Origin of the sequence: Streptomyces sp. NPDC006510 (genome assembly GCF_040611955.1) — a bacterium.
Classification (GTDB): Bacteria; Actinomycetota; Actinomycetes; order Streptomycetales; family Streptomycetaceae; genus Streptomyces.
On the sequence record NZ_JBEXPH010000042.1, the window covers coordinates 1 to 50,140 of the forward strand.

At 69.5% G+C, this 50,140-nt stretch carries 35 protein-coding genes, 5 pseudogenes and 1 other annotated feature; of the genes and pseudogenes, 24 read left to right on the top strand and 16 right to left on the bottom strand.

Features of this window, described 5'->3' with window-relative positions; translation table 11 throughout:
- Window positions 1-152: 152 nt before the first annotated feature.
- The 4 genes from ureG to ABZY11_RS15615 form a co-directional block, all read right to left on the bottom strand.
- Window positions 153-848 (bottom strand): urease accessory protein UreG, encoded by a 696-nt coding sequence (gene ureG / locus ABZY11_RS15600; protein ID WP_356479646.1) that lies wholly within the window; start codon window positions 846-848, stop codon window positions 153-155.
- 26 nt (window positions 849-874) lie between these two features.
- On the bottom strand, window positions 875-1,549 hold the full coding sequence (locus ABZY11_RS15605; RefSeq protein ID WP_356479647.1) for an urease accessory UreF family protein: 675 nt from the start codon (window positions 1,547-1,549) through the stop codon (window positions 875-877).
- A gap of 76 nt (window positions 1,550-1,625) precedes the next feature.
- Entirely contained in the window at window positions 1,626-3,458 is a 1,833-nt protein-coding gene (locus ABZY11_RS15610) for an urease subunit alpha (RefSeq protein WP_356479648.1), read from the bottom strand.
- Window positions 3,442-4,101 (bottom strand): urease subunit gamma, encoded by a 660-nt coding sequence (locus ABZY11_RS15615; protein WP_356479649.1) that lies wholly within the window; start codon window positions 4,099-4,101, stop codon window positions 3,442-3,444. Before ABZY11_RS15615 ends, ABZY11_RS15610 begins: the two co-directional genes overlap by 17 nt.
- Window positions 4,102-4,919: 818 nt before the next feature.
- On the opposite strand from ABZY11_RS15615, the pseudogene ABZY11_RS15620 reads away from it, so the two are divergent.
- The 4 genes and pseudogenes from ABZY11_RS15620 to ABZY11_RS15635 all read left to right on the top strand — a co-directional run.
- Window positions 4,920-5,399 (top strand): annotated as a pseudogene (locus ABZY11_RS15620) (DDE-type integrase/transposase/recombinase); the annotation flags it as partial.
- Between the two features lie 584 nt (window positions 5,400-5,983).
- Window positions 5,984-6,580: an RNA 2',3'-cyclic phosphodiesterase gene (gene thpR, locus ABZY11_RS15625; protein WP_356479650.1), complete on the top strand. Its 597-nt coding sequence runs from the start codon at window positions 5,984-5,986 to the stop codon at window positions 6,578-6,580.
- Between the two features lie 666 nt (window positions 6,581-7,246).
- Window positions 7,247-7,519, top strand: a complete 273-nt coding sequence (locus tag ABZY11_RS15630) for a hypothetical protein (RefSeq protein WP_356479651.1) — start codon at window positions 7,247-7,249, stop codon at window positions 7,517-7,519.
- Window positions 7,520-7,604: 85 nt separating this feature from the next.
- Window positions 7,605-9,209 carry an ISL3 family transposase gene (locus ABZY11_RS15635; RefSeq protein ID WP_356479652.1) on the top strand — a complete coding sequence of 535 codons (1,605 nt, stop codon included), beginning with the start codon at window positions 7,605-7,607 and terminating at the stop codon, window positions 9,207-9,209.
- Between the two features lie 14 nt (window positions 9,210-9,223).
- Here ABZY11_RS15635 and ABZY11_RS15640 read toward each other — a convergent pair whose 3' ends face one another.
- Window positions 9,224-9,718: an NUDIX domain-containing protein gene (locus ABZY11_RS15640; protein ID WP_356479653.1), complete on the bottom strand. Its 495-nt coding sequence runs from the start codon at window positions 9,716-9,718 to the stop codon at window positions 9,224-9,226.
- A 197-nt stretch (window positions 9,719-9,915) separates the two neighbouring features.
- On the opposite strand from ABZY11_RS15640, the gene ABZY11_RS15645 reads away from it, so the two are divergent.
- The 3 genes from ABZY11_RS15645 (at window position 9,916) to ABZY11_RS15655 (ending at window position 13,076) form a co-directional block, all read left to right on the top strand.
- Window positions 9,916-10,422 carry a hypothetical protein gene (locus ABZY11_RS15645; protein WP_356479654.1) on the top strand — a complete coding sequence of 169 codons (507 nt, stop codon included), beginning with the start codon at window positions 9,916-9,918 and terminating at the stop codon, window positions 10,420-10,422.
- 286 nt (window positions 10,423-10,708) lie between these two features.
- Window positions 10,709-11,974, top strand: coding sequence for a lipase (locus tag ABZY11_RS15650; RefSeq protein ID WP_356479675.1), 1,266 nt, complete (start codon window positions 10,709-10,711; stop codon window positions 11,972-11,974).
- A gap of 70 nt (window positions 11,975-12,044) precedes the next feature.
- Window positions 12,045-13,076 (top strand): alpha/beta hydrolase, encoded by a 1,032-nt coding sequence (locus ABZY11_RS15655; protein WP_356479655.1) that lies wholly within the window; start codon window positions 12,045-12,047, stop codon window positions 13,074-13,076.
- Between the two features lie 232 nt (window positions 13,077-13,308).
- Here ABZY11_RS15655 and ABZY11_RS15660 read toward each other — a convergent pair whose 3' ends face one another.
- Together ABZY11_RS15660 and ABZY11_RS15665 are read right to left on the bottom strand one after the other, a co-directional pair.
- Complete coding sequence (locus tag ABZY11_RS15660) at window positions 13,309-14,145, bottom strand: SGNH/GDSL hydrolase family protein (RefSeq protein ID WP_356479656.1); 837 nt, start codon at window positions 14,143-14,145, stop codon at window positions 13,309-13,311.
- Between the two features lie 207 nt (window positions 14,146-14,352).
- Window positions 14,353-14,817, bottom strand: coding sequence for a hypothetical protein (locus tag ABZY11_RS15665; protein WP_356479657.1), 465 nt, complete (start codon window positions 14,815-14,817; stop codon window positions 14,353-14,355).
- 865 nt (window positions 14,818-15,682) lie between these two features.
- Here ABZY11_RS15665 and ABZY11_RS15670 point away from each other — a divergent pair.
- The 6 genes from ABZY11_RS15670 to ABZY11_RS15695 are packed head-to-tail and all read left to right on the top strand — an operon-like array spanning window position 15,683 to window position 31,163.
- Window positions 15,683-22,483, top strand: coding sequence for an SDR family oxidoreductase (locus tag ABZY11_RS15670; protein ID WP_356479658.1), 6,801 nt, complete (start codon window positions 15,683-15,685; stop codon window positions 22,481-22,483).
- An 8-nt stretch (window positions 22,484-22,491) separates the two neighbouring features.
- Window positions 22,492-27,006: a beta-ketoacyl synthase N-terminal-like domain-containing protein gene (locus ABZY11_RS15675; RefSeq protein WP_356479676.1), complete on the top strand. Its 4,515-nt coding sequence runs from the start codon at window positions 22,492-22,494 to the stop codon at window positions 27,004-27,006.
- Entirely contained in the window at window positions 26,996-27,331 is a 336-nt protein-coding gene (locus ABZY11_RS15680; RefSeq protein ID WP_356479659.1) for a phosphopantetheine-binding protein, read from the top strand. The genes ABZY11_RS15675 and ABZY11_RS15680 overlap by 11 nt, the downstream gene beginning before the upstream one ends.
- A 2-nt stretch (window positions 27,332-27,333) precedes the next feature.
- Window positions 27,334-28,140 carry an alpha/beta hydrolase gene (locus tag ABZY11_RS15685; protein WP_356479660.1) on the top strand — a complete coding sequence of 269 codons (807 nt, stop codon included), beginning with the start codon at window positions 27,334-27,336 and terminating at the stop codon, window positions 28,138-28,140.
- Window positions 28,141-29,373: a glycosyltransferase gene (locus tag ABZY11_RS15690; RefSeq protein WP_356479661.1), complete on the top strand. Its 1,233-nt coding sequence runs from the start codon at window positions 28,141-28,143 to the stop codon at window positions 29,371-29,373. It abuts the gene before it with no gap.
- Window positions 29,370-31,163 carry an ABC transporter ATP-binding protein gene (locus ABZY11_RS15695; RefSeq protein ID WP_356479662.1) on the top strand — a complete coding sequence of 598 codons (1,794 nt, stop codon included), beginning with the start codon at window positions 29,370-29,372 and terminating at the stop codon, window positions 31,161-31,163. The genes ABZY11_RS15690 and ABZY11_RS15695 overlap by 4 nt, the downstream gene beginning before the upstream one ends.
- 33 nt (window positions 31,164-31,196) lie before the next feature.
- Here the strand turns inward: ABZY11_RS15695 and ABZY11_RS15700 are convergent, their stop codons facing one another.
- The gene (locus ABZY11_RS15700) at window positions 31,197-31,958 is read right to left on the bottom strand and encodes a DeoR/GlpR family DNA-binding transcription regulator (RefSeq protein WP_356479663.1); all 762 of its coding nucleotides are present in this window, start codon (window positions 31,956-31,958) and stop codon (window positions 31,197-31,199) included.
- Window positions 31,959-32,406: 448 nt separating this feature from the next.
- Between ABZY11_RS15700 and ABZY11_RS15705 the strand changes: the two genes are divergently transcribed.
- The 5 genes and pseudogenes from ABZY11_RS15705 to ABZY11_RS15725 all read left to right on the top strand — a co-directional run.
- Window positions 32,407-33,879: an amino acid permease gene (locus tag ABZY11_RS15705; RefSeq protein ID WP_356479664.1), complete on the top strand. Its 1,473-nt coding sequence runs from the start codon at window positions 32,407-32,409 to the stop codon at window positions 33,877-33,879.
- Entirely contained in the window at window positions 33,876-35,309 is a 1,434-nt protein-coding gene (locus ABZY11_RS15710) for an FGGY family carbohydrate kinase (protein WP_356479665.1), read from the top strand. Before ABZY11_RS15705 ends, ABZY11_RS15710 begins: the two co-directional genes overlap by 4 nt.
- Window positions 35,306-36,742: an NAD(P)/FAD-dependent oxidoreductase gene (locus ABZY11_RS15715; RefSeq protein ID WP_356479666.1), complete on the top strand. Its 1,437-nt coding sequence runs from the start codon at window positions 35,306-35,308 to the stop codon at window positions 36,740-36,742. The genes ABZY11_RS15710 and ABZY11_RS15715 overlap by 4 nt, the downstream gene beginning before the upstream one ends.
- A complete protein-coding gene (locus ABZY11_RS15720; protein WP_356479667.1) occupies window positions 36,739-37,992 on the top strand; it encodes an NAD(P)/FAD-dependent oxidoreductase in 1,254 nt (417 codons plus the stop codon). Before ABZY11_RS15715 ends, ABZY11_RS15720 begins: the two co-directional genes overlap by 4 nt.
- A 4-nt stretch (window positions 37,993-37,996) precedes the next feature.
- Window positions 37,997-38,734: pseudogene (locus tag ABZY11_RS15725) on the top strand (transposase); the annotation flags it as partial.
- Window positions 38,735-39,988: 1,254 nt separating this feature from the next.
- Here the strand turns inward: ABZY11_RS15725 and ABZY11_RS15730 are convergent.
- From ABZY11_RS15730 to ABZY11_RS15755, 6 genes and pseudogenes are all read right to left on the bottom strand, one after another.
- A complete protein-coding gene (locus ABZY11_RS15730) occupies window positions 39,989-40,657 on the bottom strand; it encodes a hypothetical protein (RefSeq protein WP_356479668.1) in 669 nt (222 codons plus the stop codon).
- Between the two features lie 848 nt (window positions 40,658-41,505).
- Window positions 41,506-41,745: a hypothetical protein gene (locus tag ABZY11_RS15735; RefSeq protein ID WP_356479678.1), complete on the bottom strand. Its 240-nt coding sequence runs from the start codon at window positions 41,743-41,745 to the stop codon at window positions 41,506-41,508.
- Window positions 41,746-41,858: 113 nt separating this feature from the next.
- On the bottom strand, window positions 41,859-42,149 hold the full coding sequence (locus tag ABZY11_RS15740; RefSeq protein WP_356479677.1) for a leucine zipper domain-containing protein: 291 nt from the start codon (window positions 42,147-42,149) through the stop codon (window positions 41,859-41,861).
- Between the two features lie 703 nt (window positions 42,150-42,852).
- Window positions 42,853-43,918, bottom strand: a pseudogene (locus tag ABZY11_RS15745) (IS110 family transposase).
- Window positions 43,919-44,328: 410 nt separating this feature from the next.
- Entirely contained in the window at window positions 44,329-44,478 is a 150-nt protein-coding gene (locus ABZY11_RS15750) for a LysR family transcriptional regulator (RefSeq protein ID WP_356479669.1), read from the bottom strand.
- A 1,033-nt stretch (window positions 44,479-45,511) separates the two neighbouring features.
- Complete coding sequence (locus tag ABZY11_RS15755) at window positions 45,512-46,510, bottom strand: DJ-1/PfpI family protein (RefSeq protein WP_356479670.1); 999 nt, start codon at window positions 46,508-46,510, stop codon at window positions 45,512-45,514.
- A gap of 146 nt (window positions 46,511-46,656) precedes the next feature.
- On the opposite strand from ABZY11_RS15755, the gene ABZY11_RS15760 reads away from it, so the two are divergent.
- Window positions 46,657-47,376 carry a DJ-1/PfpI family protein gene (locus ABZY11_RS15760; RefSeq protein ID WP_356479671.1) on the top strand — a complete coding sequence of 240 codons (720 nt, stop codon included), beginning with the start codon at window positions 46,657-46,659 and terminating at the stop codon, window positions 47,374-47,376.
- Here ABZY11_RS15760 and ABZY11_RS15765 read toward each other — a convergent pair.
- Complete coding sequence (locus ABZY11_RS15765; RefSeq protein ID WP_356479672.1) at window positions 47,366-47,590, bottom strand: hypothetical protein; 225 nt, start codon at window positions 47,588-47,590, stop codon at window positions 47,366-47,368. The two genes, ABZY11_RS15760 and ABZY11_RS15765, sit on opposite strands and share 11 nt — an antisense overlap.
- A 153-nt stretch (window positions 47,591-47,743) precedes the next feature.
- Here ABZY11_RS15765 and ABZY11_RS15770 point away from each other — a divergent pair, with 153 nt between their 5' ends.
- From ABZY11_RS15770 to ABZY11_RS15785, 4 genes and pseudogenes are all read left to right on the top strand, one after another.
- A complete protein-coding gene (locus ABZY11_RS15770; RefSeq protein WP_356479673.1) occupies window positions 47,744-48,088 on the top strand; it encodes a hypothetical protein in 345 nt (114 codons plus the stop codon).
- Window positions 48,089-48,205: 117 nt separating this feature from the next.
- Window positions 48,206-48,374: pseudogene (locus ABZY11_RS15775) on the top strand (leucine zipper domain-containing protein); the annotation flags it as partial.
- A 434-nt stretch (window positions 48,375-48,808) separates the two neighbouring features.
- A complete protein-coding gene (locus ABZY11_RS15780) occupies window positions 48,809-49,186 on the top strand; it encodes an ASCH domain-containing protein (RefSeq protein ID WP_356479674.1) in 378 nt (125 codons plus the stop codon).
- Window positions 49,187-49,196: 10 nt separating this feature from the next.
- Window positions 49,197-49,379 carry a hypothetical protein gene (locus ABZY11_RS15785; protein ID WP_356479679.1) on the top strand — a complete coding sequence of 61 codons (183 nt, stop codon included), beginning with the start codon at window positions 49,197-49,199 and terminating at the stop codon, window positions 49,377-49,379.
- A gap of 438 nt (window positions 49,380-49,817) precedes the next feature.
- Here the strand turns inward: ABZY11_RS15785 and ABZY11_RS15790 are convergent.
- A pseudogene (locus tag ABZY11_RS15790) lies at window positions 49,818-49,949 on the bottom strand (IS3 family transposase); the annotation flags it as partial.
- On the opposite strand from ABZY11_RS15790, the gene ABZY11_RS15795 reads away from it, so the two are divergent.
- Window positions 49,890-50,140: hypothetical protein (locus tag ABZY11_RS15795; protein ID WP_356479680.1), on the top strand; the 251-nt coding region annotated here is incomplete at its 3' end. The pseudogene ABZY11_RS15790 and the gene ABZY11_RS15795 sit on opposite strands and share 60 nt — an antisense overlap.
- Window positions 49,977-50,105, bottom strand: a sequence feature (AL1L pseudoknot). (Overlaps the previous gene by 129 nt.)

A 50,140-nucleotide genomic window follows, 5' to 3' on the forward strand; every position in this document is an offset into this window, starting at 1 on the left:
GCGTACAGCGCCCCGTGCCGCAGCACCACGGAACCGCCCATCGAGAAGCCGACGGTCATCGTCCGCCCGCCCGCTGTCCGTCGCGCCTCCGTCGGTCCTCGGCCCCGTCCTGGTCGGCGCCGGTGTCGTGGCCGGCAGGCTCGCGGCGCCGGTCACGCGGTGGCCCCGGCACGCCACGCGGACAGACGTCCGGTGACCCATTCAGCAACCGGATGGATCCCGCCGGCCGAGGTGAGGCTGGTGAAGGCGACCGGCAGCGCACCGCGCTGTTTGTTCGCGTCGGCAGCCATGGTGTCCAGGTCGGCCCCGACGTGCGGCGCGAGGTCGGTTTTGTTGATCACGAGGAGGTCGGCGGTGGTGATGCCGGGGCCGCCCTTGCGCGGGATGTCGTCGCCGCTGGCGACATCGATCACGAAGACCTGAGTGTCGACAAGTCCCCGCGAGAAGGTGGCGGTGAGGTTGTCCCCTCCGGATTCGATGAGGATCAGGTCGAGAGACGGCAGCGTCTCCTCCAGTTGCTCGACTGCTTCCAGGTTGGCGGAGATGTCGTCGCGGATCGCGGTGTGCGGGCAGGCGCCGGTCTCCACGGCGGTGATCCGTTCCGGTGGCAGCACGGCTTGGCGGCGCAGGAACTCGGCGTCCTCGCGGGTGTAGATGTCGTTGGTGACGACGGCGATGGACCACCGGTCCCGCAGCGCCCGGCACAGCGCGGCGACGGTGGCTGTCTTGCCCGAGCCGACGGGCCCGCCGAGTCCGATCCGCAGCGCGCGGCGGCTGCCGTCGGGGTGCAGTGCATCGGCGCTGTGGGTGTGGCGGTGGGGCATGGTCGTGGGATGGTCGAGATGCACGGCGACTCCAAGCGGGCAGAGGCGGGTCAGGAAGCGAAGAGACGGACGTTCCAGGCGGCGTGTTGCTCGCCGGTGATGTCCAGCAGCGGAGCAGAGGCGGCGGGCAGCACACCGACGCCCTCAGCGGTGATGCGATCTGCCGCGTCGGCTGCGGTCCGGGCGACGTCGTCGAGTTCGTCGGCGAGCCGCGCCAGAAGGGCGGTCGCGTGGAACGGGTCGAGGCTCAGCAGCCGTACCGCCGCGGTCGCCGGTCCGCCGACACTTTCGTAGGCGGCACACTGCGCGGCGTCGAACGGGGTGAGTCCGGCGGCGCGGGCCGCGATGCCGAGGACGATGGGTTGGTGGGCTCCTTGCGGCCGGTCGCGGGCGAGCTGGTCGAGGTCGGGCGAGGGCCAGGTGGCGCGCGCGGCCCGCAGCATCTGCCGGCCGAGCCTGCGGGCGACCTGGCGCAGTGCCGGGGCGGGTGTACGGGCGTCGGCGGCCTCGTCGAGCATTTGGGGGTCGTATCCGGTGGCCGCAGCGGCGGCGAGCCCGGCTGCGGTCAGTCCGGCGGTGTGCAGACGCCCTTGGCAGAATGCCTCCAGACTCGCGGTGTCGTACACACGGTGAGAGGCGACCGCTGCCTCCACGCCGCCGGAGTGCGCGTGCCCACCGGCGGGAAAGCGGCCATCGGCCAGGACGAGCAGGGCAGCACGGCTCATGAGGCAGCGGCCTGCCTTTCACGGGGACGGGCCGACCCGGTCGACGTGGCTGGCCGGGCCGGCACAGGGATCAGAATCAGAACAGGAAGTACCGCTGTGTCATGGGCAGTTCGGTGGCGTAGTGCCGCCCGATCAGCTGCCCGTCCACCTCGGTGCGGACGTCGGAGGTGGTGGCGCCGCCGATGGTGACCTCGAAGGTGTCGGGGTCGACAGCGATCTCCGGCAGGCCGTTGTTGTGCACCATGTCGGTCTTGGCCACCTCACGGGTGGACTTGATCGCGTGCAGCGGTTTGAGCAGGCCGATCCGTGACAGTTCGCCGCCGACGGCCGGCTCGGAGACGAAGTTGAGGGAGTTGGCCTTCGGGGACCGGCCACTGAACCCCCATACCGGACGCGGCAGAAACGGCTGCGGCGTCGGAATGGAGGCGTTGGCGTCACCGATCTGCGCGTAGGCGATCTGGCCGCCTTTGATGACCATGTGCGGCTTGACCCCGAAGAACTTCGGCTCCCACAGCACCAGGTCCGCCAGTTTTCCGGTCTCGATCGAGCCGACCTGGTCATCGATGCCGTGGGTGATGGCCGGGTTGATCGTGTACTTGGCGATGTAGCGGCGGGCCCGGAAATTGTCTTCCTTGGCGTCGTCCTCGCGCAGGTGCCCGTAGCGGGACTTCATCATGTGCGCGGTCTGCCAGGTCCGCATGATCATCTCGCCGATGCGTCCCATGGCCTGTGCGTCGGAGGACATCATCGAGATGGCGCCCATGTCGTGCAGCAGGTCCTCGGCGGCCATGGTGGAGGGCCGGATCCGTGAGTCGGCGAACGCCTTGTCTGCCTCGATCTCGGGATTGAGATGGTGGCAGACGATCATCATGTCCATGTGCTCCCTGACGGTGTTGACCGTCAGAGGCCGCGTCGGGTTCGTCGACGCGGGCAGCACGTTCGGCTTGCCCACGAGACTGATCATGTCAGGGGCGTGACCGCCGCCGGCACCTTCGACGTGGAAGACATGCAGGCTGCGGTACTTGGCATCCTTCGTCCCGCGGTTTTCCTTGGTCGCGGCGAGGGTGTGGTGCACGAACCCGGACTCGTTCAGCGAGTCGGCGTGCAGGGCGACCTGGACGCCGGTCTCGTCGCACACGCTCAGCGCGGCGTCGATGACCGCAGGCGTGGCACCCCAATCCTCGTGGATCTTGAAGCCGAGCGCGCCGGCGGCGACCTGGTCGAGCAGCGCCTTCCGTGACACCGTGCTGCCCTTGGCCAGCAGACCGATGTTGACCGGATAGGCATCCAGCGCCTCGAACGTCCGTTGGATGTGCCATTTGCCGGGAGTCACGGTGGTGGCCGTACTGCCCTCGGCGGGCCCGGTGCCGCCGCCGATCAGCGTGGTCACGCCCGAGGCGAGTGCTTCGTGGATCTGTTCGGGGCACAGGAAGTGCACGTGGGTGTCGACGCCGCCCGCGGTCAGGATCCGCCCGTTGCCGGAGATCACCTCGGTCTCGGGCCCGACGACGAAGTCAGATGCACGCCTGTCGCCGTTGGGTCTCGGTGACATCGTCTCGGGGTTGTACGCCTTGCCGATCGCCTGGACCCGCCCGTCGCGCAGACCAACGTCGGCCTTCACCACGCCCCAGTGGTCCAGGACCAGCGCACCGGTGATCACCGTGTCCACCGGCTTGCGGGGGTCGTCGCGGGGGATGTGTGACTGGCCCATCGACTCGCGGATCACCTTGCCGCCACCGAAGACCATTTCATCGCCGCTGCGGCCGGGACCGCCGCACCAGTCCGCCTCGATCCTGAGAACGAGGTTGGTATCGGCAAGCCGGACCCGGTCACCGGCAGTAGGACCGTAGAGGTCGGCGTAGTCGGACCGTGTCAGCAGGCCCGGAGTCTTCTCAGCCTCGCTGATCATCGAGGTGCATCTCCTCATCGCTCTTGTCGGCCTGGAGTCCCCTGACGATGCGGTCCCCCGCGACGGGCACCAGTTGCACAGTGCGCTCGTCGCCGGGCTCGAATCGCTCCGACGTCCCGGACGGAATGTGCAGCCGCTTACCGTGCGCTGCGTCGCGGTCGAACGCGAGGCCGTCGTTGACCTCCGCGAAGTGGTAGTGGGAGCCGACCTGGACCGGACGGTCCGAAGGATTGCTCACGAGCAGCCCCACCGGTTCCTGGTCCTCGTTGAACGCCACCGCGAACTCCTCGCCGTCGCGCAGCTCCAGCTTGCCCGGATGGACCTTCACATCCCCGTCCGCCTCGTCGAACGGATCGTGAATGGTCACCAGCTTCGTACCGTCCGGGAACGTAGCCTCGACCTGTACGTTGGCGATCATCTCCGGGACGCCCGCCATGACCTCGCTGCGCCTCAGCACATGGCGGCCGGATTCCATGACCTCGTCGACCGTCGCACCGTCCCGAGCCTCCTCGTACACGTGCGCCGTCAGCAGCGCCATGACCTCGGGATAGTTCAGCAGCAAACCTCGCTCACGGCGCCGTCGGGCAACATCCGCCGCCACATGGACCAGCAGACGCTCCTGCTCATGCGGAGTCAGGTGCATACAGTCCTCCTTCCTGCTCAACGCTTGTGCGGCGAAGACTCACGAGGACAACGTGACGGTGCAGGTGCGCCGGATGCCGCAGGCTGCTCACCGAGGGCGAGGCAGGAAAAGATGCGGGGAAGATCGTTACTGGCCCTGATCGAATGAAAATGAGGCACGGGAGGCACGGGGGCGCACACATCGGAGAACCCCCGAAGACATCGTTGCTTCGCACGGGACAAGTAGCGTGGGGGGGGCACCCGTGTGCCCGCCCCACTCGTGCCACGCCACGCCGCTGCGCGGAGGAGCCGTCCGTGGCATTACTCCCGTCGTACCCGCATACCAGCGCATGCTGTGGTGGTTGAGGTCCGCACGGCGTCGCTCGGTGAGCCTGTCGGCGCGTTTGCGGACGTTGTCGAGCCATGTGTGCCGAGCTTGACCGCCACGGGCTCCCTTCCGTGCCGTTCTGACGGCCGCCGGGACAGCCGCACCCGCTGCTCCCTCCAATTGCTAGGGCTGTGACCACGTAGGTTCGCCGAGTTTGTTGGTTATGGCGGTTGGATGTGCGGCGATGTTCGGTCCGACCACTGGGGACGCGTAAGTCTGGAGAGGGGAGGGAGGCGGTCGCGGATCGCTTGGTGCCGTGCTCGTTCCGTCTCAAGCAACCTTCGTGAACGCCGAGCGGTCTTGCCTGGTGTCGAGGTCGGGGCAGTGCCCGTGCCGACGGGTCGGCATATGGGCAGAAGACGACTTGCCGAGTGCCTGAGTGAGGGGCGAGATGACGAATCCGAACACCGTGGTGACGTGGGTCGACGCACGCGACAGATTGCCTCGGAGCGGACATCACCTCCCTGCCCACCGTCGGGGGCCGACTCTGTCCCGCCTGTCGGCTCGACCTGGCCACCCGCGAGGTTGTCGGCTACGCCATGGCCGACCACCACCGCGCCTCCCTGGTCGTCGACGCGCTGAAGATGGCTCACGGCCGGGGTGGCCTGCGACCCGGTTGCATCGCACACTCGGATCGCAGCAGCGAATGCACCTCGGTCGAATTCAGCTGTGAGATACATGAGTTGGGACCGAGGAAGAGTTGCGGCCGCACCGGGTCAGGCTTCGACAACGCCACTGCGGAGAGTTTCCGGGTTCTACTCAAAGAAGAGATCGGCACCCCTATCCGGCCGGACCGGGCCACCGCCCGCGCCGAGGTCTTCGCGTTCATCGAGACCTTCTGCAACCGCCGTCGTTTACGCAAACACAAGGTCCACGGCTACCTCGCCCCAGCCGAAACCCGACACCTGCATGAACACGCCTTGGCGGCATAAATGTCGAGGGATCGGCTAAATCCCGGCGGCAGCAGTCCAGGCGGTGCTGGCGGATCCAGGCCGCGGGCGTCGTATCGTCGGCCGCGAACAGTTCGTACAAGTAGCGAACCGACACCTGGTGGGCTGCAGCGATAATCGAGGGATTGAGGTGCGGGTCGGGGAGACTCTGCTGGCACGGGTCGCAGGCGGGCATGGTGGCCGTGGTCCCCTCGTAGGAGCGCTGGCGTGCCTCGACCCAGTCGTCGGCCACCGCGCGCGCCCACTGGTCGTGTAGGCCCGCAGTGCAGAGGCGATGATGCTGCCGAGCTCCGTCATTGCCGGGATGCCCAGCAGCTGGGCTCCGGTCAGCGCGGGGCTGGCGACGTCGGTCACTCACCGGCCCGGCGGGAGCGTGTCCTCCTGGCGGTGGTGTTTGGCCCACAGTGCCAGATGGTCGAGCCAGCGCTCCGGGCGGTTTCTTTCCACGTAGCGGCCAGGCCTTGTCGCCGCCCGTCAAAAGGGGCTTCCTCGGCATCGAGACCGCGAGCGCTCTCCTGCCGTACCCGGGTCGTCGCATCCGCTACCGATGCGGTACGAAGTCCGGTGTGAACGATCAGACTCAGCCCGCTACTGTTCGCGTGTTCATCGCGCTCGCCCCGCCCGACCACGCGAAGGAAGAACTGGCCCGGGAGCTGCGCCCCGCCTATGACACGCACCCTCACATGCGGTGGAACCGCATCGAGGACTGGCACATCACCCTGGCGTTCCTCGGGGAGCTCCCGGTTGGGACAGTTCCGCTCCTGCGCCCGCCCCTCGCCAACCTCGCGGCGGACCACCGGCCAATCTGTCTGGCGCTGCGTGGCAGCGGGAACTTCGACGACCGGGTGCTGTGGAGCGGAATCGAGGGAGACCTCGATGGGCTGCACATGCTCGCGGCCGATGTGCGTGCCGCCGTCAAGAACTGCGGTGTCGCCTTCGAGGATCGGCCCCTGCGCCCCCATCTGACGTTGGCTCGCGCCCGCCGAGGCGACCGATCCTCGGCAGGGGAAATCGCCGAAAGGCTCGCCGGATTCACCGGTCGTCGATGGTCCGCCGAACGTCTGCACCTGGTCGGCAGCAACGTCGGCCGCAGCCGAGGACCGATCCACTACCGCGACATCGAGGCCTGGGCCCTCGGCAACGGGAACCCCACCGGGGCTTGAACGAACCGACGGCGGCCTGGGGAGACGTGATCACCCCGACGTCTCTCTGAGCACGCTCGTGGTCACCAGGACGACGGAGGTGAGGTGCGGGTGACTACTGCAGGAAGCTGCCCGCTCTCGCCATCGCCAAAGCACTGGCCAAGGCGCCGAAGCTGAAGGTGCCACCGAAACGTGGTGCCGAGCTGACGCCGTTCAGGAAGCTGGGGCAGCCGGTGCTGGACCCCGATGATGGAGGTAGCGATGACCGCACCAACCCCGGCGACCGCGGAAAGTCCGGCTCTACCCCTGCCGGCTCGCGGCCCAGCAAGGGGACGAGCCCGGCTCCGGACACGGGCAAGGGCTCGGTGCCCGGCAAGGGCACCGGCACCGCTCCCGGCACCGGCAGCGGCCGCGACCCCCGGCACCGCTCCGGGCAAGGGCTCGGGCACCGCTCCGGGCTCGGGTTCGGCTCCCAGCACGGGTGCCGGCCGCCCGACTCCGGGTACGGCTCCGGGCCCGGGCACGGGTGCCGGCCGCCCGACTCCCGATACCGCTCCCAGCACCGGCAGGGGTACTCGTCCGACTCCCAGTACTGCTCCCGACACCAGCAGCGGTGCCGGCACCGGTGGCGGGTTCGATCGTGCGGCGGCGAGACACCACTGCTCTGCCCGTCCCGAAGGCCGGGAGGTGTGCATCTTCGACAGCGACGCCACGCTGTTGTGTCGACTGTCGCCTGCCGACGGGAGGACCAGGGCGCCGGACATCGATTGCGACCGGCTTCATCAGCTGCTCCTCGACGCACTCTCCGAAGGCACTGTCTCGTGGGGAACCTTCGTGGACCGGGTCGTGCCGCTGCCTGACGGCACCAGCTGCGTCCACTTCGGCGACGGCACGACAGAGGATTTCGACCTGGTCATCGGCGCTGGTTCTGGCTCAGGTTGTGTGATCCGCGCACTGTGAGTGACAGCTGAGCTCCCTCCGTTGTCTCGGAAAGTTGCCTCAAAACGAGCAGTGGCAAGAGAGATAGGGCCGACAGTTCGGGGCTGTGAATGAGATCTTGCTCCGGCCAGAGGAGTTGTTGTTCCCGTCGATCGCGGACGTCGCGGTGCTGTCTGTGGACGTGAACATCGCGATAGTGCGTGTTGATCTGCAGTGCACCGCCGCGGGTGCTTCGTGTCCGGGCTGCGGAGCGTGGTCCGCCCGGGTTCACAGCTCCTACCTGCGGTTTCCCGCTGATGTTCCGAGTGCGGGACGAAGAGTCGTACTCCAGCTGCGGGTCCGCCGGTTCACCTGCCGGAACGCCGAGTGCGGACGCCGCACGTTCGTCGAGCAGATACCCGGCCTGACCCGAAGGCATGGCCAGCGGACCGAGCGCCTGCGCTCGACCCTGGCCGCGATCGGTCTCGCTCTCGCGGGCCGGGCCGGCGCCCGCCTGGCCCGTGTCGTCGGGGCGCCGGTCAGCCGCAGCACCGTCCTGCGGCTGGTCGGCGCACTTCCCGAGCCGGATGTGCCCACTCCACGGGTGGTCGGCGTCGACGAGTACGCAACCCGCAAGGGCCGCCACTACGGCACTGTCCTCGTGGACGTCGAAACCCGCCGACCCGTCGACCTGCTGCCCGACCGGGAGTCATCGAGCCTGGCCGCGTGGCTGGCCCGGCGGCCCGGAGTCGAGGTGGTATGCCGGGACCGTGCGCCGTTCTTCGCCGAGGGAGCCAGCGCCGGTGCCCCGCAGGCCGTGCAGGTCGCGGACCGGTGGCACCTCTGGCACAACCTCAGCGAGGCCGCCGAGCGGAGTATCGTCCAGCACCGCCGCTGCCTGCGAGTTCTGGTGCCCGAGACACCTGAAACGACCGAGACGGAGCCCGAGCCGGCGGAGGAGTCCTCCGGCTCACCGTGGCCGACCGGCCACCGGTTCGCCGACCGAACCCGGACCATGCATGCCACGATCCATACCCTGGTCGAGGCAGGACACAGCCGTCGCGCGATCCAGCGGCATCTCGGCATGACCAGCCGAACCGTCAAACGGTACGCGGACGCCGCCAAGCCGGAAGACCTCTTCACCGGTCAGTGGCAGACCCGGCCCTCGGTCCTCGACGAGTACAAGACCCACCTCGACGACCGCTGGGACGAGGGCTGCACCAACGCCTGGAAACTGTGGGAAGAGATAGTCCCGCTCGGCTACAAGGGCAGCTACCAGCGCGTTCGCGCGTACCTCCGCCAGAAACGCACCTCGCCACGGCCCGTGACCGCCCGGCCGCCTTCGCCCCGGGCAGTCGCCGGATGGGTCCTCCGCCGTCCGGAAACCCTCTCCGAGACCGAACGCCTCAACTTGAAGAACGTCCGGGCCAACTGCCCCGAAATCGACGCACTCACCAGGCACGTCCGGTCCTTCGCGACCATGCTCACCGAGCGCCAGGGCGGGCGCCTGCCGGACTGGCTCGACGCCGTCAGGCAGGACGACCTCCCCAGCCTCCACGCGCTCGCCGCGGGCATCGACCGCGACCGTGAAGCCGTCATTGCCGGCCTCACCCTCCCCTGGAGCTCGGGCGTCGTCGAAGGCCATGTCAACCGGATCAAGATGCTCAAGCGCCAGATGTTCGGCCGAGCCGGCTTCGACCTCCTGCGCAAGCGAGTCCTGCTCGCACCATGACATGGGCTGTCTGCTCAGAGACCGAGCCGCACTGGCCTGGCTGGAACACCAGAGGTGATCAATGCCGTCAAAAGAGACGCAAGGTCGCGGGGGGAGAAGAGGTCGGCACCGGCATAAGAAGCGACTTCACGCGGGTGCCACCACTTCAGACCGCTGATGTTCTCCGCAGCAAGCTGCCCGTCGGACAGAGTCCCGCGCGGAGTGAACTTGGCGGTGCGCACGAGGAAGTAGTCGTTGACGACCCCGTCGTGGCCTGCGGCATGTCCAGGCGCCACGACTTCCTGGTGCCACACGTGCGGCGGATCGGTCCTGACCGATAGGCCCACTTCTTCCTGCAGTTCGCGGCGCAGTGCGGCAAGCGGTGTCTCGCCGGGCTCGATCCCTCCGCCGGGAGCTGCCCACACCACCGTTCCCGCTGGCTCTGGAATCGCGAACCGGCAGAGAAGGATGCGGTCGTCCTCGTCGAGGACCACTGCGCGGACTGAATGACGCAGGTTCACAGACGGCATCCGGACACGCTAACTGCCCGCGGCCAGGATGGTGCGATCGAACAGGTAGGCCGAGCCCAGTAGCTCACTGTCACCGACCACACAACCTGAGCCAGAACCTCGGCGCTGATGGCGCTTGGTCGAGCACCCGGCAGGCGCTCTCCGAGGCGGTTCCCGCCTATCTCGGCAGGACGTTCGTCGAGGCGGACATCAACGATGTGGAGGCTCGTCATCGCGGCGCCGGGCGCCTGATCGGCAGCGGCAGCATGGTGGCAGAGGCGGGCGCCAAGGCCTTGATGGCCCGGCGCCACAGCAATGGCCGCGTGCGCCTCCGCGCTGTATTTCGTGCACCGGAGAATTGGCACACCGCGCTCGACCTCGCAGATTCCGGGGTGGTGCTCGCCTGCCTGCTGAAGATGTACGACGGCTGGGACGAGAGGCTCCTCGACCTCCTTCGTATGAACGACGGCGGCTTCGTCAACCGTCCCCTGTACGCCCTGCCCGTCCGCATGTGGGCCCACGTCCCGGGCGTGACCCTGTTGGGGGATGCCGCCCATCTCGTGCCGTCGTTCGATGCCGGCGCCAATTTGGCCCTGCTGGACGGCGCAGACCTTGCCGAAGCGCTCGTTACCGAAGGCAGCATCGACGAAGCTGTGCGTGCCTACGAGGAGGCGATGTCGGAACGCTGGGCTGTGAACGCCGAATGCACCGCATGGCACCGGTGACCACAGCCGGTCGGGAGCCAACTGCGCTGTCCTGGGTGGCCTTTCCCATGGAGGGAGTGCGAGGGCGGCCGGGCCGCTGCCTCGAAACTGTCGGGTGTCGGCGGGGGGAGACCCATGGTCAGTTGCCACTCCATACATGTCGCCCTTCTTATGGCGGCCATCTACATATGTTCAGCCGTACCCCTCACCTAGTGTGTGCGTTTCGCAGAGCAGTGTGGCGAAACGGGTGCGGACAGGTGACACGAACGACAGGGACGGGACCATGCGGCTCGGACGAAAATTGACAATGCAATGGCGGATACTGCTCACCGTCCTGCTGACGGTGATGGTCGGGTGGCCGGCCACCGGCGGAACCGCGTCTGCCGCGGAACTGCCCTCCAATCTCACCCTTGAGGCGAGATACGGAGCGGGGACCGTCACCAACGGCTGGGATTCCGTCGAGCGCTATCTCGACACGACCAGCGGATTCGGTACCGAGGGCTACCCGTCGGACGGCCGCGGTGATCAGGACGGCAAGCGCGTCACGTACTTCGGCGGCGTGTCCCGACCCTCCTCCGGCAGGTTCCTGCTCTACTCGGCCCCCGGCTGGAACACCGGCAGCCGCACCACACCCGTCCTCCTCGTGCACGGCGCGAACGACACCGCGGACCGCGCCTGGGCCAACCCCGGCGAGGCGGGCGGCTACGGCTGCGGCGCCATGTCCTGCCCGTCCACCGGGCTGATGCAATACCTCTCCGAGCGCGGTCACCGTGTCTTCGCCGTCGGCTTCGCGCACAAGCAGGGCGACAACCTCATGCAGGCGCAGATCGTCGGCGACGCGATCGCCGTCATCAAGGCGAAGCTGGGCGTTGCCAAGGTGGACCTGGTCGGCTGGAGCAAGGGTGAGATGTCGACCCGCGCGTATGTGTCGTCCGTGAAGCCGAGCTGGGGGCGAGCCTATGCCGGTGACGTACGCAAGCTCATAACCGTCGGCGGCCCGAACGGCGGCTACGACTACCCCTACGCGCACGGCTGGGCGCATGACTTCTCCATCTGGCCGGAGTGCGGAGGCAAGGTCAACGCTCCCTCCCCGCACTCGCACATGACGTGCTACGGGCAGTACAAGGCCCACCCGGAGTTCTCGATGACACCCTCCGGCGGGTACGACAACTACCCCGGTCAGCGGCAGATGCTGGCCCGCTGGGACGGTGTGTACGGAGTCGACGGCGCTGCCCAGGACTGGTACACGACGTACTACGGCGGCCAGGGCTTCTACACCGCCGGCAGTGGCATCCAGGCCGCGATCGACGCCGGTTCACTGATCAAGCCGCTGCACGACGCCGCAGTGCCGGCCTCGGTCACGACGTATCTGCTGGCCGGCGGATCCCCGGACGTGCTCGGCATCTTCAACGAGAATCGCGGACCCAGCGACGGTGTCGTCTTCATCGACAGCGCGCTCGACACCACCGGCATCCCCACAGTCGGCGGCAGGGAGACCATCCTCGGCGCCAACCACCTCGAACTGGGGTGGAACTCCTCGGCCGCGGCCCGGATCGCCGCCTGGCTGGCGTAGCAATGCGTGGGCCTGCGCGAGTTCCCACCGACGCGACTGTTCAGAGAACGTGTGAAAGGCAGGACCGCACATGACCACGAGTGGCAACCGCACCCGCCGCGTGCCCACCGAGCGGCTGACCGTGCAGATCACCGAGGTCCGGGACGAGGGTGAACCGGTCGTCTTCCTGCACGGCAACGTCTCCTCCTCTGCCTTCTGGCACACGACGCTTCATCTGCTTCCGGACCGCTACCGTCCCATCGCGCCGGACCTGCGCGGGTTCGGCGGCACCGACCCGCTGCCCATCGACGCCACCCGCGGTCTGCGCGACCACGTCGATGACCTCGCGGCGCTGCTGACGGCCCTCGGGATCGAGCGGGTGCACCTCGTGGGCTGGTCCATGGGCGGGGGAGTGGCCATGCAGTACGTGCGTGACCATCCGGCTGCCGTTCGTTCCATGACCTTGGTCAACCCGGTGTCCCCATACGGTTTCGGCGGCACGCACGGGGGCGACGGCGCTCTCAACTCCCCCGATGGCGCGGGCTCCGGCGGGGGTACGGCCAACCCCGACTTCGTGGCGCGGCTCGCCAGAAGCGACCGCGGAGACGGTTCTCCACTCTCACCTCGCGCCGTCCTGACGAACTGCTACGGCAAGGCGCCCTGGCGGCCCGAGCACGAGGACGCGTACGTCGAGTCGATGCTCACCACGCGGACAGGCGACGACCACTACCCGGGCGACAGCGCGCCGTCCCCGTCCTGGCCGGGGGTCGCGCCCGGCACCCGAGGGGTGCTCAACTGTCTTTCCCCGCTCTACATCCGCCTCGACGACCTGCATGTGGTCGACCCGAAGCCACCGGTGCTCTGGATCCGTGGCGAGGACGACGTCATCGTCTCGGACACCTCGATGTTCGACCTGGCACACCTGGGCGCGACCGGTGCGGTGCCCGGCTGGGACGGCACCCCGGCCCAGCCGATGGTGGCGCAGACCCGCCACGTCCTGGACCGCTACGCAGCCGAGGGTGGTGCGGTGCGGGAGGTCGTGGTCGCCGACGCCGGGCACGCGGTACATCTGGAACGCCCCGATGAGTTCGTGGCGGCGCTGCTGGATGTCATGGCGACATGACGCGAAGCGTGGCCCCGGTCGTTGCTGCGGCTCCGGACAACCGGGCCGCAGCAACGACCGAGGGGTCGGCCCGCAGATGGGCGAATCGGCGCCGGCGGGGCGCGATGCGACCCCGCAGTCGGGTCGGAGGACGACGGTGGCGCCCCGGCCGGTGCCGATAGTGGTGCCACCGGACTCACGAATCCGGCGGGGTGTCCGGACCAGCCGAACAGCCTGCCGTCGCTGAGCGCGATCAGCCCGTGATTGCGTTCAGCAACGGCAGGTAACCTTCGCCATGCCCGGCCTTGTTGGGGTGGTAGGACTCGTTGATCTTGTCCCACTCCAGGCTTGTCACCCAGGCCTGGCCGTTGGAGCAGATCGTGTGGGGGTCGAACGCGGCACGCGGGTCGAGGAAGGTGAATCCGGCCTTCGCGGCCTCGGCCGCCAGAACCGAGGCGAGGGTGTCGGCTGCCGAGTTGAGAGCTGTCCGCTCGCGGTCGCTCAGCCCGAAGATGCCGCAGCTGCCGCCGATCGTGTACAGCCGGGGGTAGCCCACCACCACGACCATGGCGCTAGGCGCCTTTGCTCGAATCGCCGCGTACGTGCTCGCCAGAGCGGTCGGCAGACTGCTGGTCGCGGCGGCCTTCGCGGCCTCCACCCCGGCGATGCAGTCCTTGTCGTCGATGGTGAGGATGCAGTTCTTCAGCACCTCGACGAAACCGACGTCGTTGCCGCCCACCTGCACCGTCACCAGTGTGGTGTCCGTGGTGAGCTGCGGCACCTGCTGGCTTGCCAGCTCCGCGGTGGTCGCCCCGGAGCACGACGCCTCCATGAACGAGTACGAGGGGTGCTGTTGGGCCCACAACCGGGAGTACGTCGACGGGCCACGACGGCACGGGTCGTCAGGGTTGTCGTATTCGCGTGTGCCGGGCGCGACGGCGTAGGAGTCGCCGAGTGCCACATACTTGCCGGCGGTCGTCGGCTCGATGTCCGCGGCGTACGCACCTGGGGCAGCCGGGACCGCGAGGCAGACGGCAGCCAACGCGAGGGAAAGGGACGCGAGGCGTCTGCGGGCTCTTGACGAGCGCATGCTTCACTCCTGGAGTGTGTGAGGGGCTGGAAGACCTGCTGGAGCAGGCGGACAACCAATGGTGCTGCGCGACTGGGAGTTGGAATCGGCAGTGTGCGGAACGGGGGGGTGCTTCCCAGGGCGGCGGCCCCGGAGCGATGAGCCGTCCATGCGGCTCGGTGCCCCCGTCGGCGCAGGAATCCGATCGGTTGGCGTGTTCGAGGAGCGTCAGCCCTGAACTTCCGCGATCAGAGCGAGGGCTTTGGCCTCGCTCTCGTCGTAGCGGTCCGGGAACGCCGACCGCTGCACGCTCTGCGCCAGTTCACCCGCTGTGAAGTCAGGGTTGCCGGCATCGTTCGGAATGGCCTGGTCCAGGAACGCGTTGGTGGCGTGCACGGGGTCCATGCACTCTTCCGGGGTGCCCCAGCCCTGACTCGGGCGCTGCTGGAAGACGCCGAGCGAGTCGCGGTCGCCACAGTTCAGATTGTTCATGTGGGACTCCACCCAGCCCGTCTCGAACGCGGCGAGCAGCACCTTGTCGGTGACGCCGCGCTCGACCGCTATCCGGTACACGGTCTGGGTGATGTCCAGGGCGCGGTCCGCCGGGACCGCGCAGCGGGAGTCCTGGAGTTCGGCGTTGGCGTGGTGGCGGTGGGCATCGGCGTTGTCTGCGAAAGCGGCACCCGCAGTCATGTTCCCCGCCAGCAGAACTCCCGCTGCCAGGCCAATCACCGCACGTGTGAATGTGCTGGGGAACCGTAATCGAGACTTTTTGGGCAGGCTGGACATTGAAATGTCTCCTTCTGACTCCCGCCTCAAGCCACCGAAGCGGGAGCTGTTTGTGTGGGGGGTTGCGCGCTAATTCGGCGGACCGTATCTCAAGTGGCGTGTACGCGTCAATGCCGCAAACGTCGACTCTGAGGGGCTTTTCAGCCAGTCGGCGCGGCAGCGCTTCTCGCGACTTTTGTGAGGCTGGATCCAGCGATCGGCGTGGATGAATGATCACGCCGTCTCTTCCTTCATGGGTATAGGCGCACCGGCCAGGTTTGGCGCAATGCATGTGTTGCAGGCGCCCATGGCGCGTCAGGGCTCGGGTGTCCGCCCGCCGTATCGAGGGGCGCTGGTTGCCGTAAATGGTGAATGCGTATCCAAGTGGATCATGCATGTGCATTCATAATGGAACGTTCAGGTGATTTCGGAAATTTTGTTGCTTAATTCGCTTCGAGGTTGGGTCACTCGTGTCAAGAGGTGTCGTGAACTCGTCGCTTCGGCAATTCAATCCGTCGATGTCAAGCTGTAACCGAGAAAGTCGAGTGGATTGTCGTACTCCGTAGTACGATCGCGACTGCCTGCCCTCGAATGCCTTACCCCCCACCCCTCCTGAGGCGCTTGATTCGCGACAGATCGCTCCTCTTTTCGAGACCGAGTCAGGCCCGCGTGCTTTCGCGCGTCCTGCAAAGAGAGTGACTGGCGTCGTTTCTGGATATTCGTTTTCGCGCGCCTCCTTGTCCCCTGGAGTGTTTCCATGCGCACGCCCTGTGCCGGCGCTGATCGTGGCATGGCCACGACGGCCGATCTCGTCCTCGCAGTGCATCCGTTCGGTGTCGCGTCGGCACGGTTCACCGCTGCCGCCGTACGTGCGGGCGGACTGGGAGTACTGGACCTGACGGGTGATGTCCGGTCCGCCCGTGAGCAGTTGGGCCTGGCCGCCGAGTGGTCACGCTCCGGATTCGGCGTACGGCTGGGCGAGGGGCACGGCATCCCCGCGTCGGACCTTCCTGCCTGTGTCCACACCGTGGTCCTCGCCGCCGGGGCGACAACGACCGCCGCCGACTTCCCCGGGCGTCGCGTGCTGGCCGAAGTGACCTCCGGCTCCGAGGCGCGAGACGCCGTGGCGGCCGGGGCCCACGGACTGATCGCCCGCGGCCATGAAGCCGGCGGCCGGGTGGGTGAGTTGAGCACGTTCGTGCTGCTGCAGCAGCTGCTCGCGGACGAGGCCGACGGGCTGCCGGTATGGGCCTGCGGCGGAATCGGCGCGCACACCGCGGCCGCAGCGGTCGCCGGCGGCGCCGTCGGTGTGGTCCTTGACACCCAGACCGCGCTGCTCGCCGAGGCGGAACTCCCCGCGGAGATCACCAGCGCGCTCAGTGGACTCGACGGCTCGGAGACCGTGATCGACGACGGTCTACGCGTGTTGCGGCGGCGTGTCCCCGGTTCGGACGGCGCTGCAGCCCCCCTGGAGATCGGCCAGGACGCGTTCCTGCCGGTCCGCTTCCAACGGCGCTGGGGCACACTGGGCGCAGCGATCCGTGGCATACGCGCCGCGGTGAGCGACGCGCTCTCCGACGGCGTGCCCGTACTCGGGCCGGACAGCATGGGCAGCCGCGCTCTCGGCACTCGACTCCCTGTTGTTCAGGGGCCGATGACACGGGTGAGCGACCAGGCGGCATTCGCCGCCGCCGTGGCCGCAGAGGGCGCCCTACCGTTCATCGCGCTCGCCGTGTCCGGCGCGGAGCAGACCCGCGCGGTGCTGGAAGGGACCCGCAGCGCCCTGGGCAACGCGCCCTGGGGCGTCGGAGTCCTCGGCTTCGCCGACGAGGAGATCAAGGACGCCCAGCTGGAGGTCATCCGGGAGGTCCGCCCCTCGCACGCCATCATCGCCGGCGGCCGTCCCGCGCAGGCCGTGGCTCTCGAAGAGGTCGGCATCTCGACCTTTCTGCACGTGCCCTCGCCCGGACTGCTGGGCCAGTTCCTCGAATCGGGTGCACGCAAGTTCGTCTTCGAAGGCTCCGAGTGCGGCGGCCATGTCGGCCCGCGCGCCAGCTTCCCGCTGTGGCAGGCGCAGCTCGACGTGGTGGACGACTTCCTCGCAGCTGCCGGGAAGGACGCCGCCGCGGAACTCCAACTGCTGTTCGCCGGCGGCGTGCACGACGAGCGGTCCGCGGCCATGGTCGCCGCCATGACCGCTTGCCTCACCGCGCGGGGCGTCGCGACCGGAGTCCTCATGGGTACCGCCTACCTCTTCACCGAGGAGGCCGTCGCGGCAGGCGCGGTACAGCCGCTCTTCCAGCAGCAGATGGTCGATGCCGAGCACACCGAACTGCTGGAAACCGCCCCCGGCCACGCCACCCGGTGTGTGCGCAGCCCCTTCACCGACGAGTTCGTGGCCTTCAAGGAGCAGCTGCGGACCGGTGACGTGCCCAGCCGCGAGGCATGGGAGCGGCTGGAGCAACTCAACGTCGGCCGACTTCGGTTGGCGAGCAAGGGCATCGAACGTGTCGGTGGAGAACTGTGCGAGGTCGACGAGGACCGGCAGCTCTCCGAGGGCATGTTCATGGCCGGTCAGGTCGCCGTCCTGCGGTCGGAGGTCACTACCGTCGCCGCGCTGCACGTCTCGGTCACCACCGGCGCGCAGACCTTCCTCGACCGACGCAAGGCTGCCCTCGACACGGGACCGGACGAGCCGGCCGCCGCCTCCGAGCCACTGGACATCGCCATCGTCGGGATGGCCTGCGTGTTCCCCGAGGCGCCCGATCTGGCGTCGTTCTGGGGGCACGTGTTATCCGGCACCGATGCTGTCACCGAGGTGCCCGCCTCGCGGTGGGACCCCTCCGTCTACTACGCCGAGGACGGGGCGGGGGAGCGCACCCCCTCGCGCTGGGGCGGCTTCCTGCCCGAGATCCCCTTCGAGCCCCTGGACTACGGCATCCCGCCCGCCTCCTTGCCGAGCATCGAACCCGTCCAGCTGCTGGCCCTCGACGTGGCGCGACGCGCGCTCGACGACGCCGGTTACGCCGACCGCCCCTTTCAACGGGACCGAGCCTCCGTGGTGTTCGGGGCCGAGGCGGGAAGTGACCTGTCGAACACCATGACGCTGCGCACGGTCCTGCCTTCGTACGTCGGACAGCTTCCGCCCGAGTTGGATGCCCAGTTGCCGCGCCTGACCGAGGACTCCTTCCCCGGCATCCTCGCCAATGTCATCGCCGGACGGATCGCGAACCGCCTCGATCTCCAAGGGGCCAACTACACGGTCGACGCCGCCTGTGCCTCCTCCCTCGCCGCGGTCGACGTGGCCTGCAAAGAACTGACGGCCGGCACCAGCGACCTGGTGCTGTGCGGCGGCGCCGACCTGCACAACGGCATCAACGACTACCTGCTCTTCGCCTCGGCGCACGCACTGTCCCCCTCCGGCCGTTCCGCGCCCTTCGACCGTTCCGGCGACGGAATCGCGCTCGGCGAGGGCGTGGCCTGCGTGGTCCTCAAGCGGCTCGCCGACGCCGAGCGGGACGGCGACCGGATCTACGCCGTCGTCAAGGGGGTCGGCAGCTCCAGCGACGGCCGGGCCCTCGGCCTCACCGCGCCGCGCGCCGACGGCCAGCGCAGGGCACTCACGCGGGCCTACCGAAACGCCGGGATCTCACCGGCCGAGGTCGGCGTGGTCGAGGCCCACGGCACCGGCACCGTCGTCGGCGACCGTACCGAACTGAGCGCCCTGACCGAGATCTTCACCGAGGCCGGAGCGGACCCCGGCGGCTGTGTCCTCGGCTCGGTGAAGTCCCAGATCGGCCACACCAAGTGCGCGGCGGGCCTCGCCGGACTGATCAAGACCACGCTCGCGCTGCATCACGGCGTCAAGCCCCCCACGCTGCACCTGCGGCAGCCGAACCCCGCCTGGGACGAACGCACCAGCCCGTTCGCCTTCCACACCCGGGCCAGGCCCTGGCCCTCGCCGCCCGCCGAACGCGTGGCCGGCGTCAGCGCGTTCGGCTTCGGTGGAACCAATTTCCACGTCGTCCTGCGTGCCCACGACGACGGCGCCCCACCCACCCACGCCCGCGACGAGTGGCCCGCCGAACTGTTCACCTTCCGGGGCGCCGACCATAAGGCCGCCGCCAAGGCCGCCCGGGAACTCCTCGCTCTCGCCGAGGCCGACCACACGGCGCACCAGCCGCCCCGTCTGCGGGACCTCGCGCTGGCCGCCTCCCGGCGTGCCGACCTCGCGGCCGTGCGCGGCCTGCCCACCCACATCGCCGTACTCGCCTCGTCCGTACCGGAGCTGACGTCATCGCTGCGCCGGGCCGCCGACGGCGAGCACGCCCCCGACGACGGCATCCATTTCGCGGACGGCACCGAACCTGGCGAGATCGCCTTCCTCTTTCCTGGGCAGGGCAGCCAGCGCCCCGGCATGCTCGCCGACTTGTTTGTTTCCTTCCCCGAACTCCAGCGCTTCCTGCGCCTCGACGAGTCCGCCGCGGCGGCCCTCTTCCCACCCGCCGGCTTCGACGAGGCCGGGCGCCGGGCCCAGGCCGACCGCGTCACCGACACCCGCGTCGCCCAGCCCGCGCTCGGCATCACCGCACTCGCCGCCCACCATCTGCTCGGCCGGGTCGGCGTCCGCCCGGACATGACGGCCGGACACAGCTACGGCGAACTCGCCGCCCTCGCCGCGGCCGGCGCCCTCGGTCCCGAGGAACTGTTGTGGAGCAGCAGGGCACGCGCCGAATCCGTCTTCGCCGCCTCCGGCGCCGACGACCCCGGCACCATGGCCGCGGTCACCGCCTCGGCAACGCAGGTCACCGCCGCCCTGGAGAAGGCGGGCGTTGCCGAGTCCGTCGTCGTCGCCAACCACAACTCACCTCGCCAGACGGTGATATCCGGCCCCACCGACGACGTGGAGACCGCCGTGGAGCGGCTGCGCGCGCAGGGGCTGAAGGCGACACGGATCCCTGTGGCCTGCGCCTTCCACAGCACCTTGGTCGCTGCTGCGGGCGATACCTTCGCAGCGACACTGGCCTCGGTGCCACTGGAGACGCCGTCGATCCGGGTGTGGTCCAACCGCACCGCCGCGGTCTATCCCACCGCTCCCGAGGCGATACGCGCCGAACTGGCCGCTCAGATCGGATCGCCGGTTCGCTTCGTCGAGCAGATCGAGGCCATGTATGAGGCAGGTGCCCGGATCTTCGTCGAGACGGGCCCTGGCGCAGTACTGACCCGGCTGGTCACCGAAATCCTCGGAGACCTGCCGCACCGCACCGTCACCCTGGAGGCCCGGCGCGGCACGGGCCTGTCCGGCTTCCTTGCCGCGCTCGCCGAACTCGCCGTTGCCGGGGCCGATGTACGCACCGGTTGGCTGTTCCAGGGCCGCGACGCGGTCGACGCCGCCCAGGTCCCCCGCCCCAGGCGCGCGGGCTGGACCGTCGATGGCCACCTCGTACGCACCGCCGACGGTGCCATCCCCGCCACAGCCCTGCACCCCGCCCAACGCATCTCGGAGGCCCTTGTGACCACCCGTTCCGGCAGAGACGGAGACCATGGACACGTGTTCCACAGCGACACCGCCCGCGGTGGGGCGGGGACCGGCGGCGAGGCCCTCATCAGTGAATTCCTGCGCACGAGCCGGGAGATGCTGGCCGCTCAGCGCGACGTCCTGCTGGGGTACCTCGGCGCGGACCCCGGTGTCCGGCCCGGCCCGGTGCCCGTGGAGCACGCACCCCGTGAGCTGACCGCGACCGTGCTCCCCGCGCCCGCCGAGGCGGCAGACCCCGCGCCCGCCGTTCCGCAGCGCGCACCGGACCCGGAGCCGGCCGGGCTGACCGCGGACGCGGTCCTCGCGGCCGTCCTGGAGGTGATCGGCGAACGAACCGGCTACCCGGCTGACATGATCGAACCCGACCTGGACCTGGAGGCCGACCTGAGCGTCGACTCCATCAAGCGCGCCGAGATCGCTGGGCAGCTCGCCCGACGGCTCCACCTGCCCACCGCCGACGGCGTCGACATGGAGGAACTGGCCAAGGCGCGCACCGCGGCGGGCATCGCCGAACTGATCGTCGCCGCACGGCAGGACGACACCCCACCGTCCGACACCGCTGCCCCCGAGCCCGCCGCGGTCGACCCAGCCGCACCACCCGCTGACGCCGAAGCAGTCGTCACGGCCCCCAAGCGGCTCGTGATGACCGAGTTCGACCTCGCGCCCGCCGCCCTGGAGCCCACCGAACTCACCGGACGAACCTTCCTGGTCATCGGCGAAGGCCCGCTCGCGGTGGCCGTTACCGAGCGGCTCGACTCCCACGGTGCCCGGGCGGTGACTGCCACCGGGATACCTGATGACGGCCGCTTCGACGGCCTGATCCACCTCGCCTCCCCGGACGGCGGCCCCGCCCACGAGCCGGTGCTGCCCGGCGCCGTCTCCCTCTACCGGTCTGCCCTGGCCACCGGCCCGCGCTGGGTGCTGGCTGCCGGCGCCTCCGAGGGACTGCGCGGACTCTTCCGTTCGTTGTCCCGGGAGTACCCGCAGACCATCGCACGCGTCGTCGAACAGCCCGCCGGAGCAGACCCGTCCACCGCGGCCGACGGGATCGTCGCGGAGCTGACCGCCGCCGACCGCGAACCGGTCGTGCTGCGCACGGGGGACACCCGCCGCGGCCTGCGGATGACCGAGACCGACCGCGGCGTCCTGGGCAGTACTGGATCCGGGCCCTCCGACGACGGAGCCGCCGAGGCCGCGGCGCTCGGTCTCGACCACGAGTCGGTGGTGCTCCTCGTCGGCGGGGCACGGGGAATCACCGCCCGGTTCGCCACCGCGCTCGCCACTGCTGCCCGCTGCCGCCTGGAACTGTTCGGCCGAACCCCGCTGCCCTCCCTGGAAGAAGCCCCCGCACCGGCCGCCACCACCGACGCCGAACTGCGAACCGCGCTCATCGCGGGCGGCCTGAAATCCCCGGCTCAGGTCGAGCGGGAGATCGGAAGGATCCAGGCCGAGCGCGAGGTCCGTGACACCGTCCGCCGACTCACCCGGCTGGGCAGCCGCGTGCGCTACCACTGCGTGGACGTGCTCGACGCCGAAGCCGTGCACCGTGCCGTGAAGAACGTGCACGCCGAACACGGCAGACTCGACGCGGTCGTCTACGCGGCCGGTGTGATCGAGGACAAGCTGTTCGCCGAGAAGTCCCCGGAATCCTTCCACCGGGTCTTCAGCACCAAGACCGACGGCGCCAGGACCGTGCTCGACGCCGTCGGCGGGCTCTCGCACGGCCCCCGCCTCGCGGTGCTGTTCGGCAGCATCGCGGCCACCCTGGGCAACCGAGGCCAGACCGACTACGCCGCCGCCAACGACGCCCTCGAAGCCATCGGCCGCGACTGGGGGGACGGGACCGGCCGCCGCGGGCTCACCGTCCACTGGGGCCCGTGGGCGCCCACCGGGACCAACAACGGCATGGTCACCCCGGAACTGATGCGCAGCTACGCGGCACGCGGCATCCGCCTCATCGACCCCGACGAGGGCGCCACCAGCCTGCTGCGCGAACTGGCCTGGGGCCCGCAGGAGAGCACCGCCGTCGTCTACACCGCCTCGGGGTGGTGACCGCCGCGATGCCCGGCAATTGCCCGATCGCCATCGTCGGCATGGCGGCGCTCTTCCCGGGAGCGCCCGACCTCGACACGTACTGGCGCAATATCGTCCATGGCGTCGACGCGATCACCGATGCCCCCACGGCCCGCTGGGACGCCGCGTACTACGCCCCGGACGCCGAACGCCGTGCTGACCGCGTCTATTGCCGACGCGGAGGTTTCGTCGACGGCCTCGCCGACGTGGATGTCACCGCCTTCGGTGTCATGCCCGCCTCCGTGCAGGCCACCGAGCCCGACCAACTGATCGTGCTGCGGGTTGCGTCCCAGGCGGTCCAGGACGCCGGCGGCGCCGGCCGGCTCCTTGCCGACCGGAGCCGCACCGGGGTGATCCTGGGCCGCGGCGGCTATCTCACCCCCGGCCTGGTCCGCCTCGACCAGCGGGTGCGCACCGCCGGCCAGCTCGTGCACACGCTGCGGGAACTCCTGCCGGACCTCGGGGAACAGCGCCTCGAACAGGTGCGCCGCGCCTTCACCGACCAACTGGGCCCAGAGGCACCGGAGTCGGCCATCGGCCTCGTGCCCAACCTGGCCGCCTCCCGGCTGGCCAACCGGCTGGACCTGCGGGGCCCGGCTTACACGGTGGACGCCGCGTGCGCCTCCTCGCTCATCGCGGTCGACCACGCGGCCCGCGAGCTGGACAGCGGCCGGTGTGACGTAGTCCTGGCCGGGGGAGTCCACCATTGCCACGACATCACGCTGTGGAGCGTGTTCTCCCAACTCGGCGCCCTGTCCCGGAGCGAGCGCATCCGGCCGTTCCACCGGGACGCCGACGGGGTGCTCATCGGCGAGGGCACCGGCGTCGTGGTGCTCAAACGGCTCGCCGACGCCGAGCGCGACGGCGACCGGATCTACGCCGTGATCACCGGCACCGGCGTCGCGGGCGACGGCCGCACCGGCAGTCTGCTCAGCCCGGACTCCGCGGGCCAGGCCGAGGCGATCCGCCAGGCATGGCGCAGCGCCGGCCGGGACCCCGCCGAGCCCGGTTCCGTCGGGCTGCTCGAAGCCCACGGCACCGCCACCCCGGCGGGCGACACCGCTGAACTGGAGACGGTCGCCGCAGTCTTCGGCCCGCCGGGCGACGCGCCCCGCGGCGTGATCGGCTCGGTCAAGTCCATGATCGGCCACACCATGCCGGCCGCAGGCATCGCCGGGCTCATCAAGGCCGCACTCGCCGTGCACCATGGCGTTCTCCCGCCGACCCTGCACTGCGACGACCCGCACCCGGCACTCGCCCGCACCCGCTTCACCACCGCGGACGCCGCGGTACCGTGGGTGACCGACCCCCACCGCCCCGTACGCCGCGCCGCGGTCAACGCCTTCGGCTTCGGCGGCATCAACGCCCATGTCGTCCTGGAACAGCCCGCCTCCATCGCCGCTCCGTCCGGCACCGGCGGACCCGCAGCCGTGGTGCGCGAGCCCGAACGGGTGCTGCGGTGGGCAGCCACAACACCCGCCGAACTGGCACGCATGCTGGACCGCGATGACGCAGCCCTCCTCGCCACCGCGTCGGACGAGACCGGCCCCGAGGCCGCCGGCCCGGTCCGGCTCGGTGTGGTGGACCCGACGGCCAAACGTCTGGCGCTGGCCCGCAAGGCGGTCGACCGGGGCCGGCCGTGGCGCGGCAGGAACGACCTGTGGTTCGTCCCCGAGCCCCTGCTGGGCGACACCGGTGGCCGTCTCGCCTTCGTCTTTCCCGGGCTCGAAGCCGAATTCGACACGGACTGCGACGACATCGCACGCCACTTCGGCCTGTCGTGGTCGCTCTCCGACAGCGATGTCAAGGTCGGCGACATCGGCCGCCAGGGCACTGGCGTATTCCAACTCGGCCGCCTCCTGCACGCCGCGCTGGAGCGGATGGACATCGTGCCCGACGCGCTCGCCGGACACAGCCTCGGCGAGTGGACCGCCATGGCCGTCGCCGGGATCCACGCCCAAAAGGAGGTCGACGCCTTCCTGGCCTCGTTCGATCCGGACGCGCTGCGTGTGCCGGGCCTGGCCTTCGCGGTGATCGGTGCGCCCGCCGACCGCGTCATGAAAACCCTGGAGGGACAGACGCAGGTCGTCCTCTCGCACGACAACGCCCCCCACCAGTCCATGATCTGCGGCCCGTCGGCCGCGGTCGACGAATTCGTCGACCACTTCCGCGAAAGGGGGGCGATCTCGCAGGTCCTGCCGTTCCGCTCAGGCTTCCACACACCCATGCTCCGGCCCTATCTGGACCCGATACGGAAGGCGGCGGACACCTACGAGCTGCATCCCGCGCGGCTGCCGGTCTGGTCCGCCACCACGGTGGGGGAGTACCCCTCGCGACCGGAGGAGGTACGGGAGTTGTTCGTGCGGCACCTCCTGGAACCGGTCCGCTTCCGCCAGCTGATCGAGGCCATGTACGCGGCCGGCTTCCGCGCCTTCGTCCAACTCGGAGCCGGCCAGGTCGGCTCGCTGATCGCGGACACACTGCGAGGCTCTGACCACCTTGTGGTCGCCGCCCACTCCCCGCACCGCTCCGGCCTTCCCCAGCTGCGTCGCGTGGCCACTGCCTTGTGGGCCGACGGAGCCGAGCCGGACCCGACCGCGCTCCGCCCCACTCCTGCGCGCAAGGCCGCGCACCGCCCGGTCCGGCTCGACCTCGGTGGCGCCCTGATCTCCCTCGACGAGCCCACTCGCACGGCGATCGGCGCCGCCCTGGCACCGCCGCGCCGGGCGGTGCACGGCGCGCGGACCTCCGCCCTCGATGCCCTCGCCGCCGAGGACCCGCTGGCCGCCGACTTCTCCGCGCTGCTCGACGACACCGCGGCGTTCGCGGCGGATGTCCTCAGCGCGGGCCACCACGGCGGCCCGCGATCCACCACGCCCCGGGCTGCCGCGTACGCTCCCGCACCCCGGTCGGCCGGACCTTCCGCCGCCCCGCCACCGGCCGCCCCAGGTGAACTGCGGACATCGCTTCGGGTCTCGATCGACACCATGCCGTACCTGCTTGACCACTGCTTCTTCAAGCAACCGCCGCAGGCCGCTCCGGCGGACCGCTGGCCCGTCGTGCCCGGCACCACCGTCATCGGGCACCTGATGGACTTCGCCGAGCGGGCAGCACCCGGCCTGCGCGCGGTGGCCGTCCACGACGTCCGGCTCAGCCAGTGGATCACCGCCGTCCCCGCGGTGGACATTCCCGTACACGTCACCCCCCAGCCTCCGCACCCCTCGGGAGCGACCCGGGTGACGGCCACCCTCGGCCCGTACGCCCGGGCCACCGTCGAACTCGCGCAGGACCGTGATCCCCGGCCGTGCGCCGCCTGGACCTTCTCCAAGGACAAGGAGCGCCCCTGTGACCTGACGGCCCGTGAGCTGTACACCCGGCGCTGGATGTTCCACGGCCCGCGCTTCCAGGGCGTCACCGAACTGACCGCGATCGGCGACGCGCACGTCCGAGGAGTCATCACCACCCCGCCCGCCCCGGGAGCCCTGCTGGACAACGTCGGCCAGCTGCTCGGCTCCTGGATCATGTCCCAGCTGCCCACCCGGACCACCGTCTTTCCCGTCGGCGTGCGGGAGATCCGCTTCCACGGCGCACACCCAGCCCCGGGCGAACGACTCGACTGCCTCATCCGCATCGTCTCCGTCACCGAAACCACGCTCGAAGCCGACATGCAACTGGTCCAACGGGGCCGCGTCTGGGCCGAGTTCAAAGGCTGGCGCGACCGCCGCTTCGACAACGATCCGCGCATCCGCCGGGTGGACCGCGAACCGGAGCACCACACCCTCTCCGAGCCGCAGCCCGGCGGATGGGTCCTGCTTCATGAACGCTGGCCCGACCTGGCCACCCGCGAGCTGATCATGCGGAACATGCTGGCCGGCGAGGAACGTACCGCCTACGACGCACACGCCCCCCGTGGCCGGCGCCAGTGGCTCCTCGGCCGGATCGCGGTCAAGGACGCGGTGCGCCGGCGGCTGTGGGACGCCGGAAGCGGCGGGATCTTCCCCTCGGAACTACGGGTCGCCAACGACCCCACGGGCCGCCCGTACGTCACCGGCGCGTACGGCCGTACCCTCCCCGACCTCCACGTCTCCCTCGCGCACCGGGCAGAGGCCGCGGTCGCGATCGCCGGACGTGGCCCCTGCGGCATCGACATCGAGGAGGCGATCGAGCGTCCGGACGGAACTCTGGAGGCGACGCTCGGCGCTCAGGAGCGGGACCTGCTCGCTTCACTGGTCCGCGACACCGGCGAACCCGAGGCCCTGTGGTTCACCCGCTTCTGGACCGCCAAGGAGGCCGTCGGCAAGGCCCGCGGCACCGGCCTGGCCGGAGCCCCGAAGAACATCGAGATCAACGCCGCCACCGGCACAGCACTGACTGTCCGCACCGGAGGCAACACCTACCACGTCCATCACCGGACGGTCGGCAACTCACCCGGACTGCCCCCCAGGAACTACGTCGTCGCCTGGACGACCGCCCACGATGAGGAGAGCGACGATGACCGCTGAAGGCAACCGCGCCGGACTGCCCGCCCGGCTCGAACCGACCGTGCTGGACGAGGTGACCGGCATGCTGCGGGAGGTGCTCGGCGAGTACGAGTTCGCCGACGCCGAGATCACCATGAACACCCGATTCCATGATGACCTCGAACTCGAGAGCATCGACCTGGTCACGCTCTCCGCGGCGCTGCGCGAACACTACGGTGACACCGTCAACCTCGCCGCCTTCATCGCGGACCGCGGACTTGAGGAGATCATCGCGCTGACCGTGGGTGACCTGGTGCACCACGTCGTGGCCTCCCTCCCCGCCGCGCCCGCGGCCGAGGCGGTCTGAACATGGCGAAGATCCGCGTCGGCGAACTCGACGTCCACGTACAGCGCATGTCCGCGTCCGGTCCGCCGGCAGAAGGCCCGCCGCCCCTCGTGGTACTGGTCCACGGTCTGCTCATTGACAGCCTGGCGAGTTACTACTTCTCGCTCGGCCCCGCCTTCGCCGAGCGGGGCATGGACGTCCTCATGTACGACCTGCGGGGGCACGGACGCACCAGCCGGCCCGCCACGGGCTACCGCCTGGAGGACTTCGTCTCGGACCTGGACGGACTCCTCGACGCCCTCGGGGAGGACCGCCCGGCACACGTCGTGGGCAACTCCTTCGGTGGCGCCATCGCCTACGGGCTGGCCGCCGCCCGGCCCGACCGCGTCCGGTCCGTCATCGCGATCGAGTCCGAACCGCCGGTGAAGTCGTGGGCCGAGAAGATGGCCGAGGGCCTCACCGGCGAAGAAGGCGGCCTGGTGGTCCGGGAGGTGCGCACCTGGCTCGCCGAGGATCCCGAGCGCAACGCGCGCCCCTTCCGGCTCGCCGGACGGATCCTGGACGGCACCACGCTGGGCGAGGACATCCCGCGCAGCCGTGTCCTGGGCGACGGGTTCGCCGAGATCCGCTGCCCCGTCTTCGCTCTGTACGGCGCCGATTCCAAACTCTCCGGCCAAGCCGCCCACTTGGCCGCCGCTCTCGATCACTGCCGCACCGTCGTCCTGCCCGATCAGGGGCACTCGGTGCTCGTGGAGCGCACGAAGGAGACAGCCGACCTGATTCTGGACTGGCTCGGGGACGACATCCACACACCTCTGAAGGCGGGCTAGATGAGCCGGTTCCTGTTCGTCGTGCCGCCCCTGGTCGGCCACATCAACCCGGCGGTCGGCACCGCAGCCGTGCTTGCCGCGCGGGGCCACCACATCGCCTGGGCCGGCCCTGCCGACCTGGTTCACCGGCTGGCCGGACCCGACGCACGCGTGTTCCCTTGCGTGCCGCCCGACCCGGAGCCGGAGAACGCCGAGGAGATCGTGGGCCGGACCGCCGACCTGAAGGGCCCCGCGGCCTTCCAGTTCCTGTGGGAGCGCTTCCTGATCCCGCTCGCCGATCACATGGCCCCCCGAATACGTGCAGCCATCGAGGAGTTCGGCCCGGACCTCGTGATAGCCGACCAGCAGACCGTCGCGGGCGGCATCGTCGCCGAGTCGCTCGGCCTGACCTGGGTCACCTCCGCGACCACCTCGGCCGAACTCGTCGACCCGCTCGCGGGCATGCCCAAGGTGGCGGCCTGGCTGGACGGCCTCATCGAGGCGCTGCGCGGTCGGATCGCGGACGGGAGGGGCACGGCCGACCCGAGGATGTCCCCGCACGGCGTCCTCGCCTACACCACCAGCGCCCTGCTCGGCCCGGCCCCACTGCCCGAACACGTATGGCTGGTGGGCCCGTCCGTCACCGACCGCCCGGCATCGGCCGACTTCCCCTGGCAATGGCTGGAAGGCGCGGAGCGCACCGTCCTCGTCAGCCTGGGCACCGCCAACGCGGACGCGAGCGGGCCGTTCCTGAACGCCGCAGTCCAGGCGCTGTCGGGCCTGCCCGGAATACGCGCCGTCATCGCCGACCCCGCAGGCACCGTGACCGAGGCGGGCGAGAACATCCTGCTGCGCCCGCACGTGCCCCAACTGCCGTTGCTCGCCCGTGTGGACGCCGTCGTCTGCCACGCCGGACACAACACCGTCTGCGAGGCGCTGTGGCACGGCGTCCCTCTGGTAGTCGCTCCCATCAGGGACGACCAGCCCATCGTCGCGGGCCAGGTCACCGCCGCGGGCGCGGGCGTCCGGTTGCGCTTCGGCCGTGCCGACGCCCGACGGATCGCCGACGCCGTCGGCACGGTCCTGGACGAGGCGGCCGGATACCGCGACGCGGCGCATGCGATCGGCCTCTCGTTCCGGGCAGCGGGCGGAAGCGAAGCCGCGGCCGACCGTCTAGAAGGTCTCCTGCCGCGTCCCCAGCCGCCCACCAGCGGCCACCCGCGCAGCCGGGAGCAGGAGAGGACAGCCCGATGACGGATGGCACCCCATCTGCCGACAGCCCTCCGGGAACCCTTGGCTCGCTCCTGGGCTACGCCCGGCCCCACTGGCGCACCCTGACGCTGTCCCTCGTCCTGAGTTTGCTGGCCAGCGTTTCCGGACTCGTCCAGCCGAAGTTCGCCCAGGACATCCTGGACCGGCTCGCCACCGGCAGGAGCGTCGACCGGCCGATCGCCGTACTGGCGGCACTGCTCGTCGCGGGCGCGCTCCTGACCGGGGCGAACGCGTGGCTTGAGCAGCGCACGTCCGAGCGCGTGGTCCGTCACGTCCGCCGCGACCTGGTGCACCGGCTGATCCGGTTGCGTGTGCCCGAATTCGACCGCCGCCCGCCCGGCGACCTCATCGCACGCGTCACCTCGGACAGCACCCTGCTCAAGAGTGCCGCCACCGAGGGCCTGATCATGTCGGTCAACGGGCTGCTGACATTTGTCGGGGCCCTGGTCATGATGGCCACCCTGCACCTCGGGTTGCTGGCAGCGACGATGCTGGTCCTCGCGCTCGTCGGGGTCGTGATGACCGTCGTGCTGCCCAGGATCCGGCGGGCCGTCGCACGCGAACAGAGCGCGGTCGGTGCCGTCGGTTCCCTCCTGGACCGCTCACTCGGGGCAACCCGCACGGTCAAGGCCAACGGCGCCGAAGGCCGCGAGACGCAGGCGGCCCAGGACGCCGTGGAGGACGCCTACCGCGCGGGCCTGATCAGCGCGCGCTACAGCGCGATCGTCACCATGCTCGGCGGCGCGTCGATCCAGACGGCGTTCCTGGTGGTGCTCGGGCTCGGCGGGATGCTCGTCGCCAACGGCACCATGGACGCCTCCGCGCTCATCGCCTTCCTGCTGTACGTGTTCTTCCTGGCGAGCCCGATCGCCTCGCTGGTCGGCGGGGCAGCGATGCTCCAGCAAGGCCTCGGCGCCGTCGGCCGCATAAACCAGGTCGCGGTCATGTCCCTGGAGGACGACATCGACTCGGCGCCCGCCGACGTCACCGCATCCGGCCCGCCCCCGACGGTCGAGGTGGCCGGTGTGGAATTCGCCTACGCAGGCCGGTCCCCGGTGCTGCACGGCGTGAGCTTCACCGTCCCCGGCGGTACCCAGACCGCACTGGTCGGCCTGTCGGGCGCCGGGAAGACCACGCTGTTCTCACTGTTGCAGCGGTTCTACGAACCCACCGCAGGGTGCCTGCGTATCGGCGGGCAGGACATCGCGTCCCTTCCCCGCGCCGAGGTGCGCCGCCGGATCGCCTACGTCGAGCAGGACGCCCCCGCTCTGGCCGGCACCCTCCGTGACAACCTGCTGTACGCGGCGCCGGATGCCCCCGACGAGGACATCACCGGGGCTCTGCGGGCCACCCGGCTCGACGGCCTGATGGCCCGGTTGGACAAGGGCCTGGACACACCGGTCGGAGCCAGGGGCGTCACCCTCTCCGGCGGTGAACGCCAGCGGCTGGCCATCGCGCGCGCCCTGCTGCGCCGACCGGAGGTACTGCTCCTGGACGAGGCCACGGCCCAGCTCGACGCGCGCAACGAACAGGCGCTCAGCGAACTGGTCACCAGCCTGGCCCAGCACTGCACGGTGCTGCTCATCGCGCACCGGCTGTCCACCGTGATCGAGGCGGATCAGATCGTCGTCCTCGAACACGGCAAGGTCCGGGCCGTGGGCACCCACCACGCGCTGATGGACGACGACGAGCTGTACCGCGAACTCGCCGCCACCCAGTTGTTGGCACAGAAGGCGCCACCTCCGGGGCGCCTTCCCTTGCCCAGCCAATAGGTCAGCCGCAAACCCCGCAGCTCCGGCACGCGGCTACACACCAATGACTGAGGTCCCCGCGCGGTCGAGAGCGTTGCTCACGTCGTCCGGGCACGGCCCGTCGGTAATCAGCGCATCGAAGCCACTTAGCTCACAGACCCGGTGAGCGGCGGTGCGCCCCAGCTTGCTGGAGTCGGCCAGAACGTACCGGCGGGAGGCGTTGGCGAGCATGGCCCGCTTGGTGGCGACTTCATCCAGGTGGAAGTCGGTGAGGCCGTAGGGCGCGATGCCGCCGGAACCGACGAACACCGCATCCGCGCGCAGGTCGTCGAAGAACTGCACCGTCTGGGCGTTGGAACAGGCCAGGTCTCCGGGGCGCAGTCGGCCACCGCTCACGAGCACCTCGACGCGGGGCCGGGTGCTGACCTCGGCGGCCACGAGCAGAGAGGGCGTGGCCACGACGCCCGCGTGGTCGGCCGGCAGCGCGCGGGCGACTTCGAGGGCCGTTGTCCCGACATCGATGACGACTGTCTGGTGAGGCACGATGAGTCGTGCTGCGGCTCGGCCGATGGCTTCCTTCTGCGCGGTACGCGTCCCTGTGCGTTCGCTGAAGGACGCTTCCTCGCCCACGGGCCCTTGAGGGCCGGTGGCGCCGCCGTGCACACGTGACACCTCGCCGCGCTGCTCAAGCAGGGCGAGATCGCGGCGGATCGTTTCTCGTGACACTCCGAGGAGCGCGGTGAGGTCATCAGTGGTGACGAAGTTCTGCCGGGCGACCTCGGCGACGATCCTGCGGTGGCGCTCGGCGGCGAGCACGGCCACCTCCCTGTTCCGTTGACCGTTTCTGTGGATCTGTGACCGCATTCTATGTCAACCCGATGGAGTAGGCGCAGCACCGCAGAGCCTCCCGTAGCCGGTTACCGCCGAATTACGGCACGGAACACTCTTGACGACACCCAGGCATCGGTCCACACTTTCAGTCATTCGCAGGCATTAATCCACAGATACAGTCAGTGGTAGCCAGCCGGCTTGGCCGGAGCGCGCCCACCGTCGCGACCCGGCCAGGCCATCGCAGACAAGCCCTTGCAGATCCCGCAGTCGTGGGCCTGGCTGTATGACGAGCGCGTTCGGCTCCTCCACGTCCAAGAGTCCGCACCTCGGCGGCGGACCGCCCGAAACAGGGAAACAAGTCATGGCACACACAGACGCAGGTCACCAGGGGACAAGACCGGGCGGTCCGAGCTCAGGGGAACCGCAGCAGCGGATGGTACGGGAGCTGGGCTGGTACGCCTCGTTCTCCGTCGCGTTCGGATTCGTGTCGATCGCAACCGGCATCTTCACCACTTACGGATCGGTCCTGGCGTCCTCCGGCCCCCGGGGCATCTGGGCCTGGCCCGTATCGGTGATCGGGCAGCTCTCCATCGCCCTCGTCTTCGGCGCCCTGGCCGCCCGCATTCCCATCAGCGGCTACTCCTACCAGTGGGTTTCACGCATCGTCGGCCCCGTCTGGGGCTGGATCATGGGCTGGATCTCGTTCGCCTTCCTGGGCGTCGTGCTCATCGCCGTGGACTACACGATCGCTTCGACGATCCTTCCGGAGCTGTTCCGCTACGTCGGCACGACGCAGAACGCCTGGGCCATCACTGCACTGGTCGTCCTGCTGCAAGCAGTGCTCGTCGCCGCCTCGACGCGCACCACCCATCGCGTCAACAGCGTGGCCGTGACCGTCCAGCTCATCGGCATGATCGCCCTGACCGTGCTGCTCTTCGCCGTGGGCGGCTTCACCGGCAAGCTCGACTTCGGCCATCTCTTCGACACCGGCACTGTCCCGGCGAACGGGTACTACGCGCTGGGCGGCACCACGGAGGCCGGACCGTTCGCGCTCGCCTTCCTGCTCGGTGCGTTCACCATCGTGGGTTTCGAGTCCGCGGCCAACCTGGCCGAGGAGACCAAGAACCCCGCCCGTGTCATCCCCAAGGCGATGGTGCAGGCAGTGCTCTCCCTGGGCGTCCTCGGTTTCCTTTTTCTCGTCGCAGTCACCGCGGCGGCCGGCCGCATTGATGGCGTGGACCAGTCAGCGACCCCTGTGGCAACCGTGATCACCGCTGTGCTCGGCTCTGTGGTGGGCAAGGCCCTGCTGGTACTCGTCGTGATCTCGATCTTCTCCTGTGGACTCGTCATCACGCTGAGCGGAACCCGGCTCGTCTACGCGATGTCACGCGACGAGCGCTTCCCGGCCTGGCGCTTGCTGCGGCGCATCGACCGACGCACGGCGACTCCGCTGAACGCGTCCGTCTTCATGATGGTGATCGCCCAGGTCATCCTCGCCGTGTTCTCGCGCTCCACCGACGCGTTGTTCCAGCTGTTCTCCGCCGGCACGCTGCTGCCCGCGATCATCTATGCGGGCACCGTGGCCATGTACGCGGCCAAGCGCCGGTCGCTGCCCGCCTCGCAGGGTTTCTCCCTCGGCCGTTGGGAGATTCCCGTGCTCCTGGTCGCCGCCGTCTGGCTGGCGTACGAGCTGCTGATCTTCCGGGACGCCTCCTTCCGTGCCCCGTGGACGTACGTGCTGGTCCTGTTCGCCATCGGCGCCCTCTACCTCGTCGGCCTGCTCGCCCGGCGCGGCCGCGGCGGACTGACCATGCCGGACATGGCCGACGTCGACCGAACGCTGGACGCCGCCGATACAACCGGTGTCCAGACCACCGACACCTGTGCAGAGGGGGCCACCCGATGACCGCGATCCTCGCCATCGATCAGGGCACATCCGGGACCAAGGCCGTCGTCGTCGACGCGGCGGACGGGATCATCGCCATCGCCGAGGAGACACTTCGGCCGGCCTATCTGAGCGGCAGCGGGGTCGAGCAAGACCCGCAGGAACTGCTCGACTCCGTACTCAACGCCGGACGCCGCGCCCTGCGCGAGGCCGGACGGCCGATCGCCGCCGTCGCCCTGGCCAATCAAGGTGAGACGGTCCTGGCCTGGGACCGGGCCACTGGAGCACCGCTGTCCCCGGCCATCGTCTGGCAGGACCGGCGCGCCGAGAGCGTCTGCGCCGAACTCACCCCACACGCCGAGGAGATCGGTCAGCGCACGGGGCTGGTCCTCGACCCCTACTTCTCCGCCCCGAAAATGGCCTGGCTCCGCCGCCACCTGACCCGGGACGGTGTGGTCACCACCACCGACACCTGGCTCGTCCATCACCTGACGGGACAGTTCGTCACCGACGTCACCACCGCCAGCCGGTCACTCCTCCTCGACCTCGACAGGACGACCTGGGACGCCCAACTCCTCGAGCTCTTCCGCCTGGAGGACGAAGAGCTGCCGCGCATCGTCGCGTGCGACGAGATCATCGGCACCACTCGCGCCTTCGGTACGGAGGTGCCGGTCGCCGGACTGATCGTGGATCAGCAAGCGGCGCTGGTCGCGGAGAGCTGCCTGGAACCCGGGACGGCGAAGTGCACCTACGGCACCGGGGCGTTCCTCCTGGCGAACACCGGCTCCCACCCCGTCCGCTCCAGTTCCGGGCTCACGACCTCGGTGGCCTGGCAGGCCGCAGGGAGCACGACGTACTGCGTCGACGGCCAGGTCTACACGGTCGCGTCCGCGATCCGCTGGCTGCAGGACCTCGGCCTCGTCCCGTCGGCGAACGAGCTGGACGCGGTGGTCGCCGCAGATGCCGAAGGCGTCCTGTGCGTGCCTGCCTTCGCCGGCCTCGCCGCCCCTTGGTGGGCACCCGAAGCCACAGCGTCGCTCACGGGAATGACCCTGTCCACCCGTCGCGGGCATCTCGTCCTCGCCGTGCTGCAGGGCGTCGCCGCCCAGGTGGCCGAGCTCGGCACCCGGGTGGCCCACGACCTCGGTCGGCCACTGACCCGCCTGCGAGCCGACGGCGGCCTCACCCAGTCGGCCGCCCTGATGCAGGCCCAGGCCGACATCGCCCAGATCCCCGTCGACATCTATCCGCACGCCCACGCCACGCCCCTCGGCGCGGCCGCGCTGGCCGGCTGCGCACTCGACCCCGCACTCACCCTCAAGGAGGCCGTCGGCGACTGGCAGCCGACCGCCGTCTACGAGCCCCGCTGGTCCGCCGACCGGGCCACGGAGTTCCGCACCACATGGGCGCAGGCCGCCGCGGCCACCGCCATCAAGGGAGACCACGCATGACCCCCACCCCCCACCACCCCCGAAGCGACGTCTTCGACATCGCCGTGATCGGCGGTGGCATCGTCGGCACCGCCATCGCCCGCGAACTGTCCGGCCACGATGTCTCCGTCGCCCTGCTCGAGTCCCGGGACGACGTGGGCGACGGCACCAGCAAGGCCAACACCGCCATCCTGCACACCGGTTTCGACGCCAAACCCGGCACGCTCGAATCCCGGCTCGTCGCGCGCGGCTACCACCTGCTCAACGCCTACGCGAAAGACACCGGCATCCCGGTCGAACACACCGGCGCCGTACTCGTGGCGTGGAACGACGAGGAACTCGACGCCCTGCCGGGCTTGAAGGCAAAGGCCGAGGCCAACGGGTACGAGCACTGCCGCATCGTCGACGCCGACGAGATCTACGGCGTGCTGCCCGACCTCGGCGAGGGCGCACTCGGCGGTCTCACCGTCCCGGGCGAGTCCATCATCTGCACCTGGACGACCAATCTCGCTCTGGCGACAGACGCACGGCAGCGCGGCACGACGATCCTGCTCAACCACGCCGTCACCGCTGTCGACCAGGGCTCGGAGACCACCACGCTCCGCACGTCGGCAGGGGACATTCAGGCCCGATGGGTCGTCAACGCCGCAGGCCTGGGCGCCGACCACATCGACCGGCTCTTCGGCCACGACCGTTTCACGGTCACCCCGCGCCGCGGCGAGTTGTTCGTGTTCGACAAGCTCGCCCGCCCCATGGTGAACAAGATCGTGCTGCCGGTGCCCACGTCCCGCGGCAAGGGCGTACTCATCTCCCCCACCATCTACGGCAACGTCATGCTCGGCCCCACCGCCGAGGACCTGGAAGACCGAACGGACACGGCCACGTCGGAGGAAGGATTCGACTTCCTCCTCACCAAGGGCGAACGCCTCATGCCGCGCCTGCTGGCCGAGGAGGTCACCGCCAACTACGCGGGACTGCGCGCGGCCATCGACCACCCCGACTACCTGATCGAGGCCACTCCCGATCAGCAGTACCTCCTCGTCGGCGGCATCCGGTCGACCGGGCTCACTGCCGGAATCGCCATTGCCGAGCACTGCCGCGCACTCCTGGAAGAGGCGGGCCTGGCCCTCGAGCCGCGCACCGAACTCCCGGCCCCACCGCGCATGCCCAACATCGGCGAAGCCACCCGCCGTCCCTACGAAGACGCCGAACTCATCACGCGTGACCCCGCCTACGGCACCATCGTCTGCTTCTGCGAACGTGTCACCGAAGGCGAGATCCGCGACGCCTGCCACGCCTCCGTCCCCGCCCGCAACCTCGAAGGGCTGCGCCGCCGCACCCGCGCCATGAACGGCCGCTGCCAAGGCTTCTTCTGCGGCGCCGCAGTCGCGACCCTGCACGAGAAACACTCCACCTCCGGCTGCTGCGGCAGTCAGCACAAGGACGCCCGATGATGCACCAGCCGCCCCTGATCACCCCCGATGTCCTCATCATCGGCGGCGGCCCCGCCGGCCTGACCGCCGCCGCCGAACTGCGGCGCCTGGGAGTCCAGCACGTGCTGGTCGTCGACCGCGAGGAGAACGCAGGCGGCATCCCCCGACACAGCGATCACACGGGCTACGGCCTACGCGACCTGCACCGGGTCATGACGGGCCCCGCCTACGCCCGCCACCTCGCCGCCCGCGCTGCCGACACCGGAGCCGAGATCCGTACCCGGACCATGGTCACCGGCTGGGCCGACGACACCACCGTCGACGTCACCAGCCCCGACGGCCGCTACCGGATCCGGCCCCGCGCCCTCGTGCTCGCCACCGGTGCACGCGAACGTCCGCGCACCGCGCGCCGCGTCCCTGGCGACCGCCCTCACGGGGTCTACACCACGGGCCAGCTCCAGAACCTGGTCCACCTCCACCACCGCCCCGTCGGCAAGCGAGCGGTCATCGTCGGCGGCGAACTCGTCAGCTGGTCCGCCGCCATGACCCTGCGCGAGGCGGGCTGCACCCCCGCCCTCATGGTCAGCCAGTACCCCAAGGCCGAGTCGTACGGAACCTTCAACGCCGTCGGACGCACCATGCTGCGTGTCCCCGTCGCCACGCGCAGCCGCGTCACCCGTGTCATCGGCAAGGGCCGCTGCCAGGCAGTGGAGATCGAGCACCTCGACACCGGCAGGCGGCGCACCATCGACTGCGACACGGTCGTCTTCACCGGCGACTGGATCCCCGACCACGAACTCGCCCGCTCCGGTGGCATCGCCCTCGACGAAGGCACCCTCGGGCCCCTCACCGACACGGCACTGCGCACCAGCCGACCCGGCGTCTTCGCCATCGGCAACATGCTCCACCCCGTCGACACCGCGGACGTCGCCGCCCTGGACGGCAAACACGTCGCCTCCCAGGTCATCAACTACCTGCACGGCAGACGACAGCCTTCCGAAGGCGTCCGGCTGCTCGCCGACGAGCCTTTCCGCTGGATCGCCCCACAGATCCTGCGCCCCGACGACCCGGCCCCGGCACGCGATCGCCTTCTGCTGTGGACGGACACCTTCGTCCGCTTCCCCAAGGTGACCGTGCGCCAAGGCGAACGGATCGTCACGCAGCGGACGCTGGCGTGGCCGGCGGCGCCCGGTCGCGTCTTCCGTGTGCCCACAAGCGTGCTCGACGGCGTTTCCCACACAGCAGGCCCCGTCCGCATCGGACTGACCTGAGGCAATGAGACCGCCGACGCCAACCACTCGGCGTGGTGTCGGCGGTCTCCGAGTCGGGACGGCACACCCTGACGGGCAGCGTTCCCGATGCCGCACCGAACTACATGGCGGTACAGAAACTCATGAAGACCTCCGTGGGGGCGGGGGCGGGAGGAGCGCTGCCCCCCGTGGGCACGAACGCCGGCTCGATCCGCCGGGTGGCCGAGCGGGACGAGCAGGCCGTCACCGCGTGGAAGGAGGCGACCTGGGCGGAGGTAGAACAGCCCGGGCGGCCTGCGGGGGCTACATCTGCTTCGAGGACGAGGCAGGCTTCACCCGACGGCCGCCCAAAGGACGCACTCGGGGCCGGCGCGGCCGCACCCCTGTCGTGACAGTCAGCGGCCGCCGCTCGGGACGTTTGTCGGTGGCAGGACTGATCGCCATGCGGCCCGGCTCCCGCACCCGGCTGTGCCACCGCCTGCGCACCCACCCCTCCGGCAAGGGCAAGCGCCGTAGCATGGGCGAGCGCGACTTCATCGCACTGATCGACGGTGTCCACCAGCTCGTCAGGGCACCGATCGTGCTGGTCCGGGACCGCCTGAACACCCACGTCTCCCACGCCATGCGCGAGTTGATCGCCGAGCGTGCCTGGCTGACGGTGTTCCTGCTTCCCGCCCACTCGCCCGACCTCAACCCCGTGGAGTGGGTCTGGGCACACGTCAAGCGCAGCCTGGCCAACCTCGCCGTGGTCGCCCTCGACCGCCCCCGCTGCTGTTCGGCCGGGCATGGCCGGATCCGTCAGCGGCCTGTTTCCCCGGCCAGCTCTGTGCGGGAGGCTGTGGCGACCGCGCACAGCGGCCTGGCCGGCAGAACGGAGCATGTGATGGTCGAGGTACGGGAAGACGACGCGGGGGAGCCCGCGCAGCGCACGATGACCCCGTTCGACGACATCTACGACCAGGCCGATCCCCGCGCCTTCTTCCGCGAACTTGGCGCGTTCGGCTACCGGACACCGCATCACGCCCAGCGCATTTTCCGCCGCCTGGCAGCACTCCGGCTGCGGGCCCCGGGGGAAGTCGTGCTGGACCTGTGCTGTTCGTACGGCATCAACGCAGCCCTGCTCAACCACGAGCTGACCCTGGACGACTTGTATGCCCACTACACGTCGCCGCGGGTGGTGGCCATGACCGCGGAGGAACTGGCCGAGCACGACAGGTCCTTCTTCCGCGCCCGCCGCAGACGGGACGCCGTCCCGGTGATCGGCCTCGACATCGCGCCCAACGCCATCGCCTACGCACGAGCGGTCGGCTTGCTCGACGACGGTTTCGCCGAGAACCTGGAGACCACCCCGCCGACCCGAGACCTGCTGGACGCAGCCCGGAGCGTCCGACTCATCACCATCACGGGTGGTGCAAGCTTCCTGTCCCGGGCCACATTCCAGCCACTCCTGGACAGCGCCCGCGCACTGCCGTGGGTCGCTGCCTTCGTCCTGCGTACCGGCTCCTACGCGCCCATCGCCGAACACCTGGCCGGTCACGGCCTGACCACCGAGACGTACGCCGGGTGCACCTTCGTCCAACGCCGCTTCACCGGCGCTGCCGAGCAGCAGTACGCCATCGACGCGGTGACCGCCCATGGGCAGGACCCGGACGGTAAGGAATCGGCGGGCCATTTCCACACCGCACTGCATCTCGCGCGTCCCGCGGCCGATGTCAGTACGCCTCCGTTCGACGAACTGGTCGCCCGCTGAAACAGCGAAGAGCAGGCCCCGTCCGGTACAGAGGGCGGTTTCCTACACGCCCGCCCTACCAGCGCATACCGGTGAGGCCGAATTCGCAGGCTGCGCGACGCAGGATGCCGGATTCTGCGGTGGTGGGCGGGTCGGTCTGTGCCGGCACGGCCGGAGCGTGATTGTCATGGGCATGGCCCTACCGAAAATCGCTGTTCGCTGGGCCGCACCGAGGAGGGCCCGGGGCGCGGGATCCCCCTTGGCGGCCCGCCTGCGTGCGGAAGGAGCTCACGCCTGGGCGTGCGCGCCTTCCAGCCAGTTGGTGAACTCGCAGGCGAAGTGCCACTGATGTCCAACGAAGACGTGCTCAGGGGTGTTGGCCGGGAACTGGATGGTCAGGCGGATGCGCAAGCCGTCGGGGCCGTCGCCGAACTCATGCATGACGCGAGCGATCTCCGTGCCGTCACCGAGGCGTCCGGTGCCGCCGATGCGTACGGGGTACTCCTCGTGGCCCTCGTCCGCGATTTCGACGCCGTCGTGGAAGGTGAGGAAGAACCGGAGGGGGCCGGATCCTATGGTCTCGATGATCTCGACCACTCCGCCGCTGGAGTCGGCGAGGTAGTGCTCGGGGTTGGCGGAGAGCAGCGCGGACCGGTCGCCGCCCGCGAGCCGGCCCTGCCACCAGGTGAGGAACCGGTCCACGTCGATCCCGGCGACTGTCATTTCGGTGACGGCCGACCGCCAGGTTCCTCCGGACCCGTTCGGAAGCGGTGCCATCACCGCGTCTGACGCGGCGAGATCGAGGGCGAGGAGTTCCCGCATCCGCTCGTCCCCGATCCGCTGCTTCAGCAGGGTGAGCGCCGCCCGTGAACGGTCCAGCTCCCACTGCCGAACGGCATCGTCCCCGTACTCGACACCGTCGATGAGAGTGCGGACATCCAGCGCGCCAGTGTTCATGGCGAAGCCCCTTTCGAGCGAATCGGAGAAATTTTCTCCGCCTACGGCACGCTAGCATAGGCGGAGAGAAGTTCTCCGCTTCAGTGATGGAAGGTGGATCTCATGCGGGCGGACGCCGAACGCAGCAGACGACGGATCCTGGATGCCGCCCGCGATGTGTTCCTGAGCGGGGCCTGGACGCCCCGCTGGACCTGATCGTGCGCCGGGCGGGTGTGGGGCCGGCCACGCTCTACCGTCGCTACGCCGACCGCGAGGCACTCGTGCGTGATCTCACCGGTGACCTGCTCTCACGCCTTGAGGCTGCGGCCCACCAGGCGGCGCGGGAGGAGGGTGACGCGTACGACGCGGTGCGGCGCTTCGTCCACGCGGCAGCCGGCCTCCGGATGGGCGCGTTAATCCCTGTGCTGCTTGAACGGCTCGTTGTCGACCAGGAGTTGATCGAAAGCCGGACCCGCACATCGAGGGCGCTCGACCACCTGATCCGCGCGGCGCACGAATCCGGCCGACTACGCCCCGAGGTGGGGGCGGGGGGACCTGATCCTCCTGTCGATCCGGCTGTCCCGCCCCCTGCCCGGTGGTCTCTCCCGGCTCGACGCGGACGGCACGCTGCTGCACCGCCATTTCGACCTTGCCCTCGACGGCCTGACCACGCAGGCCGCACCGGCGCCCGCCCCTGCCCTGGGCCAACCGCTCACCTTCGCCGCCCTCGTCGCCGCCGCCGACCGCCCGAACACGACCGACTGAGCCCGCCGGCACGGCCCGGAGCACGAGTGCCTCCCTCACCAGGCGGCCCCTGTCGTTGCGGTGCACCGGGACAGTGCGGAGTTCGCCGACGGGCGGGCGCACGGTCACCGCCCGAGGCGCGGCGGGACGAGCTGGATGCGATCGATCCGGGGTGGTGCCCTGCCTGGGACACCGAGTGGCAGCGCTGCTACCGCCTCGTCCAGAACCACGTCAAGGCCAGCGGCGCGCTCCCGGAGGCTACGGGCGGCGTCGTCCAGGGCGAGGACCTCGGCCGGTGAGTGAACGCGCAGCGGTTCGGGCGGGAGCAGCTCCTGCCCGTACAGGCAGTGGATCCTGGAGAACACCCCCAAGATCACACCAGCCGAGGAAGACCACGGTCACCGGATGGCCCACCCCTCTTGCCCGGCGATCGCCTGCCCCGCGAGAGCTAGCACGAAGGCGGAACCGAAGCCCAGGTTCAGTTTGTTGTCATGCAAGAAACGACGCACGCCCGCTCCCTTCCCGACCTGCAAGTCCGCGCGTGGTCCCGCGGCCTCACTGGTGGCACGTGCAGACCGGTCCAGCCCTCGGCGCGGAAGCGGGCCACCCACCGGTGCGCGCACTGTCGTGAGACTCCCAGCTCCCTGGCCACATGCGCCACGGGACGCAGGCCCTGCACGACACGGCGCACCAGAAGGCATCTGCCGTGGAAGGTCAGCCGGGCATTAGGTGGGCCATCAAGACCTCCGGTTGTGGTGAAGACAGGCATCTCCACTACGCCCGGAGGTCTCCTCTTGATCAACTACCGACGCGAGTAACCAACTCATGGCTCCTAGCGGTCCCCCGTACGCTCCCCGCCGTAGACTTATCAGGGGAGCTTGAGCCTTGTCAGACGTCCAGTTCAGGCGGGCCCCGCGAGATTGATCCCGCCAAGGGCGGCGGGATTGGAGTTTCTCGCGGCTCCGGCCATCGCGGGCTCTCTCCAATGAGCGGAAGCCTCTGCCTCGCTTTGTGAGCGGTGGAATCCCCTCAGAAAGGACGTGGGCCAGATGAGCCACCTTGTGAGTCAGGTGCCCATCAGTGACATCACACTGGCCGCTTCGGCTGTGCGCTGGATTTTCCCCCTCGGTATAGCAGTGGTCGTAGTCGCTGTTCTGCTTGGCCTCGTCTGGTGGGACGCGCGCCGTCGGTCTCGGGCACGACAGCAGGGACCACGCGCCGAGCGTTCCTCCCGAAGCAGCGAGAACTTGAGGGCTGCAGATGACTTCGGGGAAGGTCTCAGCCCATACGAGATCAACCGCCCCTCTTCGCCAAGGGACGTACCCAAGGATGACAATGGTGGGGCTTTTGGCAGTGGAGGACCCAGCGGCTGACGGGTCGGCGACATCGGCGGCACTTGCCAAGATCACCGCGCGGTCGAGATCTACTTTCGATACACGCCCTGAGCTTGACTCTGAAGCTTCTGTAGATCGTCAAGCTGCAGGAGACGGCCCGGGTGCGCCGGTGAATGCGCTGGTGAGGTGGCGGTAGACCTCTCGCGCGACGAAGCGCTTGAGGCATCTGAAGATGTCCTTCGTCTTGAGTCCTTCGAGGGTGGTCGTGCGACGTAGTCGCGGGTGCGCGGGTCGTGACGCATGCGGACCAGCACGATTGTGTGCAGCGCGCGGTTGGCCTGGCGGTCTCCACCACGGTTGAGTCGGTGGCGGTCTGTGCGCCCGGATGAGGCTGGCACGGGTGAGGCGGCGCACAGGTGGGCGAATGAGGCCTCTGAAGCGAGCCTGTCGGGGTTGTCTCCGGCGGTGACCAGTAGCTGCCCGGCGGTCTCGGTCCCGACGCCCGGCAGCGCGAGCAGGCCGGGGGGCGGTGCGAGTGATCAGGACGCGCAGGTCGGCGTCCGCGTCTGCTATCTCCTCGCTCAAGTGCCGGTAGCGCTTGGCCAGACGCTTGAGGGCCAGTTTGACGGCTGTGGCCGGGGCAGCCAGGTCGGTGCCCCGGACGGCTGGCGGCCAGCCGTCGGACCAGCTCGGTGGTGGTCAGCGAGCGCAGTGCTTCGCGTACCGCAGCGGGCGCGGTGATGATCAGTGATTTGATCTGGTTGATGGTCTGAGTGCGGGCCTTGACGGCGCTGGCGCGTACCACGCGCAGTCCGCGGATTGCCTCGACCGCGCTATCGCGGTGCTTCGGGGTGCCTGTGGCGCGGCCGGCGAGTACCGCGGTGGCGGCGGCGTAGGCATCAATGGGGTCGGACTTCCCAGCCGCGCGACGAGCATGACGGTCGGGTCGGTCCACCTCGATGACAGTGATCTGGTTGGTATGGAGACAGCGGGAAAGTTCGGCACCGAAGGAGCCTGTGCCCTCCATTCCCACGACCAGTACTTGGCCGTGGGAATGCAGCCATTCCAGCAGGTCTCGGTAGCCCGTGGGCGTTGTGGGGAACGCCTCGGTGGCCAGGTGTCGGCCGATGGTGTCGATGACGGCGGCCTGGTGGAGATCGGTGTGGGTGTCGATCCCGCCGATCACCTCGGTCGGCTGTGACATGGTGGCCGGGTTCCTTCCGTGCGCGGCGAGTGGGCTCGCGCGCACCGGCCGGCAGACGGACACGACTGTGATGGGACCGCTTGGGTCAAGCTTCTATGAGGTCACGATCTCCGGCCGGTACACGCATTGGCACCGCTCGGAAGGCCGACGATTCAGAGTGAGGACAGCCGAAGCGTCAATCGGGGATCGGGTCAGACCCTCGAGCGGTGCCGCCTCATCCTCACAGTCGGGGACCTTGGAGTGACCGGGATCAGGTGCGGGGGCCACGATCCGGGCGACGGTCGACGGCAGCGCGGCGAGGGTCGCGGTAGCGCCGACCGTGCCCTTGACCGCCGCGACGGCGCTCTCAGCCTCCTGCACGGCGGCGAGGATCCGGTCGGCGTGTTCGAGGAGCACGCGTCCCGCCTCCGTCAGTGCCACGTTCGCCCGTCGGGGCGCAGTAGATCGACTCCCACGTTGCGCCGCAGCACGGACAGCTGCTGGGACACGGCACCGGCGGACAGCGCCAGCGACTGGGCGGCCGCGGCGATGGAGCCGCGGGCGGCGGCGGTCTTGAGCATGCGCGGACGGCGGATATCCAGCACAAACCGATAGATTACCTAAAGGGTTTCATCAGAAATCATCTCTTGACCTATTGAGTCATGGTGAGCGACCTTCGGCGCATGGAGAGCTTCGACTGCATCGCCGCGGCTGCCCGGCCCATCCACGACTTCGGCGACGAGTTCATGTCCGACGAGGCGACCGCCGCCGTGGGTCTGTGTGCCGGGTACTCCCAGCTGGGCCAACGCCTCGGCCGTCGCGACCGCCACCACCTTGATCCGGTGACCGCGCCGCCGGTACGGCTGGAACGAAGCTCCGGAGCACGGCGGACACCTGGTGATGTACCCGGACGCGGTCGAAGTCCGCCAGTCACCCCAGTACGGACCCTGATCGCCGCAGGAGGAGTACAACCGGGCCCGGGCCACCAAGTTCCTCTTCCCGCTCTCCCAGCGGCCCAGGAAGCCTGCATAGACCCGAGGCAGGAGCCAATTCTCCCGTTCCCACCGATGTCCCGCCAGGCGCCCCACTCGTCATAAGCCCCGCGCTCCCGGAGCAGCCTGTGGCGGGCCCGGTCGAACATCCACGACACCAGTCGCCGCCGCCAGTCGGGGCGGTGCCACTCCTCCGGATCGCGCTCCAGGAGGTCGCGGTACGCGGGCAGCTGCACATCGACGCATCGTCCAGGTCCAGATCCATCCCCGTGAGCGCCCGGCTGGCGACCCGGATGTCCTGCTCGTCGTACATCCAACGGGCCTTGTGCTTGTAGCAGCGCAGCGCTATGTCGCCGAAGAAGACGTGAGGAGGCGCCCGAGGCGCACGCCGCCGAGCAGCACACCGACGTCCGCCCCCATGTCGATCCGGACGCCGCCAACGCAGCCGATGACGTCGAGCAGGCCCGGGTTGTTCGGCTGGACGAGGACGACTACAGGTAGTTCCCGCCCAGGGCACGGGGCCGATGCCCTGGACAGCGACGATGCGCATACCGTCGCGAGTTCGCATAGATGCAATTGGTGTCGGTCGTAGTTGAGGTACAGGAAGTAGCGCTGAGATTGATCACGGCCGCCCCGCGGTGGGTACAACCCGGGGAGCGCTGTGGACTGTGCGGTGCTGGCTGGGTGTGGTTCCGTAGTGGTCCAGGAACACCTGCCTCATTGTCTCGGCGGAGCTGAACCCGCAGCGCCTCGCGATCGAAGCCAGCGGCAGCGCTGTGGAAACGAGGAGTTGTGAGGCCGACTCGGCTCGGGCGGTCCGTACGAACTGGGCCGGTGTCTGTCCGAGGTGGTCGAGGAACAGCCGGGCCAGATGACGCCCGCTGACTCCCGCGTACGCGGCGAGCGCGGTGGCGCTGAGGTCGCCGTCGAGGTGCCCGGTGATGTGCTCGACGGTCCGTCGCACGGTCCGGTGCTCCGGAGCCGGTGCGTCGACGAACATGCTGATCTGGGCCTGGTTGCCGGGCCGCTGGAGGTAGGTCACCATCATCCGGGCCAGCGTCCGGGCGAGGGCCGGGTTGTGGTCCTCCTCGACGAATGCGAGGGTGAGGTCGAGCGCCCCGGTGACCCCGGCCGACGTGCAGACGTGCTCGTCGCGGAGGTACAGCGGCGCGGGGTCGACTTGGACGGCCGGGTGACGCTGCGCGAGGTCGTGCGCGTACGCCCAGTGGGTCGTGGCGCGCCGGCCGTCAAGCAGCCCGGTCGCCGCCAAAACACTGGCGCCCGTGCACACCGATGCGACCCGACGGCCGATTCCGGCCAGGCGGCGCACGTGCTCGACCAGCCGGGTGTTCTGCGCCGCCGCGGCGTGGCCCGGCCCGCCAACGACCAGCAGCGTGTCGACCGGGCCGCGGGTACGCTCCAGCGCCGCCTGCGCGCCCAGGACCAGTCCTGAGGAGCAGCGCACCGGGCGGCCCTCCGGGGTGACCAGGAGGACGTCGTAGGGCGGACTCGCACCGAGGCGGTTCGCCCCGTCGAAGGCGCTGGTCACGCAGGCGACCTCAACGAGTTCCACGTCGTCGTAGGCCACGACCACCACGCGGTGGCGGACAGCTGTCGTCATGCCTACGACCCTACCGAATCCGTCGGCAGGACAGGTATCCCAGGATTTCGGACATAGACTCCAGAGGCTCCTGTCTCTGGTTGCGGCGGTGGGTGAGGGTGGTCAGGCCGGCCACCGGCCACCCACCGACATTCAGGAGTCCTGTCATGACCGAAACCTCGCCCGTGCCGTCTGCCCCGGTGAAAACCATCGCCTTCGTGCTGTACCCGGGCCTCACGCCGCTCGACATCGTCGGCCCACTGCAGGTCTTCGCAGCGCTGGCTGATCTGGTTCCCGGCTACCGCACCGTCGTGATCGGCGAGCGGATTGAGCCGATAGGAAGCGACACGCCGCTGTCCCTGGTACCCAGTCACACCTTCGAGGAAATAGCGGATCCGCACGCAACGATCGTGCCCGGCGGCCTCGTCCCCACCCTTGCCGCGATGGCCGACGAGAATTTGCTGGGGAACCTACGCGAGACCGCGGCGCGGTCCCAGATCGTCGGCTCGGTGTGCACCGGCTCGCTACTGCTCGCGGCGGCAGGGCTCCTGGAGGGCCGCCAGGCCACCACGCACTGGATGTACCGCGACTTGCTCGCCCGCTTCGGGGCAACGCCGGTCACCCGGCGCTGGGTCGAGGACGGGCACTTCATCACCGCCGCCGGCGTCTCGGCCGGCATCGACATGGCACTGCACCTTGTCGGCCGCCTCGCCGGCAACGAGGTCGCGCGCATGGTCCAGCTGTTCATCGAGTACGACCCCGAGCCGCCCTTCGGCCCGATCGACTGGACAGCTGCCGACAGCGGCCAGTACGCGCCCTTCGCCCAACAGCTGCTCCAGAACGCTCTTGCCGACCACCCTGCCCTGCTGGCGCACCTCAGTAACTGAGCGCCGTGGGCTGCTGGGCGGGAGGGGAACGGCATACGGCGCAGTGGTCATGAGAGGTGTCCTGGGTCGGTCGGGCCGAATACTCCCGGCAGGCTGGGATGCGCACTCCGGCGGTCGCCGAGATGGTGGCGATCTGCTCCTCGACGCCGGTGCGGGCTGCGAGCGCACGGGCGAGGCCCGCCTGGCGGCGGGAGGGCGCCAACCCGGTGCGCAAGGGACGGCCGTGGGGTCTGCATGACCACTGTGCCGTCACGGTTCCCGATAGGCCGCGGTAGCCACCATCGTCCTCGGCCTCTTCGTTTCTCGCGACGGAGAATCGCGCGGTTCCGCAGGAACTCCCACGGGGCAGCCAGCGTCTCCAGTGATCATGAGGGAACGTGTTGAAGCACTGAGTGGTACCGGGGTGGCCCTGGCCGGTGGATTCGTCGGGCTGCTGGGATGGGCCGCGGACGCCGAACCTCGGGCGCGCGCCGGATTCGAAACGGGGCCGGACTGGAGCGTGCTGTACGCGGAGCTTCCACTGACCGTTCTCGTCGGAGTGGCAGCTGCTCTGTCAGCATGGTTGCTGCCCCGACGGTGGATGATCGGACCGTCCGTTGTCGGGTACGCAGGCCGCGTCGCGCTCGTCGCCATAGTGCTGGCCGGATTCTGGCTGGCCGTCCAGGGCTGGTACGCAGGACTACCCGAGTCAGTGCCGGACCACAAGCCCTAGATGTTCCGTCCACGGATGTCGGTGACGGGATTCACGGCTGAGTGATCTCGAAATGGGTGAGGGCCTTGTGGCCTGGTGTGGATTGCGACATCTGCAGCGGCGACCAGAAAGGCCCTGGTGCCTCACCGCAATGCACCCCTGACCGACAACGGACGTCTGCGTCTGGCCCGTTGTGTCGTCGAGGACGGCCGAGCGCCTCCAGGTCTCACCGACGACAGCGCAGCGATGGGCGGTCCGATACCGGCTGTATGGCGAGATGGGCATGGCGGACCGGTCAAGCCGTCCGGCACCTGACCATCGGCTCCGACGTCCCGATGCGTCGAACAGGGGTACTGGCCCTCAGCGAGTACGGAACTCCAACGGAGTACCGCCAGGCACCCGCAGCACCTGACGAGCCATGAGATCCCACCGCTCCCAAGCCGTGATCCACCTCATGGCCCGCCGCCTCACCAGCGAATCCACCCCCACCTGGCGCGGCGCATAGACCATCGCCAATAGAACAACCCGGGATGAAACGCCCTCTGGCGTACATGGCGTGGATGAACACGTCATCGGCGGCGTGCGCCAGGGCGGGCGGTGGATCGCGGTGGCGCCATACCCCGGCGAGAAGTTCCCCTGCAGTTCAGGGCGGGAAGGAACCATATGATCACGGAAAGCATCCCGGGGCTGACAAACCGCTCCGAATGAGGTGGAGAAATCATGTGGCCGCGAGTCGATGGTATGCGCGCGCTGGAACTGGGCTTTCCCGGCGACATGCGGGCCGAGCTGAACTCTCTGGTCCTGGCCGGCAAAAAGATAGCCACGACCTGCCTGCTCAACGAGTACGCCGAAGAGGCCGAGGGGCTGGAGTACGTCAGTGAGCGGCAGTCGCTCCTGGAAGACGAGGGTCGATCGATCGCAACCCTTGAGTACACCAGCGTAGAGGTGAAGCCCTTCACGGAGGTGACGTGGGAACACGCGAAGGCCGAGGGCGAGGGAGATGCGTCTCTTGAGGACTGGCGCGATGTGCACCGCCGCTTCTGGGGCCGTTCGGGCACACCGGTCGAGGATCACACTGCCGTTGTCTGTCTGGCCTTCCGAGTTGTAGGGCGCTCCTGACCCGATCGCGGTGTCGACGGGCGGCAACCGGAGAAAGGGTGACAAGGACCCGGGGAATTGGAAGCCGCCGCTTCAGTCGTACTGGTGCACCTACAGCCGGGCCTGGATCAGCGTGAAGGCCGCCTACCAGCTCACCGCCAACCCCGCCGAGGCCGAAGCCCTGTCCCGGATGCTCGACACCTGCGACACCTGACCGCCAGGCACATCCAGGCAGCTGTGAGCCGGAACCGTCCCGGGGAACTGCCTGAGCACCGGACGAACCCGTCCGCGCCCGACCCGCCGTGGGGGAAGGGGGGCAGGACACCCCGTCCCGGCTACCGTCCCCTGCGGCGACCCCACCGCCCTTCGCACGGCTGCTCAGGCGCTGTTGTTCTTCTGCTGCGGCGACTCCATGGGCGGCAGTCCGCCATCCGGGAACGCGGCGTAGACATCGACGTGCTTGTGCTCCGTGCCCGGGGGGACGGGTGATGTCCGCAACCCAGAGCTGGTTCGGGGCGGTGGCGGTGAACTGCCGCTCGACCAGGTCGGCAGGCCGGTCGGTCTCGGGAGCGGGGCGGGTGGTGCGCGGGCTCTTGGCCCGGATCACTCCGCGCAGGCCGGCCCGGCGCATAAGGCGTTCGACCGTGCAGCGGGCCACCGTGAAGTTCTCGCGGACCAGTGCGGCATGGACTTTCCTGGCCCCGTAGACACCGTAGTTGTCGGTGTGGATGCGGCGTATCTCCTCGGTGAGTTCTTCGTCGCGCCGGCTGCGGGCCGACGGCAGGCGGTGGTGGGCGGCGTAGTAGGTGCTCGGCGCGATCGGCGCGTCCGTCTCGGCGAGGACGTCGCAGATCGGCTGGACGCCGAACGTCTCCTTGTACTGGTCGATGCAGGCGACCTTCATCGCAGTGGACGGTCCAGCTCCGCGGCGAAGAAAGCCGAGGCGGACTTCAATATCGCGTTCGCCCGCCGCAG

Bases quoted from the DNA above. Each gene is read 5' to 3' on its own strand.
- ABZY11_RS15770 (WP_356479673.1), top strand. From the start codon at position 47,744: ATGAGGGAACGTGTTGAAGCACTGAGTGGTACCGGGGTGGCCCTGGCC.
- ABZY11_RS15660 (WP_356479656.1), bottom strand. From the start codon at position 14,145: ATGCGCTCGTCAAGAGCCCGCAGACGCCTCGCGTCCCTTTCCCTCGCG.
- ABZY11_RS15650 (WP_356479675.1), top strand. From the start codon at position 10,709: ATGCAATGGCGGATACTGCTCACCGTCCTGCTGACGGTGATGGTCGGG.
- ABZY11_RS15675 (WP_356479676.1), top strand. From the start codon at position 22,492: ATGCCCGGCAATTGCCCGATCGCCATCGTCGGCATGGCGGCGCTCTTC.
- ABZY11_RS15665 (WP_356479657.1), bottom strand. From the start codon at position 14,817: ATGACTGCGGGTGCCGCTTTCGCAGACAACGCCGATGCCCACCGCCAC.
- ABZY11_RS15695 (WP_356479662.1), top strand. From the start codon at position 29,370: ATGACGGATGGCACCCCATCTGCCGACAGCCCTCCGGGAACCCTTGGC.
- ABZY11_RS15655 (WP_356479655.1), top strand. From the start codon at position 12,045: ATGACCACGAGTGGCAACCGCACCCGCCGCGTGCCCACCGAGCGGCTG.
- ABZY11_RS15760 (WP_356479671.1), top strand. From the start codon at position 46,657: ATGACCGAAACCTCGCCCGTGCCGTCTGCCCCGGTGAAAACCATCGCC.
- ABZY11_RS15780 (WP_356479674.1), top strand. From the start codon at position 48,809: ATGCGCGCGCTGGAACTGGGCTTTCCCGGCGACATGCGGGCCGAGCTG.
- ABZY11_RS15710 (WP_356479665.1), top strand. From the start codon at position 33,876: ATGACCGCGATCCTCGCCATCGATCAGGGCACATCCGGGACCAAGGCC.
- ABZY11_RS15740 (WP_356479677.1), bottom strand. From the start codon at position 42,149: ATGCCTGTCTTCACCACAACCGGAGGTCTTGATGGCCCACCTAATGCC.
- ABZY11_RS15615 (WP_356479649.1), bottom strand. From the start codon at position 4,101: ATGCACCTGACTCCGCATGAGCAGGAGCGTCTGCTGGTCCATGTGGCG.
- ABZY11_RS15755 (WP_356479670.1), bottom strand. From the start codon at position 46,510: ATGACGACAGCTGTCCGCCACCGCGTGGTGGTCGTGGCCTACGACGAC.
- ABZY11_RS15715 (WP_356479666.1), top strand. From the start codon at position 35,306: ATGACCCCCACCCCCCACCACCCCCGAAGCGACGTCTTCGACATCGCC.
- ABZY11_RS15605 (WP_356479647.1), bottom strand. From the start codon at position 1,549: ATGAGCCGTGCTGCCCTGCTCGTCCTGGCCGATGGCCGCTTTCCCGCC.
- ABZY11_RS15705 (WP_356479664.1), top strand. From the start codon at position 32,407: ATGGTACGGGAGCTGGGCTGGTACGCCTCGTTCTCCGTCGCGTTCGGA.
- ABZY11_RS15720 (WP_356479667.1), top strand. From the start codon at position 36,739: ATGATGCACCAGCCGCCCCTGATCACCCCCGATGTCCTCATCATCGGC.
- ABZY11_RS15670 (WP_356479658.1), top strand. From the start codon at position 15,683: ATGGCCACGACGGCCGATCTCGTCCTCGCAGTGCATCCGTTCGGTGTC.
- ABZY11_RS15610 (WP_356479648.1), bottom strand. From the start codon at position 3,458: ATGATCAGCGAGGCTGAGAAGACTCCGGGCCTGCTGACACGGTCCGAC.
- ABZY11_RS15750 (WP_356479669.1), bottom strand. From the start codon at position 44,478: ATGCTCAAGACCGCCGCCGCCCGCGGCTCCATCGCCGCGGCCGCCCAG.
- ABZY11_RS15680 (WP_356479659.1), top strand. From the start codon at position 26,996: ATGACCGCTGAAGGCAACCGCGCCGGACTGCCCGCCCGGCTCGAACCG.
- ABZY11_RS15640 (WP_356479653.1), bottom strand. From the start codon at position 9,718: ATGCCGTCTGTGAACCTGCGTCATTCAGTCCGCGCAGTGGTCCTCGAC.
- ABZY11_RS15685 (WP_356479660.1), top strand. From the start codon at position 27,334: ATGGCGAAGATCCGCGTCGGCGAACTCGACGTCCACGTACAGCGCATG.
- ABZY11_RS15690 (WP_356479661.1), top strand. From the start codon at position 28,141: ATGAGCCGGTTCCTGTTCGTCGTGCCGCCCCTGGTCGGCCACATCAAC.
- ABZY11_RS15730 (WP_356479668.1), bottom strand. From the start codon at position 40,657: ATGAACACTGGCGCGCTGGATGTCCGCACTCTCATCGACGGTGTCGAG.